Origin of the sequence: Roseateles puraquae (assembly GCF_002205845.1) — a bacterium.
Classification (GTDB): Bacteria; Pseudomonadota; Gammaproteobacteria; order Burkholderiales; family Burkholderiaceae_C; genus Pelomonas; species Pelomonas puraquae.
The window spans coordinates 224,002-279,169 of sequence record NZ_NISI01000010.1; the positions used below are offsets into that span (position 1 = coordinate 224,002).

A 55,168-nucleotide genomic window follows, 5' to 3' on the forward strand; every position below is an offset into this window, starting at 1 on the left:
GTGGCGTCCACCTCGGCGGCCCAGATGCGGCGCTGCTTGGCGCCCCAGCCGAACTGCACCAGGCTGCCCTGCGTCAGGCGGCGGTAGGGGATGCCCCGCGCCACGGCCGCGTTGACGATGGAGCCGGTGGAGGGGCCCAGCCGGATGTCTTCGTCGAGTTCGCGCAGTTGGGCGAGCACCGGCTCGGCATCGAACTCGCTGCCGTCCAGCGCCGCGCTCACCAGCTTGACCGCCTGCTCGAAGGCCAGGCGTCCGACGTCTTCCTCGCTGTACTCGACGACCACCTGGTAGGTGCCGGCTTCGGGCGTGACATGGGTCTGGCTGAAGGTCACCGGGCAGCCGGCCTGGGCCTGCAGCGCCAGCGTGGCCTGCTCGAGCACCTGGGCCAGGGAAGCGTCGGCGCGCAGGGCGCCGATGGTGGGGAAGCGCTGGCGCAGGCGCGCCTCGAAGCCGGGCAGGCGTTCGAGCGAGCGTTCGGCGTCGTTGCAATGCACGACGGCCTCGATGGCCGTGTGGCGGCTCCACATGTTCGGGCCGCGCAGGGCGCGGGTGCGGGAAACGTCCATGGTGTGGTGGGGTCTGTTGACGTCAGGCGAGGTGGAGTTCGGGCACGAAGGTGTCCAGGCCGGCGGCGATGAGCTCAGGCGAGATGCCCAGGGCCCAGGCGGTGGCGACGGCGGCCAGCAGGGTGGGCGCGTCGGTCGCTTGCGTGCCGAAGCGGCGCAGCAGCGCATCGATGTTGGCGCCGGGGGTCTCGGCCGGCCCCTGGGCCAGCACGGCGGCGCCGCCGCGCAGGAAGACGGCCCGGCCGCCGCGGTCGCGGTGGTGCTGGATGGCGTCGAGGCTGCCGTCCTCGGCGTAGAACAGCACTTCGCCGTCGCTCAGCTCGGCCATGTCCACGAGCCGCGGGTGGGCCGCATTCAGCACGCTGGCACCTTCGCTGAGCACCACGTCGACCTGGGTGCGCAGCACCTTGTAGAGCTGGTCCACATCCTGCACATCGAAGTCGGCCAGGGCGTCGATGCCGTCGAGGTCGGTGACCACGCCGACGGAGGCGCGGTCATAGGCCAGGCCGTCGCGCAGGATGCTGGCGGCATCGTTCTCCACGACCACTGCGTTCACGCCGCGGTTCATCAGCAGGCGGTGGGCCGCGTCCCAGCGGGCGCTGTTCTTCTTCTCGACACGGCGGGTGCCCAGGAACAGGCCGTCGCGGCAGGCCAGGCCCACGTGGCGGCCGTTCAGGTGCAGCAGCCAGGCGACCAGGCGCGAGATCTGCGGGCCGCCGCGTGAGCCGGCCACGCCGACGATGGGAATGCGGCCGGTCTCGTCCTCGGCGAAGAGGTGGTCGATGATGGCCTGGCCCACGGGCTGGGGCGCGCCACCGGCGGGCTTCAGGTGCATCAGCAGGCCCGGGCCGGCATTCACCTCGACGATGGCACCCCCCGTCTCGGACAGCGGCTTGCCGATGTCTTCGGTGACGAGATCGACACCCGCGATGTCCAGCCCCACGGTACGGGCGGCCAGCGAGACCGCATGGGCCACTTCCGGATGGACTTCAGGCGTGCAGTCGATGGCCACATTGCCGTTGCGCTGGATCAGCACGCTCTTGCCCGCGGGCGGCACCGCCTCGGGCGTGAAGCCCTGTCGCTGCAGATCCAGCAGCACGACGGGGTCTTCGCCGAGGACGATCTTGTTGAGCGGGAAGTCCTCGGTGAGGCCACGGCGCGGGTCGGTGTTGATCTGCAGGTCGATCAGTTCGGCCACGGTGTGCTGGCCGTCGCCATGGACCCAGGCCGCCTCGCCGCGGGCGGCAGCCACCACCTGGCCGCCCACCACCAGCACGCGGTGCTCGTTGCCGCGGATGTAGCTCTCCACGAGCACCGAGGAGCCTTCGGCGTCAGCCAGCTTGAAGGCGGCTTCGCAGTCGGCCTCGTTGGAGATGTCGAGCGTGACGCCGCGGCCGTGGTTGCCGTCGCTGGGCTTGATGACGACCGGCAGGCCGATGTCCTGCGCGGCTTCCCAGGCCTGGGCGGCCGACTTGACCTCCTGGCCCTCGGGCACGGGCACGCCCACGGCCTTGAGCAGGGTCTTGGTCAGGTCCTTGTCGCCGGCGATGCCTTCGGCAATCGCGCTGGTCATGTCGGTCTCGGCCGTCCAGATGCGGCGCTGGCGCGCGCCGTGGCCGAGCTGCACCAGGTTGCCGTCGTTCAGGCGGATGTGCGGGATGCGCCGGTCAGTGGCCGCGGCCACGATGGCGGCGGTGGAGGGGCCGAGGTAGCAGTCGTCGAGCTTGTCGCGCACCCGGGCCACGGCGGCGGGCACGTCGAATGCCACGTCGTTGATCATGGCCATGATCAACGCATGACCCTCCGCCAACGCCGCCCGCGCCACCTGTTCGTCTCTCGCGCGGAACACCATGCGGTACACGCCGCGCTGGCTGGTGGAGCGTGTCTGGCCGAAGCCGGTGGGCATGCCGGCCAGGTTGAGCAGCTCGATGACGATGTGCTCCAGCACGTGGCCCATCCAGGTGCCGTCGCGCAGGCGCTCGATGAAGCCTCCGCGCTCGCCAACGCCGCAGTGGTGTTCGATCAGGGCGGGCAGGGCGGTGGTCAGGCGGTCGTTGAAGCCCGGCAGCAGGTTGGACGGGAAGTCCTCCAGCTCGCCGAGGTCCAGCCAGACTTCCAGGACCGGGCGGTAGGTCCACATATTGGGCCCGCGCAGGTAATTGATGCGCAGCAGGCGGATGTCGTTCTTCTTGCTCATGGAGCTGGTGGAGTGAGGGGGTTGTGCAGGGCCGAAGCTCATGGAATTGTGCGCTGAACTCATGGCGGAGAATTGCGGCCGCCCGTCAGCGCGAACAACAAGATGCAAGACCTTCCTCCCGACACAGCGCCCCATCCTCTTCTGACCTCCCTGCAAGGGCGGCTCCTGGCTGGCGAGAACGTCGTGGCCACGCTGGAGGTTGACCTGGACGCCCAGGGGCGTTTTGCCTCTGGTTTGATCGCGTTGACGAATTCACGCTTGCTGGCCTTCGAACCCGCCGGTGCCACCTGGCGGGAGTTCCCCCTGGCCGTGGGGCAGCACCTGAAGCTCAGCGACCACGGCGGCCTGGCTTTCCTGGAACTTCTGGACACGACTCAGCGGCTGGCCCGCTGGCGCTTCACGCTGGCCTGCAACCCGGCTGCGGTGCGGTTCGTCGACACCTTCGAGCGCGAGCAGCAGCTCCGGGCTGGCGAGCCGGTGCGGGTGGACGAGGAGGAGGGCGAGGATTTCGACTTCGGCGAGTCCAGCGCGCCGCCCAGCACCTGGGTGCTGCTGCGGCTGTGGCGCTTCGCCCGGCCCTACCAGGGGCAGCTGCTGCTGGGTTTTGCGCTGATGCTGGGTTCCATCGGCGCCACGCTGGTGTCGCCCTACCTGACCATGCCGCTGATGGACCGGGTGCTCATCCCCTTCCAGCACGGCCAGGCCATCGACGGCACGCTGGTGGCCATGCTGCTGGGCGGGCTGCTCGGCGCGGCCCTGCTGTCATGGGTGCTGGGCTGGGCCAAGACCTATCTGCTGGCCCTGGTGTCCGAGCGCATCGCGGCGGACCTGCGCACCGCCACGTTCGACCATCTGCTGAGCCTGTCGCTGGAGTACTTCGGCAACAAGCGCACCGGCGACCTGATGGCCCGCATCGGCTCGGAGACCGACCGCATCAGTGTGTTTCTCTCCCTGCATGCGCTGGACTTCATCACCGACGTGCTGATGCTGCTGATGATCTCGACGATCCTCTTCAACATCCACCCCGGCCTGGCGCTGGCGACCCTCGTACCGCTGCCCTTCATCGCCTGGATGATCCACCTCGTTCGCGACCGGCTGCGCACCGGCTTCGAGAAGATCGACCGTGTGTGGGGCGAGGTCACCAACATCCTGGCCGACACCATCCCCGGCATCCGCGTGGTGAAGGCTTTCGCGCAGGAGGCCCGCGAGGCCCGCCGCTTCAAGGCTGCCAATGCCGCCAACCTGCAGGTCAACGACCGCCTGAACAAGACCTGGAGCCTGTTCACGCCCACGGTCGCGCTGCTGACCGAGATGGGGCTGCTGGTGGTCTGGGGCGTGGGCATCTGGCTGATTGCGCACCAGAGCATCACGGTGGGCACGCTGACCGCCTTCCTGGCCTACATCGGGCGCTTTTATGGCCGGCTCGATTCGATGAGCCGCATCGTGTCGGTCACGCAGAAGGCCGCGGCGGGCGCCAAGCGCATCTTCGACATCCTCGACCACGTCTCCAACGTGCCCGACCCGGTCAATCCGCAGCCCTTCCCCGAGGCCAAGGGCGCCATCTCCATGCAGGGCCTGAACTTCCGCTACGGCTCGCGCTCGGTGGTGCGCAACCTGAACCTCGACATCCGCCCCGGCGAGATGGTGGGCCTGGTGGGCCACAGCGGTTCAGGCAAGAGCACGCTGGTGAACCTGATCTGCCGCTTCTACGACGTGACCGAAGGCAGCATCAAGGTGGACGGCGTGGACCTGCGCCGCATCCGGGTGGCCGACTACCGGCGCCACATCGGCCTGGTGCTGCAGGAGCCTTTCCTCTTCTTCGGCACCATTGCCGAGAACATCGCCTACGGCAAGCCTGACGCGACGCGCGAGGAGATCGTTGCAGCCGCTCGCGCCGCGCATGCGCACGAGTTCATCCTGCGCCTGCCGCACGGCTACGACAGCCTGGTCGGCGAGCGGGGCCAGGGCCTGTCGGGCGGCGAGCGCCAGCGCATCTCGATTGCTCGTGCACTGTTGATCGACCCGGCCATCCTGATCCTGGACGAAGCGACCAGCGCGGTCGACACCGAAACCGAAAAGGAGATCCAGCGGGCGCTGGACAACCTCGTGAAGGGCCGCACCACCATCGCCATCGCCCACCGCCTGTCGACGCTGCGCAAGGCCGACCGCCTCGTGGTGATGGACCGCGGCGAGATCGTCGAGCTGGGGCCGCATGACGAGCTGATCGCCAAGCAGGGCCACTACTGGCGCCTGTGGGAGGCGCAGGCGCGGCGCGTGGATGCCGAAGAAGCCGATGACGCCGGCCTGATGGTCGTCGCCCCCAACCCGAACGCGCACACGGTGAACGCATGAGCACGCCTTCCTTCACCCTGCCCTTCCGCGAACTGCGCCTGGACGCGCTGGGCCGCCTGCTGCTGACTGACCTGAACGGCGTCGAGCATGCCGGCGTCACACCGGTGCGGGCCCATCCCATCTCGGCGCCGGACGAGGGCATTTCCCTCGTCGGTGTGCATGGCCACGAACTGGCCTGGGTGCCGCGGCTGTCAGGCCTGCCCGAGGCGCCGCGGCAGCTGCTTCAGCAGGAGCTGGCTGCCCGCGAGTTCCATCCGGTGTTGCAGCGCCTGATCTCGGTCAACACCTTCGCCACGCCCAGCACCTGGCGCATCGAGACCGACCGCGGCGAGATCGACTTCGTGTTGAAAAGCGAGGAAGACATCCGCCGGCTGGAAGAAGGCCGGCTGCTGATCACGTCCACCCACGGCGTGCAGCTGCAGGTGCCGGACCGCTGGGCGCTGGACAAGCAGTCCAAGCGCCTGCTGGAGCGATTCCTCTGACCCAGTACGCGCGCAGCGCGTAGGGGGCGGGCTTACTCGCCCATCTGGGACTGCAGGTAGTTCTGCTCGCCGACCTTCTTGACGAGGTCGAGCTGGGTTTCGAGGTAGTCGATGTGCTCCTCGGTGTCTTCGAGGATGGCCACGAACAGCTCGCGCGAGACGTAGTCACGCACGTTCTCGCAATGGGCGATGGCCTCCTTCAGGTGGGCATAGCCGGTCTGCTCGATCTTGAGGTCGCATTCCATCGTCTCGATGGCGGTCTCGCCGATCAACAGCTTGCCGAGGTCCTGCAGGTTGGGCAGGCCGTCCAGGGTCAGCACGCGCTCGATGAGCTTGTCGGCGTGCTTCATCTCCTCGATCGATTCCTCGTACTCATGCTTGGCCATCCTCATCAGGCCCCAGTTCTTGAGCATGCGGGCATGCAGGAAGTACTGGTTGATGGCGGTCAGCTCAAGCTTGAGCTGGGTGTTCAGGTGGACGAGGACTTGTGCGTCGCCTTTCATGGGCGCTCCCGGCAGATGTGAAATTGGCGCGCAGTATCGCGAGCGAAAGCCCCTGTGCAAAACCGCTCTTTTTGCAAATGAGACCGATTCGCATTAGACTTCGTGTCCATGATCGTTTGCGTCTGCCACCGCGTCTCTGACCGCGACATCGCCATCGCCGCCGCCAGCGGCTGCCCGAGCTTCGAGGCCCTGCAGGACGACCTGCGCGTGGCAACCGCGTGCGGCGCCTGCCGCGACTGTGCCTGTGCGGTGTTCGAGGAAAGCCGTGTGGCGGGTGGTTCGCCCTGCGCACGCGGCATGGCCGCCGCTACCCAGGCGCTGCTGGCCGCCTGAAATCAGCCCGTAACAGGGCCTAGAATGTGCAACGGCGCCGGATTTCGGCGCCTTTTTGTTGGCCGGTTTCCTGAACGTCGTCGTGCATTGCGCTGCTGCTTTCCGGGAAGCGCGCCGCACCGCACGACTACAGCAAGGAAATTCCATGAGCACCCTCCAGACCGGCATCGTCAAGTGGTTTGACGACGGCAAGGGCTTCGGCTTCATCACCCCCGCCGACGGCGGCAAGGACCTGTTCGCCCACCACACCGAAATCAAGAACGGCGGCGGTTTCCGCACGCTGGCTGAAGGTGCCCAGGTCGAATTCGAAGTGAAGCAGGGCCCCAAGGGCCTGCAGGCCGCCAACATCCGCGCGCTGTAATTCACGCGGCTGTCCGATGCAAAGCCCGCGCCTGGCGCGGGCTTTGTGCTTTCCGGGCGGCCCTGACGACGACAATTCGAGGTTATGTCCGCCCTGCCCGTCACTCCGCCCAAGGCCCTGACCGCTTACCGACCCTTCTGGGCCAAGCGTTTCGGCCCCGCTCCCTTCCTGCCCATGAGCCGGGCGGAGATGGAGCAACTCGGCTGGGATTCCTGCGACATCATCATCGTCACTGGCGACGCCTACGTCGACCACCCGAGCTTCGGCATGGCCGTCATCGGCCGCACGCTGGAGGCCCAGGGCTTTCGCGTCGGCATCATTGCCCAGCCCGACTGGAACAGCGCCGACGCCTTCAAGGCGCTGGGCAGGCCCAACCTCTTCTTCGGCGTGGCGGCGGGCAACATGGACTCCATGATCAACCGCTACACGGCTGATCGAAAAATCCGCAGCGACGACGCCTACACCCCTGGCGGCGAGGGCGGCAAGCGGCCCGACCGCGCCACCCTGGTCTACACCCAGCGCTGCCAGGAAGCCTTCAAGGACGTGCCCATCGTCATTGGCGGCATCGAGGCGTCGCTGCGCCGCATTGCGCACTACGACTACTGGCAGGACAAGGTCCGCCGCTCGGTGCTGGTGGACAGCAAGGCCGACCTGCTGGTGTACGGCAATGCCGAGCGCGCCATCGTCGAGATCGCCCACCGGCTGGCCCGGCGTGAGCCGGTCCAGAGCCTGACCGACATCCGCGGCACCGCCTTCATGCGTCGCGACGATGACCCGTCTGCTGAAGGCTGGTTCGAGCTCGATTCCACCGAAGTCGACCGCCCGGGCCGCATCGACGAGCTCATCAGCCCCTACCAGATCATTGACGACAAGGCTTGCGCCTCCAACGACGAGCCCGACGCGCCCAAGCCCATCACCCTGCACAAGACCGGCCGCATCAGCATGCCGCCGCGCGAGCGCACGGTGGTGCGCCTGCCGGCCTATGAGCAGGTCAAGAGCGACCCGGTGCTCTATGCCCATGCCAACCGCGTGCTGCATCTGGAGACCAACCCCGGCAATGCGCGTGCCCTGGTGCAGCGCCACGGGGACCGTGACCTCTGGATCAACCCGCCGCCCATCCCGCTGACCACGCCGGAGATGGACCACGTCTTCGACCTGCCGTACGCGCGCGCGCCGCACCCCAGCTACGCCGACGAGAACGGCAGCCACGACGGTGCGACCAAGATCCCGGCCTGGGAGATGATCCGCTTCAGCGTGAACATCATGCGCGGCTGCTTCGGCGGCTGCACCTTCTGCTCCATCACCGAGCACGAGGGCCGCATCATCCAGAGCCGCTCGGAAGACTCCGTCATCCGCGAGATCGAGGAGATGCGCGACAAGGTGAAGGGCTTCACCGGCATCGTGTCCGACCTGGGCGGCCCCACGGCCAACATGTACCGCATCGGCTGCAAGAGCCCCGAGATCGAGGCCGCCTGCCGCAAGCCGAGCTGCGTCTACCCGGGCATCTGCCCCAACCTGAACACCGATCACGGCCCGCTGATCAAGATGTATCGCCGCGCGCGGGCGCTGCCGGGCGTCAAGAAGATCCTGATCGGCTCGGGTCTGCGCTACGACCTGGCGGTGCAGTCGCCGGAGTACGTGAAGGAACTGGTCACCCACCATGTGGGCGGTTACTTGAAGATCGCGCCGGAGCACACCGAGCAGGGCCCGCTGTCCAAGATGATGAAGCCGGGCATCGGCACTTACGACCGCTTCAAACAGATGTTCGAGGCCGCGAGCGCCGCCGCCGGCAAGAAGCAGTACCTGATTCCCTACTTCATCGCCGCCCACCCGGGCACCAGCGACGAGGACATGATGAACCTGGCCGTCTGGCTCAAGCGCAATGGCTTCCGCGCCGACCAGGTCCAGACCTTCTACCCGAGCCCGATGGCGACCGCCACGGCCATGTACCACTCGGGCCGCAACCCGCTCAAGGGCATCAGCCGCGACGAGAGCCGCGGCGAGAAGGTCGACATCGTGCGGGGCGAACGCCGCCGTCGCCTGCACAAGGCCTTCCTGCGCTACCACGACGCCAACAACTGGCCGCTGCTGCGCGAGGCCCTGAAGGCGATGGGCCGGGCCGACCTCATCGGCAACGGCAAGCACCACCTCATCCCGAGCTACCAGCCGCTGACCGACGGCGGCTACGAAAGCGCGCGCCGCAAGAACTCCACGCCGTCCAAGCCGGCGGCGAAGGCGCCGGCCAAGACGGCCGGCCGGGCCGCCACACCGCGGCCGGGCCAGGTGCTGACCCAGCACACCGGCCTGCCGCCGCGGGTCACGGGCAGCGGCCGTGGCGGGGCCGGGCGTCCGGGCAAACCCGCGAAGCGTTGACGCAAATCGCGGGACTTTTGCGCCTGCTTTTCGTGCCCACCGGGCTGCGGATGCACTACGCTTGCGTTTCTCCATGAGAAGAGGCTGCCGAACCCAGGCCGCCCAAGCCCGAAAGCCCTGGCCCCATGCAAGAGACCCCAGACGCTGACGACGATCTGCTCGAACTCCTCGACGAGCCGGAACACGGCGAGGGAGAACACCGCCACAGCGACCGGCCCTGGCGCATCCTGATCGTCGACGACGACGGCGACGTCCACAAGGCCACCGAGCTGGCCATGCAGGGCCTGACCGTCGAAGGCCAGCCGCTGGTCTTCCTGCATGCCTCTTCCGCCGCCCAGGCGCGTCAGTTGCTGGCCAGCGAAGACGACCTCGCCGTGGTCCTGCTCGACGTCGTCATGGAAAGCGAAGACGCCGGCCTGCAGTTGGTGCGCCACATCCGCGACGAACTCCGCCTGAACGCCGTGCGCATCGTGCTGCGCACCGGCCAGCCCGGCTATGCGCCCGAGATCGAGACGGTGCAGGCCTATGACATCAACGACTACAAGACCAAGTCCGAGCTGACCCGCACGCGGCTCTACACCGTGCTGACGGCTGCGGTGCGTTCCTACCGCCAGATCTGCGCGCTGGAGGCCAACCGCCGCGGGCTGGAGATGATCGTCGAGAGCAGCACCTCGCTGTCGCGCATGCGGGGCTTGTCGCGATTCGCCGAGGGCGTGGTGACGCAGCTCTGCGCGCTGCTCGGCATCCTGCCCGAGGGCCTGGTATGCGCTCAGATGGGCGGTGAGCACGGGCAGGAGGTACGTATCGTCGCGGCCGCGGGCCAGTACAGCGGCCTGATCGACCGGCCGCTCGCCCAGGTCAAGATCGCCGCGGTGCGCGAACGCCTGGAGCGCTGCCTGCGCGAGCAGCAGAACCTCTACGACGACGGCACCTGCCTTTACTTCGGCATGGGCCAGGGGCGCGCGATGGCGGCGCTGGTGGACGTCGGCCGCGAACTCGACGAACTCGACCAGCAGCTGCTGCGGGCCTTCTGCTCCAACATCGCGGTCGGCTTCGAGAACGTGGTGCTCTACAGCCAGTTGCTCGACCAGGCCTACAACGACCCGCTGCTGCGCCTGCCCAACCGCAACCGCTTCGTCGAGCTGCTCGACAAGAACCTGAAAGACCCCGCCGGTGTCACGCTCGCGCTGATCGACATCGACGACTTCTCCGACATCAACGACGCCTTCGGCCATCACTTCGGCGACCAGGTCCTGCAGGCCGTGGTGCACCGCATGGCCGAGATGCTCGGCCTGAACACCGCGATGGCGCGTGTGGGTGCCGACACCTTCGGCGTGCTCGGCGAGCATGCCAAGGTCTGCCCCGAAAGCGTGCAGGCCGTCTTCGCCGAGCCCTTCATGGTGGCGGGCGAGCGGCTGCAGCTCTCGGCCACCACCGGCCTGGTGCGCCTGGGCGAGTCCAAGGCCATCGGCTCCGAGCTGCTGCTGGATGCCCAGATCGCGCTCAAGCGCGCCAAGCAGCAGCAGCGCGGCTCCTCGCAGTACTTCTCGGCCGCCATGGGCAGCGATGCGCGCGAGCGCTTCAAGCTGCTCAAGGGCCTGCGCACCGGCTTCGAGGAGAGCCAGCTTTTTGTCGTCTACCAGCCGCAGGTGCAGCTCGAGACCGGCCGCATCATCGGTGCCGAGGCGCTGTTGCGCTGGCGCACGGTGGACGGCCGCTTCGTGCCGCCCGACCAGTTCATCCCGCTGGCCGAGCAGAGCGGCCTGATCATCCCGATCGGCGAGTTCGTCATGCGCACCGCCTGCAACCAGCTCAACAAGCTGCGCAGCCTGGGGTACGACGATTTCCGCATGGCCGTGAACGTATCGATGGCGCAGTTCCGCCACCCCGGCTTCATCGACATGCTCGCCCGCTCGCTGCAGGACTGCGGCGTGCACGGCCAGAACATCGAGCTCGAGATCACCGAGTCCATGGCCATGGAAGACGCCGATCTCGTGCTGCGCGTGCTGGCCGACATCAAGCAACTCGGCTTCAGTGTGGCCATTGACGACTTCGGCACCGGCTTCTCGTCGCTGAGCCAACTGCGCCAGCTGCAGGTCGACCGGCTCAAGATCGACCGCGCCTTCGTGCAGGAGGCGCAGTCGTCCACCGCCGGCTCGACCATCGCGCAGATGGTGGTCAACCTCGGCCGCGGCCTGGGCCTGACGGTCATCGCCGAAGGCATCGAGACCGAAGAGCAGCGCCAGTACCTCATCGGCCTGGGCTGCCACGAAGGCCAGGGTTGGCTGTTCGCCAAGCCCATGCCGGCGGAAGAACTCGAAGCCTGGATGAAGCGCTGAGGCGACCGGGTCTCAGGCAGCTGGCGCTTCCAGCCGGTAACCCATGCCGCGCACGGTGTGGATGAGCGGCCGGGGGTGGCCCTCGTCGATCTTGGCGCGCAGCCGCCGGATGAACACATCCACGACATTGGTGAGCGGGTCCTCGCTCGAACCCCAGACCGTCGCCAGGATGCGCTCGCGGCTGAAGAGCCGGCCCGGCGCGCTCATCAGCAGCTCCAGCAGGGCCAGCTCGCGGGCCGTCAAGGCGAGGGCGCGCCCGCCCCGGCTGGCGCGCATCTGCTGCCGGTCAAACACCAAGTCGTCCACAACGAGCTGCGCCGCGCGCGCGGGCCGCAAGCCACGGCCGCGCCGGGCCAGGGCCTCGATGCGGGCCAGCAGCTCCTCGAATTCGAAGGGCTTGACGAGATAGTCGTCCGCCCCCGTGCGCAGCCCGGTGACGCGGTCTTCCAGCGAGCCCAGCGCCGTCAGCATCAGGATGGGCATGCCGATGCCGGCGGCCCGCAGCGTCTGGCAGACCTCCAGGCCGTTCATGCCAGGCAGCATCAGGTCCAGCAGCAGCAGGGCGTCTTCCGCCTCCGCGCCACTGCTGGCAGCGTCCTGCGCCGCTGCCAGCGCCTCGGGCCCGGTGCCGGCCAGCTGCACGTGGTAGCCCTCGGCGCGCAGGCCACGCTCCAGGAAGGCGGCGATGCGGGCATCGTCCTCGGCCACGATGAGCTTCATGCGGCAGCCCTCACGCCCGCCGCGCACAGCGGGAGGGTCAGCGTGGCCACGGTGCCGCCCGTGGGGCGCGGCGCCAGGCGCACATCCCCGTCATGCCCGCGAGCCAGGGCCTGTGCGATGGACAGGCCCAGCCCGCTGCCATCGGCCCGGTGCCGACGGGCACGCTCGCTGCGCCAGCGGTGCTCGAACACCCGGCGCAGGTCCTCGGGCGCGAGGCCGATGCCGTCGTCCTCGATGCGCACCTCGGCGCAGCCCGGGGCGTCGCCCACCACCTGCACGCTCACGCGCACCGTGCCGCGCGGATGGGAGTAGCGCACGGCGTTGTCCAGCAAGGCCATCAGCAGCTGGCGCAATCGCTGGGCGTCGCCCTTCACCGGCAGGGCATGCAGCGGCAGATCGACGTTGGGCAGGTCCACGCCCTGCGCCGCGGCCAGGGCTTGCGCCTGCTCCACCGCCTGGCGGATGGGCTGGCCCAGGTCCAGCGGTACGCGGCGGATGTCGACCGCCTCGATGTCGCTGCGGGCCACGGTCAGCAGGTCGTCGATGACGCGGCCGAGCTGGCCAGCCGTCTCGGCAATGCGGCGCAGGGCGCCCTGGTATTCGTCCACCGGTTTGTCACGGCCGCGCAGCGTGACCTCGGCCTCGCCGCGGATCACAGTCGTGGGTGTGCGCAGCTCGTGGCTGATGTCGGCGAACAGTCGCCGGCGCCGCTCTTCCGCGGTCTGCAGGGCCTGCAGCGCTTCGCTGAGCGCGCGGGTGCGTTCGGCCACCTGCTGCTCCAGATCCAGGCGCAGCTGCGCATCCCGTTCGCGGTGGGCTGACAGTTCCGCAGCCATGGCATTGACGCTGCCGGCCAGCAGCGCGAACTCGTCCCGCCCCTGCAGCGGGATGCGGTGATCCAGCTCGCCCCGCTGAAGGGCGACGGCCGCCTGCCGCAGGGCACTCAGCGGGCGGCGCAGGGCCCGCGCGAAATAGACGGCGAGTGCCAGCGCCAGCGCACCGAGGGTGACGGCAGTCGAGATCCAGAGCGTGCGCATGCGGGTCATCGCGCGGTCGGTGTCGTCCCGCTTCTCGCGCACCGTCTCTGCCTCGCGGGCCGTGCTCTCGGCCAGCAGCCGGCGCAGGTCGCGGCCCTGGGCCATGTCGAAATGCTCGCTCGCCGCCGCCCACAGGGTCGCGGGGCTGCCGCTGCCCGGCACCGGGTGTTCGCTCAGTTGGGGTACCAGGGAGTCGAGCTTCTGGCGCAGCACCACCAGCGCGTCTCGACGCTGGAGCTGGCGCTCCCGGGCGCGCGGCCGGTCGTCCAGGGCCTCGGCCCGCTCGGCCAGCTGGTCCAGCCGGTCCAGCGTGGCACGCATGGTCGCGGCGAGCTGCTGCAGCTCGGGGAGCTCCGCACCGGCGTCGAACTCTCGCTGGGCGGCCCAGGCCCGCAGCCGCTGCTTGTCGGCGGACAGCTGGGCAAAGCCGAGCTGGATGTCGGCCGCCACGCGCCCGCGCAGCACCTGGTGCTCGGCCACGCGCACCGACCACAGCGCCAGCGCGCACTGCGCGATCGCTGCGGCGGCCAGGAAGATGAGGGCCCAGGTCAGGCGGCGTCCGAACATGGCGCAATTCTCGGGGCCGTCGAGCCGGTCTGCATGAACGCCAGATGAACAGCGCATGCGCCGTGGTTCATGCCCGTGTCAGCCGGGCCTCATCAGTCGACCACGGCGAGTTCACGGCCCGCGGGCTCAATGAGGCCACGGCGCAACCGGCGCCGCGCATTCCCAAGGAGTCTTGTCATGAAGAAGTCGCTGTCCCTGCTTGCCCTGCCGGCCATGCTGGCCGCCGCGCTGCCCGCCCAGGCGGAGGTGCCGCTGGCCAACCGGGCCATCACCCAGGCCGAGGTGCTGGCCGCCCAGAACGGCTGGTGCAAGGCGCTGCTGGACATTGGCGCCGCGCACGCCAGCGGTGGCCAGGCTGCTGCCAAGGCGCTGGCCGAGAAGGTCATCGACACGGCCTATGGCTATCAGATGGGCCCCGTGCTGTTCAAGCCGACCCTGACCGTGGCGCCCCAGACCTTCCGCACGACCAAGGCGGGTGCGTTGGCCTACTTCGTCGGTGGCGATCCGGCCTTTCCCAAGGACGACGGCTTCGCGCTGAAGGGCTGGACGCGCTGTGAGGTCAGCAACAGCGCGATCTTCATCGCCGGTGACTCGGCCAGCACCCAGGGCAATGTGAGCTTCACCGGCAAGGACGGCAAGGTCACGACGGTGGACAAGACCTGGAGCTATGTGAAGGACGATGCCGGCCGCCTGCGCATCGTGGTGCACCACTCCTCGCTGCCCTACGCGCCGCGCTGAGTTCGTGGGGGTGCCGGCGCTCGCCGGGAGCGAAGCGCCGGCTTAGACTGAGGCGACCTCGTCTGCAGGAGCGCCCATGAGCCTCGCCAAGATCCTTGTCGCCCAAGGCGGCGGCCCGACCGCCGTCATCAACCAGAGCCTGGTCGGCGTCGTGCTCGAAGCGCGGCGCCAGGCGGGTGTCGGCAAGGTCTATGGTGCGCGGCACGGGGTGCGCGGCATCGTCAATGAAGACTTCGTGGACCTGACCCAGGAGACCAGCCACAACCTCGAGCTGGTGGCCAGCACGCCGGCCTCGGCGCTCGGCTCCACGCGCGACAAGCCCGATGCAGCCTACTGCCACGAGATCTTCACCGTGCTGCAGGCCCACGGCATCACGCACTTCTTCTACATCGGGGGCAACGACTCCTCCGACACGGTGCGCATCGTCTCGGAGGAGGCGCAGGCGGCGGGCTACCCGCTGCGCTGCATCCACATTCCCAAGACCATCGACAACGACCTGGTCGGCAACGACCACACGCCCGGCTATGCCTCGGCCGCGCGCTTCGTCGCCCAGGCCTTTGCGGGCGCCAATCTCGACAACGCGGCCCTGCCGGGTGTCTACGTCGGCGTGGTCATGGGCCGTCATGCCGGCTTCCTGACGGCGGCCGCGGCGCTGGGCAAGAAGTTCGAGGATGACGGCCCGCACCTGATCTACCTGCCCGAGCGCAGCTTCGACAACGAGCGCTTCCTGCGCGACGTGAAGGCCACGCACGAGCGTTTCGGCCGCTGTGTCATTGCGGTCAGCGAGGGCATCCACGATGCCGCCGGCACGCCAATGCTGTCGCGCCTGGCTGGCGAGCTCGAACGCGATGCCCACGGCAACGTGCAGCTCAGCGGCACCGGCGCGCTGGCCGACCTGCTGTGCGAGGAGATCAAGGCCAAGCTCGGCATCAAGCGGGTGCGGGGCGACACCTTCGGCTATCTGCAGCGCAGCTTCCTGGGCTGCGTGAGTGATGTCGACCAGCGCGAGGCGCGGGAGGTGGGCGAGAAGGCGGTGCAGTACGCCTTCCACGGCGACCGTGACGGCTCGGTGGCCATCCAGCGCGTGGGCTATTACGCGGTCGACTACAAGCTGCTGCCCCTGGCTGCCGTGGCCGGCAAGACGCGCACCATGGAAGACGTCTTCATCAACGAGACCGGCACCGACGTGACCGACGCCTTCCGCCTGTACCTGCGCCCGCTGCTGGGTTCGGGCATGCCGGATGCGTTCCGGCTGCGGCCCAACCCGGTGCCCAAGGTGCTCAACCGGGGCTGACCTCCGGCTCAGTCGTCCCGGTCCTCGGCAGCCGCCGGCGGCAGCACCGGCAGCCAGCGCAGCGCCGCAGCCTCCAGCCGGGTGTGCAGCCAGGCCACCGCGAGCAGGCCTGCGGCCCAGATCGCGAACAGCGTCAGCGCGCGGGTGTGGCCCTCATGCATGATTTGCCAGGCCAGCGCGGCGGCCATCGGCAGCATGGCCACGCCAAAGGTCCAGCGTTCGGCAATCACGAGACTGTTGATCACCGGGCGCACCAGCCAGCGCGACCAGTCGGGCGCCTCCAGCCGGCCGGCGTAAACCGAAGCCCCGGCCAGCGCCCAGGCCGCGCCGATGCACAGGCTGCTGGCATAGGGCACCCAGCTTCCCAGGGCCGCGTCGAAGAGCGTGGACACCAGCCAGGCCAGTCCGGCCAGCACCAGCCCGTGCAACGGCTCCAGCGGCCAGGCTGCGATCAGGCCGGCCAGGCCGAAGCCGAAGCTCGCCAGGCCCCAGGCCCAGTCCGGCAGCAGCACCAGCACCGGGGCGGCGCGCAGGTCGGCCTCCGGCTTCATCGTCATGTAGGCCAGCCAGGCGGCAAACAGCAGCCACACCAGACCCAGCACCGGCTGCATCGCATGCTGCCGCCATGCCGTCAGCGGCAGTGCCCAGCGGCGCTCGCCCACCCTGAGCGTCGGCCCGGTGTTGATGAAGGCGCCCAGGAAGATCCCGCCGGCCAGCAACAGGGCCATGCAGCCGATCCAGGTGACCATATGCGCCGTGGCCACGACCCCGTCGCCCGAGTTCAACCAGGCCACGGCCAGCACGAGCAGGCTGAAGGCGCCCACGCGCAGCCATTGGCCGCGCTTGACCTGCTCGGCCAGCCATTGCTGATCGGGGAGCTCCAGCCCCAGGCGGCGCAACTCGCCCGCGGGCAGGCCATGGAGCAGGCGGGCCAGCGCGGGCTGCATCATCAGCAGGATCAGTGGCAGCAGGGCCCAGCGCCGGGCTTCGCGCAGGGCGGCGACGCGCAGCAGCGGCTCGGCCGCCGCGCGCAGGGCCGGGTCCACGGGCTTCGGGATGCGCTCGGCCAGGGCCGTCTGCACCGCATGGGTCAGCGGCGCGCCGATCAGCCGCTCGGTGCGGAAGTCGCCGGTCCATTCGAAATGCGCATCCAGCGCCACCGCCAGGCGTTCGGGCAGCCGACTCTGGCGAACCAGCCATTCGGCGAACGCCGCCGAGAACTCGGCGCGACGGGCCAGGGGCTGTTCGTCGAGTTCGCGCCTCACGTCCTGCCAGGCGGCCATCAGGGCGTCGGTGCCGTGCCGGCGCCAGACCTGCTCCAGCCGCTCGATGAGCGCCTCGGGGCGGACGGCGGGCGGCGGGGGCAGCGCCGGTTCGGCCGGGGCCGCGGGAGGTTCGGCCTGCGGCGCCGTGGCCCTGGGCTCGACGGGCGCGGCCTCGGGAGCGTTGACGGGCGGCGGATCGATGGCGGGCGCCGTGACGGCCTCGATCACCGCGAGCGGCGGCTCGATGATGGCGGGTGGCGGCGTCAAGGTTGGCACAACAGCCGGCACGTCGGCCAGCACGTTGGCCGGCGGCGCATCCAGCCCCGGTGGCAGCGCAACGGCCGCGTCAGGCGCAGCCGCAGCCGCAGCCGGCAGTGGCACCTCGCGGCCTTGTTCGGCTTCGGCGCGCGCCCAGGCGGCCCACTGCTGGGCGCGCTCGTAGGCCGCGCGCAGGGCTTGGTAGGCCTCGGCGTCGTCGTCGGGTCGCGTGACCTTGAGCTTGACCGCGTAGGCCTTCTTGATGGCCGTCAGCTGAGTCGTCGGTTCAATGCCCAGCCGGGCCCAGTCCTCGTCCCACATGCCGGTGCTCAGAAGCGGAAGCTGTTGTCGATGCTGTCCAGCGCTTCCTTGAACTGCTGGCGCGCCTGGCGGATGTGGCGCTCATCCTGCGTCTGCAGCACCGCCTCGAACTGGGCCAGCCAGTCCTGCAGCATGGTGCGGTCATTGCCGAGCCGGTCCTCGAACAGCCGCTTGGCGCGCTCGATCAGGTAGCGGTTGTCCTGCTCGTCGCGCGGGTGGCGCTTCAGGGCCTGCAGGCGCTCGCGCGTGGCGGCGATCTCGGCAGGGCTCAGCCGCGCGCCCTGGCTCTCGATGATCAGCTCATGCCTCTCGCCGCCGGGGAACTGGGCCGCCTCCACCTCCAGCAGGCCGTTCGCGTCGTAGGTGAAGCGCACTTCCACGCCGGCCTCCCCAGCGGGCGCGGGTGCCACCGGCACCTCCAGCTTGCCCAGGCACAGGTTCTCCGAGCCCACGGGCGACTCGCCCTGGCGCACGTCCACCATGATCTGGCGCTGCCGGTCGGCCACGGTGTAGTAGCGCTCCACGCGCGACACCGGCACGGGCGTGTTGCGCTCGATGATGGGCGAGAAGCGGTCGCCCACCATGCGGTCGCCCACAGGCGTGGCGGCGATGATGCCGAGCGAATAGGGCATCACGTCGGTCAGCACCACGTCGTCCAGCGCAGCATCGCGGGCCTTCAGGCCGGCCTGCACCGCCGCACCCATCGCGATGGCGAGGTCGGGGTCGAGGTTGCGCAGTGGCAGGCGCTGGAAGAGCCGCGTGACGAGCTGCCGCACCATGGGCATGCGGGTGGCACCGCCCACCAGCACCACGTCAGCCAGGCCGGCCGGGTCGAGCTGGGCATCGGCCAGCGCGCGCTCGATGGGGCGGCGCAGGCGCTGCAGCAGCTCGGCCGATGCGGCCTCGAAATCGGCGCGGGTGAGTGTGGCGCTCAGGGCGCGCTCCTGCCAGACGGTGCGCAGCTCGGTGCTGTCGCGCTCGCCGAGGTCTCGCTTGGCCTGCTCGGCCAGGCGCCACCAGGTTTCGCTGGCGAGCCAGGCTTCGCGCTCGCTCGTGTTCAGGCCCTCGGCCTGCTTCGCGAACAGCTGCGCGATGGCGCGGCTGAAATCCTCGCCACCCAGCCGCGTGTCGCCGGCACTCGCCCGCACTTCCACCACACCTTCGAAGTACTCCAGCACCGACACGTCGAACGTGCCGCCGCCTAGGTCGAAGATCAGAAAGCTGCTGTGCTCCGGCCGCTGCTGAAGGCCGTAGGCGAGGCCCGCGGCCGTGGGCTCGTTCAGCAGCCGCTCCACCTTTAGTCCGGCGATCTCGCCCGCGGTGCGCGTGGCGCGGCGCTGGGCCTCATTGAAGTAAGCCGGTACCGTGATGACGGCTTCTGTCACCGGCTCACCCAGGAAGGCTTCGGCATCGGCTTTCAGGGTCTGCAGCACCAGGGCCGAGAGCTCCTCGGCGCGCAGCTCCTTGACGTGGGCGCCGGTCTTCAGCGTGATGCGCTTGTCGCTGCCCATCCAGCGCTTGAAGGCCAGGGCGGTGGACTGCGCATGCAGGCCCGCCCGCTCGCGCGCGGCCAGGCCCACCAGCGTGTGGCCCTGCTCGTCCAGGCTCACGGCCGATGGCGTCAGGTAGTCCCCGTGGGCATTGGGGATGAGCACCGGCGCGCCGTCTCGAAACACGGCCGCCGCGCTGTGCGTGGTGCCCAGGTCGATGCCCAGGATCATTGGCGAGATCTCCCGTTGAAAACGGGTAGGAGCTTAGCGGGTCCGCGCATGGGGTCTGGAGAAGGCCCACCGCCAGGGGACCCAGTCGGGCGGGCGCTGTCGTGGTCTTGTATTGCATGTGCTATACATCTGCGCATGAGCCGATCCGCCACCTTGCCACCGATTCGCGTCGAGCCGCAGACCAAGGCCCGCGTGGAGGCCGTCCTGCGCGAGGGCGAGTCCCTGTCGCAGTTCATCGAGAACGCGGTGTGCCGTGAGGCCGAGTACCGCGCGGAGCAGAACCGGGCGCTGGAACGCGCAGCGTCGGCCCTTGCAGAGGCAGAGCAGGGCCGCGGCCTGCTGACGGCCGATGAACTGCTGGCCGGCATGGATCAGCGCGCCCAGGCCGCGCAGCAGCGCATCCGCGCGGCGGTGGCGGCGCGAGGCCGGCAGGCCAAGGTGTGAGCGCGGCCTATCGCCTCGTCCCGACGCTCGCCTTTCAGGAAGACCTGCAGCGCCTGGAAACCCATATCGTCGAGCGCGAGCTGGCCAGTCATTCGCCCGACGAGGACTGCCTTTTCCGCTTCCAGGATGCCCTCCGGCAGGCCATGTCCTTGCTCACCTTCGCACCGCACAGTTGCCGACGTGCCGAGGCGCGGCGTGAGTTTCGCGAGCTGATCGTGCCGTTTGGCAAGGGCGGCTGCGTGGTGCTGTTCGTGATCCGCGACAGCGATATCGTGCTGCTCGCGGCGCGTGACCAGCACAAAAACGACTACCGCTGACGGGCTTCTGGCGTCACGGCTTGGGCTTCACCAGCCGCGTGTGCACCTCGTTCACGCCCATCAGCGCGGCGGAGCCGAAGTGGCGGTGGAGTTCGGCCACCATCTCGCCTTCGATGATGACTGGGTCGGTGCTCACGGCCTTGCGGGCCAGCTCCACGTCGGTGGTGGCGAAGATGAACAGGCCGCGCAGGTTCTCGACACCGTCCAGCGGGCCCGCGTACACGAGCAGGCCCTCGCGGGCCAGGCGCTGCATGTTGGCGAAGTGGCCCTTGAACATCTCGTCGCGCGCCGGACCGTCGGGCATGCGTTTGGGGCCGGTCCTGAGCAGCACCAGGGTGTAGGGACGCAGGCCGTTGTCGTTGGCGCCCCAGGCCTGGGCCTTGGCGGCGTCGTAGGCGGGCGCCTCCTGCGCGTGGGCCGTCAGGCAGGCGGTCAAGGCCAGGGCGGTGGCAAGAGCTTTCATGGCAGTCGGTGCAGCAGGCAATGACCCGGATTGAACCGCAAGCGGGCGCCGGGTGGGCCAGGATGAAACCCGCCCTCGCGGCTGCGACACTCCACGGCATGAAGCTGCTCGGTCGACTCACCTCCATCAACGTCCGCAAGGTCATGTGGACCGCCACCCTGCTCGGGCTGGAGCTCGAACGTGAGGACTGGGGCGCCGGTTTTCGCTCGCCGCAGGAGCCGGGTTATCTGGCGCTCAACCCCAACGGCCTGATCCCGGTGCTGCTGGATGGCGACTTCGTGCTGTGGGAGAGCAACAGCATCTGCCGCTACCTCGCCGCCAAGGTGGGTGACACCCCGCTGCTGCCGACCGAGCCGCAGGCTCGTGCCCGCGTGGAGCAGTGGATGGACTGGCAGGCCGGCGAGCTCAACAACAGCTGGCGCGTGGCCTTCATGGCCCTGGTGCGCGGGCAGCCGGCCACGCCGGAGGCGATTGCAGCCGGTGTGAAGGGCTGGAATCACCACATGGGTCTGCTGGACGCGCAACTGGCGCGCACCGGTGCGCATGTCTGCGGTGAGGCCATGACCCTGGCGGACGTGGTGCTCGGGCTCTCGGCCCAGCGCTGGAAGAACGCACCGATCGAGCGGCCCCTGCTGCCCGCGGTCGACGCCTGGCTGCAACGACTGGCGGCGCAGCCGGGGTTTGCAGACTACGTGGACAACGGCATGCCTTGAGTGCGGGCGTCCGGGTGCCTGGGCTCATCCGCCCGGGGCGGCCCGCGCGCGGGCGGCGATTTCTGCCGCTGCCTTTTGCACGGCGGCCTGCAGTGCCGGGCGGTTCGGTGGCACGGCCGGCAGCAGCCCTTGTGCGGTCATCGAGCGTGCCCACTGCGCGTCCGCAGCGCGATCCGGCAACTGCTGCAGGGCGGCGGCATAGACCATGCGTTCCTGGTCGGTGAGGCCCCAGGCAGGATGCGACTGCAGGGCCGCCCTCAGGCTGGCTGCATCGCCCGTCAGGGCATCACGCCGCATCGCATCGGCAACTTCCTGGCGTTCGCTGGCGGTCAGGTCGCCTGGGAAGACCGCATTCGAGTACGCCGCCGCGGCTTCCGGTACCTGGCCTCGCATGGCGCGAGCGGCCAGGCTCGGGAGCAACCAGCGATGAGCTTCGGTGACCGTCTGGCAGCGCCGGCTCTCGGCGTCGGCTTCGCGCAGCATCTCGGCCATCAGCTGCGGCTCGAGGCCTCGGTCACGCAGGGAAGTCAGGCTGTCGCGCATCCGGCTGTTGGCAGCGCAGGCCCGCAGCCACTTCACGGCTTCCCAGTCGGCGGCCGGGCTGTTGCCGGCAGCCGCTCGCTCGATGTGCGGCCCGTAGCCTTCTGATCCGATGGCGGCGGAGGGCGCGCTTGTCGAGGGGGGTGAGGGCGCGGCCGGGGCGGGCATCGGCACGCCGGGCGGCCCGGCCGGTGCTGGCACGGCTGCGGGCGGGAGCGCCAGCGCGACCGGGGCCGCCGGCGGTTGCGCTGCCTGCGGCGCAGACGGCGCGGGTTGGAGCAAGTAAGCCGCACCGGCCATCAACAGCAGCAGGCCGGATGCCGGGAGAACGAGTCCTTTCATGCGGACAGTGTGCCCGCATACCGACGCAGCCGCCTCCGTGCTAACAAGACAAGGGGCCTGACCCGTCACGGCGCCAAGCCCCTTGTTGGAGGACGCGTCCCGCCTGCCGACGGGCGCGCGGATCGTCAACCCAGTCGCACCGGCACGAAGATCTGCTGGCCGTCCCGCGACACCAGCAGGGCGACTTGCTTGGGCTTGTCCTTCATCGCATCGCGCACCTGCTCGATGTCCTTCACGGGCTTGCCGTTCAGGGCCAGCAGCACGTCGCCGGGTTGCACGCCGGCCAGCTGGGCCGGGCCGGTCACACGCTCGATCAGCAGGCCATGGTCCAACCCTGAGCCGCGCAGCTCCTGACGCTCCAGCGGGCGCAGCGCGAGGCCGAGCGAGCCGCGTTCGGCCGGTGCGCTTGCTTCCTGGGTGTCCTTCTCGGCGCGGCCCAGGCTCACGGTTTCGGTGAGGCGGCTCTTGTCGCGCCAGATCTCCAGCTTGAGCTTGTCGCCCGGGCGGGCCAGGCCCACGCGGCTGGAGACGTCGCCTGCCACGCGCACCGGTTCGCCGTCCATCGCGGTGATCACGTCACCGGCCTTCAGACCCGCCTTGGCCGCAGCGCTGTCGGGCACGACGCTGGACACCAGCGCGCCATCGGGCGCATTCAGGCCGAAGGACGCGGCCAGCGGCGCCGAGAGGTCCTGCAGCGTCACGCCCAGCCGTGCATGTTCCACCTTGCCGTGGGCCACGATCTGGTCCTTCACCTTGAGCGCCACATCCACCGGGATGGCGAAGGCCAGGCCCTGGAAGCCGCCGCTCTGCGAGTAGATCTGCGCGTTCACGCCCACCACGCGGCCGGCGGCATCGAACAGCGGGCCGCCGGAGTTGCCCGGGTTCACGGCCGCATCGGTCTGGATGAAGGGCACCACGCTGCTGTCGCCCGGCAGCGAGCGGCCCTTCGCGCTGACGATGCCTTGCGTGGCCGTCTGCTCGAAGCCATAGGGCGCACCGATGGCCAGCACGTAGTCACCCACCTGCACCTGCTTGGGGTCGCCCAGCTGCACGGTGGGCAGGCCGGTGGCATCGAGCTTGAGCACGGCGATGTCGGTGGCGGGATCGCTGCCGAGCACCTTGGCCGAGAACTCTCGGCGGTCGCTGAGCTTGACGGTCACCTGCTTGGCGTCACGCACCACGTGGGCGTTGGTCAGCACCAGGCCGTCGCTGCTGATGATGAAGCCCGAACCCTGGCCGCGGAAGGGCTGGGCGCTGGGTGGCTGCATGCGCAGGCCCGGCACACCGCGGAAGAAGCGGAAGAAAGGGTCGTTGTTGAAGGCGCTGGCGTCGCCGTCACCGTCGTCATCGGCGCTGGCCTTGTGCAGGCCGGCCACGGTGATGCCCACCACGGCGGGCCCCTGGTTCTGCACGATGGCGCGGTAGTTGGGCAGGGCGGGGGCGGGCAGACTGGTGGCGGCCGGGGCGGCGGTCACGGCGGCAGCGGCCGCGGTCGCCGTCATGCCGGCGGGTGCCTCGCCTGAGGTGCTGGCCGTGCTGGGCGACTTGGCCTGCAGCCAGCCCGGCAGTCCCCAGCCGGAGGCGGTGGTGGACAGGGTCACGCCGGCGCCGAGCAGCGCGGCGGCGGTGGCGGTGAGTGCAGTCTTGGCGGTGCGGGTCATCTCGATCTCCTCAGGGCGGCTGCGGTGCAGCCGGTTGCCAGTGACTCTAGGCAGCCTGGATGAGGGCTCGGTGAGGCCAAGGTGAGGCGAAGGTTAGGGCGGCACTCCGTGACAACCCGTTCGGGACATTCCCGCGGGTGGCACGGCGATGCAAGCGGGCGTCGCGTCCAGGCAAGTGACCGTCTACCCAGGCGGTGGGCGGCTCACTACCGTGGCCGCGGGGTGATGTCGCCCCGCCTCAACTGTGCCTGGAGTGCCATGAACACACGTCTTTCCGCGGGTGCCGCCGCCTTGCTGCTCACGCTGGCAAGCCTGCCCGCCACGGCCGGCAAGCTCTTCCTGTCCGGCGGCGCCTATGACGACGCCAATGTCGACCTCTTCGTGAACGGCCTGCGCAAGGCCACCGGACGCGACGCCAACTTCACACCCAACCTCGCCAGCACCAGCAACTGCGGCACGAACTGGGCCACCACCGCCTGCCCGCGCATCGCCGTCATCACCGCCGCGAAGGACAGTTACGCGACGGGCCTGGACGCCTTCCAGAACGACATCCCGGCCACCTCCACCTCGTCACTCAAGCGCGGCTACTACAACCTCTTCCAGACGCACGGCTTCAGCCCCAAGTTCATCACCGCTCACGTGGACAACTACGGCGTGCATGCCAGCGCGAGCACGCCCGAGGGCCAGGCCAACATCGCGGTCATCAACCAGGCCGATGCGGTGTGGTTCGTCGGTGGCGACCAGGCCAAGATCATCCGCACCCTGCTGACCGACAGCGGCGCCGACTCCGGGCTTGCTGCCGCCCTGCGAGCGCGCTGGAACAACGGCAGCGGCAACATCGTCATCGCGGGCGACTCGGCCGGCAACCATGCGCTGAACGTCAAGATGCATGCCGCCGGCGTGAGCTACGGCTACCTCTACTACGGCGCCGACCTCCCCAGCACGCCCGTGACCGGCTGGCAGACCCTGGGCGACACGCGCGACGGCACCACGGCCCTGCGCTACCTGGAAAACGGCGCCACGATGAAAGGCCTGGGCTTCCTGCCGGCCGGCATCCTGAGCGACACCCATTTCGACAGCCGCTCCGGGCGCCTCGGACGCCTGGCCGCGGCGCTGCGCAGCCTGAGCGTGCAGCAGGGTTTTGGGGTGGACGAGAACACCGGCGTCGTGGTCGACACGGCGGCGCAGACGGCCACGGTCTACGGCACCAACAAGCTGCTCATCGTCGACACGGCCGCGGCCAGCGTGCAGATCGGCACCTACTACAAGGTCAATGGGCTGCGGGTCAGCCTGCTCACGCCGGGCGACCGCTACAACTATTCGAGCAAGGTCGTGACCAGCAGCAAGACGGCCATCGGCAGCAGCTACTACTACAGCAGCTACTACGACTCCGCCGACATCTTTGCGGCGCTGGAGACCTCCAAGTCGCTGACCCGCGTGGTCGACCAGACGCCCACCACCAACGTCGGCACCGCACCGGTCCCGGTCTACAGCAGCGGGCCCAGCTACCCGAGCGGGGCACCGGTGATCAAGCTGCGCTTCACGCGCGACGCCACCACCAAGGGCTACTACGCCGGCGGCAAGTACACCGTGGACAAGGTCAAGGTGGACATCTATTGAAGCCCGGCACCCGGCCGCGCCGTCAGCGGCCAGGCCCGGGCCACACCAGCACCGGCCCGCCGTCGTCGATGCGCGCGTGCTCCGGGGGCTGGAAGCCTGCCGCGCGCAGGGCGGCCAGCGCCGGGCGGGCGCTGTCTGCCACGGTTAGCACACGCGACTCGGCCTCATGGCCGAGGAAGGACAGGTAAACCGTCTGGCGCGGCAGCAAGGCCGCCAGGTGGCTGCGCCAATCGGCGCCGAGGCGGGCCTCGGCCTCGGCGGGTGAACCGGGGTAGAAGCGTGCGCCCAGCGCCTGCCAGAAAGGCGACCGGCCCGCGGCATCGCGCCAGCCAGGCAGCTCGGCCACCAGGGCGTCGCCGAAGTCCTGCGGGCGTTCACGCAGCTGGCCTTGGGCAGCGGCAATCAGCTGGCCCAGGGCCAAGGCCTGCGCGTCGGCATCCAGCCCGGCCGCGCAGTGCAACTCGGTGAGTTCGGCGCGGCCAGTGTGGTCGTTGCCCAGCAGCAGCGTGGTCTGCAGCCGGAAGAGCCCCAGCTCCGCCGCCGCATGCACCACCCGGCCCAGCCGGAAGTGATAACGCGGCAACCGCAGGCCCAGGCGTGGCACGAGGCGCAGCGAGGCGCGGCCGTCGGCCAGGGCCAGGCGCAGGCCGGCCTCGTCGGCGGTGATGTGGACGCGGTTCATGCGCTCACCTCCGCCTGCAGCGGCGTGGCCAGCAGCCGGTCACCGGGCTGCGCACCGACACGGGCGGCCGTGGCGGCATCCACGGCGCGGCCCACTTCGGCCAGCACGGCGCGAAAGCGGGCCCGCTCGGTGCAGGCCAGCAGTGCCGGCTCGCGCGGGCCGGGGTCATCCTGCACCAGCATCTCGCGGGCCAGGCGCACGCTGCGCAGCGAGGCCAGCGGCGCCTCGACCGTCGGGCCGCCGTCGAAGATGTCGACGTAGGTGTCCATGTCGAAGCCTTCGTCCTGCAGGATGGAAAACGGCAGCTCGCCCACCGGATGCAGCTGGCCCAGAGCCCACTGCGCGGCTTCGGGCAGCAGCGCCACGTAGATGGGCGATGGCGGCATCAGGTCGGCGATGAAGGCCTTGCTGCGCCCGCCCACGATCACTTCCGCCTGCGGGTAGTCCATGCCGAAGAAGCGCCGCCCCACCGCATCCCAGAACGGGCTTTGGCCCTGGGCATCGGTGATGCCGGGGCTCTCGGCCGCAATGCGTTCCGAAAAGCGATCGGCATGGGCCTGGATGAACAGCAGCCGCGCGCGCGAGAGCAGCTGCGCGGCCGGGCCGTCCTCGTAGGCGGGGTCGAGGTAGAAGGAGGTCAGCAGCGTGGCACCGGTCAGGTCGTGGCACAGGTGCAGGGTGTGCATGCGCTGAGACACGCCGAGCGCCGCGCTGGCGTGCACGACGAACTCGTTGCGGTAGCTGTAGAAGCGGTCGAAGAAACCGGCGCTGGCGGCAATGCCCGAGCAGCCGACCAGCCGGCCAGCCTGCAGGTCTTCCAGCACGAAGAGGTAGGTCTCTTCGCCGCTGGCGTCGTCGGGGCTGGCGAAGGCCTGGCGCGAGGCGTGGATGCGCGCGGCCAGCTTGGCCTCGTCGTTGGGCAGCGAGCTGATGCCGTCGGCGCTGGCCGCGGCCATGCGCACGAGGTCGGCCAGGTCGGCCTCGGCCACGGGGCGCAGCAGCAGGTGGTTCATGCGGAATCTCCCGGAAGGGCAGGGGTGCGCCAGGCCTGGGCCCGGCGGCTGCGCTCATCGCGCGGGGTATGGCCGAAGTGGCTCTTGTAGGCGTTGGAGAAATGCGGCCCCGACGAGAAGCCGCAGGACAGCCCGATCTGCAGGATGGACTGCGAGCTCTGCTGCAGCAGCCGCTGCGCCCGTGCCAGGCGCAGCGCCAGGTAGTGGCGCGAGGGCAGGGTGTCGAGATGCTGCTTGAAGAGCCGTTCGAGCTGGCGGCGCGACACCCCCACGAGCTGGGCCACGTCTTCGGTCGGCAGCGGCTCGGCGAGGTTGGCTTCCATCAGCGCGAGGGCCTCGGCGAGCTTGGGGCTGCCGGCGCCGCGGCGCTCGCTGTAGCCGGCGCGCTGGCGCTCGTCCTGCGGCCGCAGGCCCTGCACGCCCAGCCACTGCGCCAGCTCCTGGCCGAAGCGCTCGCCGTGCAGGCTGGCCAGCCACGCGCCGCAGAGGTCGACGCTGGCCAGCGCGCCCGCGCAGCTCAGTCGCCGGCCCTCGTCGCTGATGGCCCACAGGCCGCTGGCCCAGGCCACGGCCGGGTGGTCGTTGGCCAGGCCGTCCAGCAGCGGCCAGTCGGCACAGGCGCGTTGGCCGTCGAGCAGCCCGCAGGCGGCCAGTTGGGCTGCGCCGGCATCGATGCCGGCCAAGACGCGGCCCTCGGCGGCCCAGCGTTTCAACCACGTGGCCAGCGCGGGCTCGCAGGGGCCAGTGTCGGCCGTCACCAGGAAGACGGCATGCCAATCAGCCTGCGGCGGCAGGGCAGCGGTCTGCACCGCCGTGCCGTTGCCCGACATGACGAGACCGCCGGTGACCGACAGGCATTCCGCTCGCCAGATCACCTCGTCCTGCAGCTCGTTGGCGGCCGCCAGCCCGTCCAGCACCCCGGCCAGGGCGAGCATCGAGAAGCCCGGCTGAGGCAGCAGGGCGACGCGGCGCAGGACGGGCGGCGGAGTCATGCCCGCAATCGTCTCATTGCCAGTGCATCAGTGCCGGCACGGCCAGCAGGGCCAGGGCCATGACGAGGTAGACCGCCTGCAGCGGCAGCATCCAGCGGAACCAGGTTCCGAAGGGCACGCCCGACAGCGCCAGCACGCCCACCGTGATGCCCGAGGTGGGGATGACCGGCGTGGTCAGCTCACCGAACTGGAAGGCCAGCACCGCGGTCTGGCGGGTGATGCCGACGAGATCGGCCAGCGGCGCCATCAGCGGCATGGTCAGCGCGGCCTGGCCGGTGCCGGAGTGGATGAAGAAGTTGATGACCGACTGGATCGCGAACATCTTCTGCGCAGCCAGCACGGGCGTGCTGGAGGCCACCAGCGGCGCCAGGGCGTTGAGCAGGCTGTCGATGATCTGGCCGTCGCGCATCAGGATGACGGTGGCCTTGGCCAGCGCAATCACCAGCGCCGTCCCGACCAGGTCGCGTGCGCCCTGCAGGAAAGCGGCCATGAAGTCATCGGCGGACAGCCGCGCCAGCACGCCCACCGCGATCGCCATCACGAGGAACAGGGCGGCGATCTCCTCGATGTACCAGCCGAACTTCACGACGCCGACGATCATCACGCCCAGCGTAGCCGCGAACAGCCACAGCACCGCGCGATGCCGGCCGGTCATGCCGGCGAACTGCTCGAAGCTGGCCAGGTCCAGCGTCTTGCGGCGCTCCTGATCGAGGGCGAACGTCGGGCTGAGTTCAGGCTGGCGCCGGATGCGGGCGGCCCACCACAGCAGGAAGGCGATGGTCAGCCCGGTGGCGATGGCCCAGCACAGCGCGCGGTAGCCCAGGCCCGAGAACAGCGGCACGCCGGCAATGCCCTGGGCCACGCCAACGTTGAACGGGTTCAGGAAAGCGGTCGCGAAGCCGACCTGCGAGCCCACGAAGGGAATGGCCACGCCGGTCAACGTGTCCAGTCGCAGGGCCAGCGCCAGCGGGATGAAGATCAGCACGAAGGGAATCGCCTCTTCCGCCATGCCGAAGGTCGCGCCGCCCAGCGAGAACAGCGTGACGAACACCGGGATGACCAGCGCCCTGACCAGCGCCGAGCGACCGTGGGCGCGAGCCACGGACTTGATCAGCGCGTCGATGGCCTCGGTGCGCTGCAGCACCGAGAAGGCACCGCCCACGATCAGCACGAAGCCGATGATGAGCCCGGCCTCGACGAAGCCCTTGATGGGCGCCGTCAGCAGTGCGACGAGGCCTTGCGGCCGCGCCTCCACCAGGTGGAAGCTGCCGGCCTTGATGACCTGCTTGCCGTTGACCAGCTCGGTCTCGAACCGGCCGCCCGGCACGATCCAGGTCGAGGCCGCGATCAGCACCAGCAGCGCCGCCAGCAGGACGTAGGTGTTGGGGAGCTTGAACTTCATGGCGAGAGCAGCTTGCCGGAGCGGTAGGGGGTGGCGCCGGCAATCTTGGCCAGACGCATGCCGCGCGTGGCAAAGCGCCGCGCGCTGCGGGCGAAGCAGCGGCCGGTGGTGCGAGCATGCAGCGGCGTGCGCGCGTCGGTCAGCGGGCAGATGATCTCGGCGACCAGCTCGCCGGCCTCCACCCAGTCACCTGGCGCCTTGGCGAACACCACGATGCCGCTGCGGGGCGCCGTCAGCGGTTCGACACCTTCCAGCGGTGTGGCGTCACAAGCGGCGGGAGCCGGCGGCGGGGTGCCCTCCACGTGGCCGAGCTGCTGCAGCGTGGCCACCAGGGCAGCGGCGTCGCGCTCGGCCAGCTCGGCGCTCACCTCGGTCTCGCCGCGCAGCTCGACCGTGGCGGCAAGGCAGCCGTTCGGGTCGATCGGGAAGCGGCCCGCAAAGTGCGCGGCCAGCTCCCACCACAGCCGCGACAGCGTCTCGTCGAACGGATCGTCGCCCGAGACCTCGCTGTACAGCAGGGCCTGCGCGCCCAGGTAGCCCGCCAGCGGCTGCAGCGCCTGCACCTGCGGCGTGCCGGTGTAGACGTGCATGACCGCCTGGTTGTCGCAATGCAGGTCGAGCACCAGGTCGGCATCGGCGGCCAGGGTCTGCAGCAGATGCTTGAGCGCCTCCGCCTCGCTGCCGGGCTGCCAGGCGGCCAGCAGCTGGCGGCAGGCGGCGCGGATGGTGCGGGCATTGGCATCGGCGTCCGCGCCCAGCCGGCCTTCGAGCGCCGGGATCAGCGCCGGCGTGAGGTGACGGAACTGGCGGTTGAAATTGATGCCGCTGCCGAGATCGAATCGGCCGAAGGCCGAGCCCTGCACGTCCTGCGCCAAGCCGATCGGGTTGGCCATGGGCACGAGCACGATCTCGCCGCGGATGGCGCCGGCCGCCTCCAGCGCCGAAAAGCGTTCGATGAGGGCCTGCGCCACCAGCATGGGCGGCACTTCGTCGGCATGCAATGCGGCCTGCAGATAGGCCTTGCGGCCGGAGGTGCCGGCGCCGAAGTGCAGGCTGCGCACATGGCGCTGCGTGCCGGCGCTGGCGGCCGGCAGTTCATGGATCACGGTGCGCATGTCAGTTCGCCTGCAAGGGCGTGAAGAGGGGGGTGGCCATGCGCACGGGGGTCACGTCCAGGCGCACTTTCAGCACGGTGTAGTCCTCGCCGCCCAGGGCGCCGCTGAACCAGCCGACCATGCCGGGGCCCTTGGTCAGGCGGAACTCGAAGCCCAGGTCGGGCGAGAGATCGCCGGGCCGCGGCTTGGCGCGGTAGGCGAGGCCCCGCACCTCCGGGAAGGGGCTGTCCAGCAACTGGGCCATGGCGGTCACGATGGCGCTGTCGGCCAGGATGTCCAGGAAGTACTGGTCGTGGCGCAGATAGGGCTTGTAGTCGCTCGCCGTGGGGTCGATCTTGGCCTCACGCAGCTTGTGCGGCGCGGGTGTGGTGACGCCAGTCTTGAGGTCGTGGCGGTCACCCCGGTCCAGGTAGCTGATGACGGCGCCGCGCAGGTTGAAGGCCGGCACCCTGGCGTCGCTCGTGGCCTCGGACAGGTCCACCAGCAGCGCGCCGCGCGCGCCCACGATCTCCACCTGGCTCCCCTTCACCACGGCGGCGGTGTTCTCCTCCACGCCCAGGCCCGTCTTGAAACCCAGCGAGCGCATGGCCGGCAGCATGCGGCCGATGCGGCCGCGCTTGAGGAAATGCTGGTCGATGAACAGCTCCGGCCCGACGAAGCCCAGGCCGCGGTCGTACTCCTGCCGCTCGCGCCACTGGCCTTTCAGGATCTGCAGGTTGTCCTGTGCGTCGCGGAACATCATGCGGCTCATGATGGCCGCGCCTGCGCTGGTGCCGGCCACGACGCCGCCACCATCAAACACCTGCCAGATGGCCTTGAGCATGGCGTTGGGCTGGCCGCCGGGCTGCAGGGTGTCGACGATGAACTCCTGCGCGCCGCCCGAGAAGAACACCGCCTTGGAAGCCGCCACCTTGGCAATCAGCGCGGGGTTGTTGAGCTGGGCTTGAAGGTCGACGTCCTTCAGGCGCGGGGCCACTGGAATGGCTTCGGCATTGGCGCCGTGACGGTTGAGCGTGGCCACGATCAGGCCGGCGCTGCGCTCCGGGTTGGCCGCGGCGGTGGCGAACACGGCGATGCGTGCGCCCGGGCCGCCGGCTTCTTCGACGATGCGTTCCCAGACGGCGTCGTTGTCGCTCTTGAGGGCGCCACCGATGACGATGGCCGTGCCGGCATGCACGGCGCTGAGCCAGCACAGCGGCAGCAGGAGAAGGGGTTTCAGGAATCTCATGCAGCCATCTTGTCAGCGCCGCGCGGCAGCGGCCAGCGGGTTAGGCCTCAAGCCGGTGCGTCATGCACCGCAATCGCAATTGCATGTCGCTTCGCTGCAAGCCGTCCACAGGGCGCTTGCGGTGAAGCGACGCGCACTTGCCCAGAAGCGACCGGCCCGCCGAAACCCCATAGGCAAGTCAGACGCGGCCTCCCTAACCTGAATGGCATCCGATCCCACCCCACTCCACAGAGGCCTTCATGACCCGCTCCTTCACCCGGCACCCGCTGGCCCACGCCGCGCTGCTGTGCGCCATCACCCTGACCGCCCAGGCTCAGACCCAGGACCAGAAGCTCGAACGCGTCGAGATCACCGGCTCCAGCATCAAGCGCATCGACGGGGAGGCTGCGTTGCCGGTGGACGTCATCAAGCGCCAGGACATCGACAAGCTCGGCGTGACGACCGCCGCCGAACTGCTGCAGAAACTGACCTCCAACGTCGGCGGCCTGACCGACGGCGCGTCCATCACCGACCAGAGCGGTGGCCAGCGCGGCTTCAACGGCGCCAACCTGCGCGGGCTGGGCGTGTCCAGCACCCTGGTGCTGCTCAATGGCCGGCGCCTGGCCAACTTCGCCAGCCCCGGTGACGATGCCGGCGTCGACCTGAACAGCATTCCGTCCGGCGCGATCCAGCGCGTGGAGGTGCTCAAGGACGGCGCGTCGGCCATCTACGGCACCGACGCGATGGGCGGCGTGATCAACTTCATCACCCGCAAGGACTACCAGGGCGCCGACATCAGCGCTTACGCCCTCAAGACCAGCGAAGGCGGCGCCGGCAAGACGACCGTGACGCTCGGCGGCGGCTTCGGCGACCTGCGCAAGGACCGCTTCAATGTGTTCGCGACGCTCGATCTGCAGAAGCTCGATGCGCTCGATGCCTCGCAGCGCGACTTCATCAAGGCCTACAGCCTGCCCACCAGCCTGCCGCCGCAGGCGTCGAGCAACTCCTTCCCGGCCAACATCGACCTCACCAGCGTGCAGTTGACGGCGTTGAACAACTTCGTGCGCGCCAACCCGAACACCGCGCTCAAGGGCAGCAATGCCGACGGCACCTGGAATCCGGGCGGCCCCAATTCGGGCTCGCGGCGCGTCAATTTCGGCAAGGCCAGTTGCACCGGCGCGCCCAACCCCAACTTCGTCGACGGCACGAGCCTCGGGGGCCGCGAGGGCTGCTCCTACGATTACGTGGCCGGTTCGCAGATCTACCCCAAGGCCGACAAGCAGAGCCTGCTCGGCCGCTTCACGGCGCAGCTGGATGATGACAACCAGGTCTTCGTCGAGCTGATGCTGGCCAAGGCACAGACCGACTACGCCGCCTCGCCCGCCACGGCGCGCTTTCGCACCAGCTCGGGCATCACGCTGCCGCAGTCGCTGCAGAACGTGACCGGCATCACCGGCGCGGTGGACTTCCGCTTCCGGCTGGAAGACGCCGGCCAGCGCACCAGCCGCGTGGAGAGCAACGCCAGCCGGCTCGTCATCGGCGCAACCGGCACCCTGGCCGGCTGGGACTACGACACCGCCCTCAGCCAGAGCACGAACAAGGCGACCGACACGGACCTGTCGGGCTGGGTGTCGCTGAGCAAGCTGGAAGCTGGCCTCAAGGCGGGCTCGTACAACCCGTTCGTGAAGCCTGCGGACCGCTCGGCCGGCCAGGCCTTCATGAACTCCATCCGGCTGGACGGCGCCGCCCGTATCAGCAAGGGCACGTCCACCAGCATCGACGGCAAGCTGACCCGTGCCATCGGCGCGCTCGCCGGCGGCGACGTGATGCTCGCCCTGGGCGCCGAGTTCCGCAAGGAGAAGACCGAGTTCCGTGCCACCGACGTGCTCAAGAGCAATGACGTGAACAACGACCGCTCCAGCTCGGGCGAGTTGCTGGCCGACGCCGACCATTCGCGCAACGTGGCCGGCGTGTTCGCCGAAGTCAGCGCGCCCATCACCCGCGAGCTCGAAGCCCAGTTCGCGCTGCGCCACGACCGCTACAACGGCGTGTACGACGCCGCCACCAACACCACCTCGCCCGACCTCAGCACCACCAACCCCAAGGTGGGCCTGAGCTGGCGCCCGAGCAAGCAGCTGCTGGCGCGCGCCTCCTATGGCACGGGCTTCCGCGCACCGACGGTGTCGGAGATGTTCCTGCCCGTGCGCTCGGGCATCACCTCCAGCTTCGTGCGTGACCCGGTGAGCGGCGAGGTTGGCCAGCTCAACATCGACCGCTACTCCAACCCCGAGCTCAAGCCCGAGAAGAGCAAGCAGGCGAGCCTGGGCGTGGTGTTCGAGCCGGTGCGCGGCCTGCTGGGCAGCCTGGACTACTGGACGATCCGCAAGTCCGACATCATTTCGCAGATCGGTGAGGAAACCATCTTCACGACGCCGGCGCTCTACAACGACCCCAAGGTCGTGGCGCGCGATGCCGACGGCTTCGTCGACTTCATCACCGTCAAGAAGGAGAACCGCGGCAAGCTGAACACCTCGGGCTTCGATGTGTCGCTGAACTGGCGCGGCGAGGCCACGGCCTGGGGCACCTTCGGCGCGGGTCTGAACGGCACGCTGGTCACCGAGTACAAGTTCTCGACCGACCCGCGCTCGCCGCTGGTGGACGGCCTGGGCAAGTTCAAGGACGACAAGGCCGTGCAACGCTGGCGCCACAAGCTCAACCTGGACTGGGACTACGGCCCGGCCAGCGTGACGGTGACCAACACCTACCTGTCCAGCTACCGTGACCAGAACGTGGACGGCCTGGCCGCGCCGGCTTACAACAACCGCGACGTCAAGGCCTATTCGCTGTGGGACCTGACGGCCAGCTACCGCATCACGCAGCAACTGCGCCTGCGCGGCGGCATCCTGAACGTGGCCGACACCGCACCGCCCTTCACCAACCAGTCGCGCTACTTCCAGGTGACCTGGGACCCGACCTACGGCGACCCGCGCGGCCGCAGCTACTTCGTGTCGCTGAGCTATCAGCTGCGCTGAAGCCGCCGATGCGTGTGCGTGCTGGAAACAGCACGCAACTTCCCGCCCCGTCGCGTGACCACGCGGCGGGGCGTGTTGCTTTCGTTCACATCGAGCGCCGGGCTGCCAGGCGCGGGCCTGCAGACTGGCGGCATGCCTTTGCAGATCGATGATTCCCCAGTGGTGCTGACCTCGGCGCAGACCCTGACCGGCTGGCGCCGTGAGTTCTGTGTGGAGCTGCTGGGCGATGGCCAGGCGCGTGTGTTCCTGCGTGCGGTGGAGGCGGCCTCCCTGAAGGCCACGGAGCTCAAGCGCGGCGTGCTGTTCCACCGCGTGGGTGCGGGCTTCCAGGACCTGGCCGGTGTGGTGGCCGCCGCCCGCGAGCCGTTGGAGCAGCTCGCCCGCAGCGCCGTGCGCCAACAGCCCACCAAGGACAACCTCTTCGCCGCCGTCACCTACGACCGCGCGGCCTGGGACCGGGTGGTCGATGCGCTCGATGCCTGGCAGCGTCGGCCCCACCCGGTGCCGGTGCGGCACGCTTGACCCGCGCCCGGCTCGCCTTCAGCCCGGCCAGGCCATCTCGGCCCTGAGGCCGCCCAGCGGTGACTCGGTGAGCCGGACCACCGCGCCCTGCTGGCGCGCTGCGGCACGCACGATGGCCAAGCCCAGGCCGCTGCCCTCCACGCCGGTGTCGTCGCCGCGCTGGAAGCGGTCGAACACGCGCTCGCGCTGCTCGGCCGGGATGCCCGGGCCGTCGTCGTCCACGCGCAGCAACGGGGCGCCCCGCGGACCGCGCAGCGCGCTGAGCTGCACCTGGCGGGCGCCGTATTTCACCGCGTTGTCCAGCAGGTTGCGCAGTGCACCGCGCAGGGCCTGGGCGTCGCCTTCCAGCGGCAGCGGATCGGGCGCGGTCAGGCTCAGCTGCACGCCGGCCCGCTCGGCCAGGGGCTGCACATCGGCCACGGCCTGGCGGGCGAGCTCGGCCAGGTCCAGCGGGTCGTCTGCGGCGGCTGCGCCGGGCTCGGCCCGGGCCAGCGCCAGCAACTGCTCCACCAGCCGCACCGCGCGGTCGATGCCGGCCCGCAGCCGGTCGATGGCCTCGTCCTGTTGGGGGCCGGGCGCGGAGTCGCGCAGCAGGCCGAGCTGCAGCTTGAGCGCCGTCAGCGGCGTGCGCAGCTCATGCGCGGCATCGGCCACAAAGCTGCGCTGCGCATCGAAGGCCGTGGACAGCCGGCCGAGCAGGTCGTTGAAGGACTCGACCAACGGTGCGATCTCGCCCGGTAGGCCGTCGGTCGGCAGGGCATGCAGCGCATTCGCGCCGCCGGATTGCGCCGCCTGCACCACACGCGCCAGTGGCGCGAGCGACAGCCCGATCAGCCACCACAGCGCCGCCGCCACCAGGGGCAGGGCCACAGCCACCGGCACGATGCTGCGCAGGGCCGCCAGCGCCGCGAGCTTCTGCCGCACGGCCAGTGGCTGGGCCACCTGCACCACGCGCATGGGCGTGGCGGCGCTGTACACGCGCCAGGCCTGGCCACCCAGGCGCAGGTCCGAGTAGCCGAGCACCGCGCGCGCGGGCAGCGGCTCGGTCATGCCCTGGGGGCGGCTGGAGTACAGCTCCAGCCCCTGCACCGACCAGATCTGCACCACGTAGTCAAAGCTCGGGTCGGTCAGCGCCGCGGCCTCGTCGCCCGCCACGCGGCCCTGGTCGCGCAACGACAGCGCGGTCTGGCGAAGCTGGTAGTCGAACAGGGCGTCGGCCTCCGCGCGCACGCTGACGTAGGTGGCGCCGCCCACGGCCAGGGCCGTCACGGTGCCGAGCACGGCCAGCAGCGCGAAGAGGCGGCCGCGCAGGGTGGACAGCAGCTTCATGACTTTTCCGGTCCGGCGTAGTAGCCCAGGCCGCGCACCGTGTGCAGCAGGTCAGCGCCGAGCTTCTTGCGCAGTTGGTGAATGTAGACGCTGATCGCGTTGCTCTCCAGCTCCTCGCCCCAGCCGTAGAGCCGGTCTTCGAGCTGGGCGCGCGAGACGATGGCGCCAGGGCGCTCCAGCAGGGCTTCGAGTAGCGCAAATTCGCGGGCGGACAGCAGGACAGGCCTACCCCCGCGCGTGACCTCGCGGGTGGCCGGGTCCAGCCGCAGGTCGGCCACGGCCAGCGCGGTGTCGGTGCGGCCGCCGAGACGACGCGCCACGGCGCGCAGCCGGGCCAGCAGTTCGTCGAGTTCAAAGGGCTTGACCAGGTAGTCGTCCGCGCCCGCGTCCAGCCCGGCCACCTTGTCGGCCAGCGCATCGCGCGCCGTCAGCACGATGACGGGCGTGGTGTCGCCGCGCGCCCGCAAGCCCTTCAGCACCTCGATGCCATTGCGCTTGGGCAGGCCCAGGTCCAGCAGCACGGCGTCGAAGCGCTCGGCACTGGCCAGCACGGCTTCCGCCGCCTGGCCATCGCGCAGCCAGTCCGCCGCGAAGCCCTGGCGGCGCAGGGCTTCGCGCAGGCTTTCGCCGATCATGGGGTCGTCTTCAACAATCAACAGGCGCATGGAGGCGACGGAGGTGTACCGAAGAGCATTTTTGCAAGCGCAGTCTGCAGGCTGCGTCAGACTCGCAGGCCGTCGGCCCCTCAGGCAAGACCCGTGGTAGCGGGAGAGTCGCTGGTCTGGCGCTCGTGACCTGTGGCGAAAAGCGCATCGATGTAGTTTTGGGGCTCAAGGTCACTCTCACGCAATAGTGAGAAGATTTCGACGCCCGACACCGCGAGCGACTCCACCAGCCGGTACGACTGGCAGACCCCGAGATAGGTTGAGTTGTCGCCTGCATACGCTTGTGCTTCGCGCTCCGCCATGTCAATGGCATCGTCCGCAGAATTTGCCCGCCACAGCGTGATTCGCTCTTCGTAGAGATGCAACTTTCTCTGCCCAGTTCGTGGTGCCCACTCGAAGAGGCAGCGAGTTGAATATGAGTCCATGGCTGATCTTCTAGCGTGGCGTGTGACCTTAAGCTATCTGAAGTTGAAAGGTCGGTCTGAGCGTGGCGTACCCAGGCTGACCTCGACCTGTGTCCGGCTGCCAGCCCTTCGGGTCCGCAGACCCAATCCAGACTGCCGAGCTTTGCTACTTCCAGCCGGTGGCCAATACTCACGCGGCGTGGCAGTTACGGTTGATTGTGCGCGTTGCCAGCGACCTGATCTTGGCAGAGTGCCTCCATTGAAGTTAGGGCGGAACATGTTCATCTTCGAAATCGTCACGCCGGGTACGTTTCTTGAGTGCCAGGATAGTGCCGCGCGGCACCGTCTGCTCACGCTGGTTTCTGCCCTGAAGCAGACCTTCTTTGAAGCCAATGTGGCCTTGAACCTCTTTACAGAAGAACAAGGTCGGGCGAGGCAGCTCCAGGCCAACGAGCGGCGCCAGGAGTTCGCGAATCCACGGAGGCAAATCGAGGAGGATCTCGGCGCGGGCCCCCGTTCAGTTTTGTCATGGGAGCAAATGGAGGCGATTCGCTACGAGGCCGAAGTCATCGCCAAGCGCGAAGCTTGGCAGCATGGCCACGTGCCATTTGAGCTTGAACATCCAAGGATCTTCATCTTCGCCAGATCATTCCTTTACGCGCTCGACCAGTTTGAAAAACTGGTGGCCGCAATCTGCGAGGACCCGTCGACGCCAAGCGGGTTGAGCGCGTTCAAGGAGCGCATGTCCCAGGAGTTCCCAGATCTTCGCGAGGTCCGCAATTCGGCCCATCACATGGAAGATCGCGTCCGTGGACTGGGGAGAAACGGCAAACCGCTGAAGCTCACGGGCATCGACAACGAGATCGTTTCAGCTCCAAACGCGCGAGTGCTTATTCTCAATTCGCTCATCGGCAACCGATATGGAAGCACGATGGCGGACGGGTCATACGGCGAAGTTGACGTGACTCCTGAATCATTGGCAAAGGTTGTGGCGATTCTCGAAGGAGTCTTGCAAACATTCACCTGGTCTGGCCCGACGCGGCACGAGCCCAGCGGTCCCTAGGCGATCTGCCAGACACGCCGAGATCAGCCTGTCGCCACGACCATGTGCCTTTCGATCCGGCCGCTGCCGTCAGCGTAGTTATTCAGTGCTTGGGTTTAGCGGGGGCGGCAAGGCGTGTCGGACATCGGTCTACGTTGAGCGCCAAGTGGTTTGCTTGAGTTGCCAGCATCCCCTGACTAGATCGCACGCTGCAGCGCCCCAGCAGCCGCGCACACGCTCACCGACTCGCAATTGAGCCACTGACGACGCCACCCGCTGGTGCGGGCTGAGGAATTGCAGCACTTTGGTGGTGCTGTTGCCTGCAGTGGGTGCGCATTTCTTGTGCGCTCGTCTTGCATACAAGCCTGGCGCACCTTGGCACGGATGCTGCTGTGTCTGCGGCATGGGCATCTCCGCCACCGACATCAGCCAGCGCATCGTCGAAGCCGTGCTCGCGCAGAAGCTCGCCCCCGGCGCGCGCCTGGGCGAGCAGCAGCTGGCCATGCTCTTCGACTGCAGCCGCACCATCGTGCGCGAGGCGCTGACGCGGCTGGCGGCGCGCGGCATCGTCACGGTCAGTGCGCGGCGGGGCTGGTACCTCATCGCGCCGTCTCAGGACGAAGCCCGCGAGGCCTTCGAGGCGCGGCGCGTCATCGAGCTGGGCCTGCTGCGCGGCGAAGGCCCCGGCAAACCCCTGGGCAAGCCGCAGCTCGCCCGGCTGAAGAAGCATCTGCAGCAGGAAAAGGCAGCGCTGCGCGGCAGTGATGTCGGCACGCGCAGCTTCCTGCTGGGCGACTTCCATGTGTGCCTGGCGGAATGCCTGGGCAACGGGCTGCTGGCCGACACGCTGCGCGACTACACCGCCCGCACCACGCTGATCGCGATGCTCTACCAGTCATCGCACGACGCGGCCGCGTCGTGTGCCGAGCACGTGGCCATCGTCGACGCGCTGGCGCAGGGCGACCGTGCCCGCGCCGAGGCGCTGATGGCCGAGCACCTCGCCAACGTGCAGGCCGCGCTGCGCCTGCCCGCGCTGAGTGACCCGCTGGACCAGCTGCGCGAGGCGTTGGCGCCCTTGCCGACGTCCGCCGCTTCCGTTTCCGACCCCAACGAACCCGCCTACCTAGGAGCCTTGCTATGACCGCTTCGTTCTCCCGCCGCCTGCTCGTCGCGGGCCTCAGCCTGCTCGCGCTGGGCGCTGCCCAGGCCCAGACCGCGCTGGACACCATCATCAAGAGCAAGACGATCAAGATCGCCATCCCGACCGACTACCCGCCTTACGGTTTTGTCGGCCCGGACATGAAGCCCCAGGGCCTGGACGTGGCCATGGCCGAGCTGATTGCGGCCAAGCTGGGTGTGAAGGCCGAGTTGGTGCCGGTCACGAGTGCCAACCGCATTCCCTATCTGCAGACCAAGAAGGCGGACCTTGTCATCTCGACCCTCGGCAAGAACCCCGAACGTGAGAAGGTCATCAACTTCAGCGCCGCCTACGCGCCGTTCTACCAGGCGGTGTTCGCGGCCAAGAGCCTGAGCATCAAGAGCTGGGCTGATCTCGCCGGCAAGAGCGTGGCCGTGACCCGCGGCGCGATGGAAGACCAGGAGCTGGCCAAGGTCGCGCCCCCGACGCTGGAGTACAAGCGCTTCGAGGACAACAACGCCACCATTGCCGCGTTTGCCGCGGGCCAGACCCAGCTGCTGGCCACCAGCGCCGCGGTCGCGGGCAACCTGATGCAGCGCAACCCGGGCCTGAACACCGAATACAAGCTGCTGCTCAAGGACAGCCCCTGCTTTGTGGGCGTTGCCAAGGGCGAGGATGCATTGCTGGCCAAGGTCAACCAGATCATCGCGGCCGCCAAGGCGGCCGGCGAGCTGGAGGCACTCTCGAAGAAGTGGCTCGGCCGCGGCACCGGCGACCTGCCTTCCTGAGCCCACCCCCTACCGGCTTCGCCGGCCCCCTCAAGGGGGCGCTGCCAGTGGCCTGGCAAAGCCAGTTCCACGGCAGCCGCTGGAGGGGCTGCGGCCTGCGGCGCAGCACGAAAGGTCCACTGAACTGAGGCAGACCCCATGATCGAGTTCGACTTCCTCGCGGTGCTGGCCGAGTGGCCGCTGCTGCTCAAGGGCCTGGCCTGGACGCTCGGGCTCACGCTGGTGGCCACGCCGCTGGGCCTGTTGATCGCGACCGGCGCCGCCTGGGCGCGGGCCTGCGGGCCGGTGTGGCTGCGGCGCGTGCTGGGCGTGTATGTGGAGCTGCTGCGCAACACGCCCTTCATCGTGCAGTTGTTCTTCATCTTCTTCGGCCTGCCGGCAGCGGGCGTGAAGCTGTCGCCCGAATTCGCCTCGGTGCTGGCGATGACGCTCAACCTCGGGGCCTACGGCTGCGAGATCCTGCGTGCCGGCATCCAGGCCACCCCGCGCGGCCAGTGGGAGGCGGCGCAGAGCCTGGCGCTGAGCCCCGTGCAGGTCTTCACGCGCGTGGTGCTGCCGCCGGCGGTCCAGCGCGTGTGGCCGGCGATGACCAGCCAGATCATCATCGTGATGCTGGGCTCGGCCGTCTGCGGGCAGATCTCCACCGAGGAGCTGAGTTATGCCGCCAACCTGATCCAGAGCCGCAACTTCCGCGCCTTCGAGGCCTTCATCGTCGCCACCGTCGTCTACCTGGCGCTGGCCATCGTGGCGCGGCGCCTGCTGATGTGGGCCGGCCCGCGCTTCATCTTCGGCCGGAGGCCGTCATGATCGAGTTCACCCTGTGGGACATCCTGCGCAACCTGTTGCTGGCGCTGCGCTGGACGGTGGCCCTGTCGCTGATCGCCTTTGTGGGCGGTGGCGTGGTGGGTGCCCTGCTGCTGACGCTGCGCCTGCGGTTCGGCGCGCGGGTGCGCCGAGGGCTCGCCGGTTATGTGCAGCTCTTCCAGGGCACGCCGCTGCTGATGCAGCTCTTCCTCGCCTACTTCGGGCTGGCGCTGCTGGGCCTGGAGGTGTCGGCCTGGACGGCTGCAGCCTTGGCACTCACGCTCTACACCAGCGCCTATCTGGTGGAGATCTGGCGCGGCTGTGTCGAGGCCGTGCCGCGTGGGCAGTGGGAGGCCGCGCAGAGCCTGGCGCTGTCCTTCGGCGAGCAGCTGCGCCATGTGATCCTGCCGCAAGCCGGGCGGTTGGCCATCGCGCCCACGGTGGGGTTTCTGGTGCAGGTGATCAAGGGCACGGCGCTGGCCTCGGTCATCGGCTTTGTCGAGCTCACCAAGGCCGGCAGCATGATCGCCAACGCCAGCTTCAAGCCCTTCCTCGTCTTCGGTTGCGTGGCGCTGCTGTACTTCGCGCTGTGCTTCCCCATCAGCCTTTTCGCACAACGCCTGGAAGCCCGCCATGTCCGCTGACCTTGTTGCCGACCCCATCGTCCGCATCACCGCGCTGCGCAAGTCCTACGGCACGAACGAGGTGCTCAAGGGCATCGACCTGGACGTGCACCGGGGCGAGGTGATCGCCATCATCGGCAAGAGTGGCTCGGGCAAGAGCACGCTGCTGCGCTGCGTGAACGGCCTGGAGCAGTTCCAGGAGGGGGCGCTCACCGTCAATGGCAAGCCGCTGCTGCATGACAGCGCCCTGGCCATGCGCACGCTGCGCCAGCAGGTGGGCATGATCTTCCAGGGCTTCAACCTCTTCCCGCACTTGAGCGTCGGCCGCAACGTGATGCTGGCGCCGACCCTGGTCAAGCAGCGCAGTGCGGCCGATGCCGAGACCCAGGCCCGGCAGTTGCTCGCCCGCGTGGGCCTGGCTGAGAAGTTCGACGCCATGCCCGACCAGCTCTCGGGCGGCCAGCAGCAACGCGTGGCCATCGCCCGCGCCCTGGCCATGGAGCCGGCCGTGCTGCTGTGCGACGAGATCACCTCGGCGCTGGACCCGGAGCTCGTGGGCGAGGTGCTTCGGGTGGTGGAGACGCTGGCCGAGGAGGGCATGACCTTGCTGATGGTCACCCACGAGATGAACTTCGCCCGCAAGGTGGCCGATCGCGTCATCTTCATGCACCAGGGGCGGGTGCACGAGATCGGGCCGCCGGCGGAGCTGTTCGGCGCACCGCGAACACCGGAGCTGAAACAGTTTCTTTCGTCTCTGCACGACTGAGTGCCGCGCAGCAAGGGCAGCCCCGCGGCCGCGGCGTTAGGCTTTGGGTGTCGCCACCCCTTTGCTCGTCGCCATGCCCAAGAACGCCCCCGCCGCCGGTCAGCCCGCGGCTGCCCTGATCGATGAACGCATTGCCAGCCTGGGCGATTGGCGGGGCCAGCGGCTCGCAGCGCTGCGCCAGCTCATCCTCGCGGCCGATCCCGGCATCGTGGAGGAATGGAAATGGAGCAACCCGGTGTGGTCCTGCGACGGCATCTTGTGCACGGGCGAGACCTACAAGCAGGTGGTGAAGATGACCTTCCCCAAGGGCGCGTCCCTGCCCGATCCGGCGGGCCTGTTCAATTCGAGCCTGGATGGCGCGGTACGCCGGGCCATTGATGTCCGAGAAGGCGACACGATGGACACGGGCGCGCTGCAGGCCCTGATCCGGGCGGCCATCGCCGCCAACCGCAAGCGGCCTTAATCCTGCGCCATGGCTGCCTTGTAAACCGACTGCCGCGGCTGCGCCATCAGCCGGCGCAGCATGGGTTCAAAGAAGCTCAACGGCAGCGCTTCGGCCGCGGGATCGAAAGCGGGGTTGTCGTACAGGGCCACGAATTCCGCCGTGCGTTCGAAGTGCGGGTGGCTGCGGAACTGCTCGCGCATCTCGCGGTCCAACCCGATGTGGTGGAAGAAGTTGTAGCCCTGGAAGATGCCGTGTTGCTGCACCATCCAGTGGTTGGCTTCGCTGACAAAGGGCTTCAGGATGGCCGCGGCGATGTCGGGGTGGTTGTAGGAGCCCAGCGTGTCGCCGATGTCGTGCAGCAGCGCGCAGCAGACGTACTCCTCATCGCGCCCGTCGCGGTGGGCGAGGGTGGCGGTCTGCAGGCAGTGCGTGAGCCGGTCGACCGGAAAGCCGCCGAAGTCGCCGTCCAGCAGCCGCAGGTGCGCCAGCACCCGGTCGGGCAGGCTTCGGGCCATCTTCATCGCCTCGGGGACGATGAGCGCCCAGTCGTCGCGGGTGCTCTGATCCATGCGGGTGAAGGCGGCGCGGGCATTCATGGCAGTCTCCTGATCTTGTTCGCCCGATTCTGCGCGGCTGGCCGAGCCCGGGCTGTCACCTCCGGCGCAGCGAGCGGCTCAGGCCGCCGGCAGCACCAGCGTCAGCACCGCGCCGCCGCCGTCGCGGTTGGCGGCCCAGATGCGGCCCCCATGGGCCTTGGCGATGCGCCGGCAGATGGCCAGGCCCAGGCCCGTGCCGCCAGCGGCGCTCTTGGTGGCGCTGCTCTGCACGAAGGCCTCGAAGATGCCCTCCAACTCGTCCGGCGGGATGCCAGGGCCGCGGTCGGCCACTTCGACACGGATGCTGTGATGGCCGTCCAGTCGTGCGGTGAGCTCGATGCGCCCGCCCTCGGGCGAGAAGCGGATGGCATTGGCCAGCAGGTTGCGCAGCAGCTGCTGCAGGCGCAGCGGGTCGGCCATCAGCATCAGGTCGTCGTCGCCGAGCTGGGCATCGAGTTGCAGCTGGCGCGCGGTGAGCTGGGGTACGAGTTCTCTCACCACCTCCAGCGCCAGCGGACGCAGGTCCAGACGCGTGGGCTGGATGGGCTCGACGCCGCGCTCGATCTTGCTCAAGTCCAGCAGGTCGTTCACGAGGCTGAGCATGCGCTGGCCGGCGCGGTGCACGTCGTTGAAGAATTCGGCCACGCGGGGTTGCTCACGCGCCCGCATGGCGCCCAGCTCCGAGAAGCCGAGGATGGACTGCAGCGGCGTGCGCAGCTCGTGGCTGACGTTGGCGATGAACTCCGACTTCGCCCGTGAGGCCTCCAGGGCGGCGTCACGGGCGGCCCGCGTGGCGCGTTCCGCCTCCCGGAAGTCGCTGATGTCCATGAAGCACACGACGATCCCCATCGGCCGCCCCTCGGCGTTGGGGAAGGTGGACTTGCTGACGAGCAGATCGCGCTGACGCCCGTCACGGCCGTGCCACACGGTCTCGTAGGTCATCTCGCCGCCCTGGGCGAGCAGCCGTGCATCACGCGCATCGTGCAGCGCGGCCTCGTCGGCGCTCAGGTAGCTGGCGGCCTTGGTGCCCAGCACGTCGTCGCGCTTGCGGCCGGTGAACTGTTCCCAGGCGCGGTTCACATCCAGGTAGCGGTTGTGGGTGTCCAGCACCGACATCGGCAGCGGGCTGCTCGCCAGCAGCGAGCGCGCGAGGCCGAGTTGCGCGCGCAGCTCGGCCTGCGCGTGCATCAGTCCGCTCACGTCGGCTGCGCTGCCGACCCACACCAGCTCGCCCTGGGGCCGCTGCAAGGGCACCACATGGATCTCGAAGCTGCGCGCACTGCGGTCGGCGCCGGTCCATTCCGCGCGGGCCTGTCCTCGGCTTGGCGCATGGCCTTCGGTGGGGTTGAACAGCGCCGCCACGTCGGGCGAGCCGCCGAACAGGTCCTGCAGCGGCCGGCCGATCACCGCGTTGACCGGCTCGCCACTGATGCGGGCATAGCTCTCGTTGATGAAGGTGACCCGGCCCGTGGCATCGGTGCGGAACAGCAGGTCCTGCACGCTGCCGAAGATCGCGCTGAGCTCGCGTTCACGTTCCAGCACTTGGCGCTGGGCGTCGTCCAGCTGCGCCAGCGAGCGCTCGCGGCCGCGCAACGCGGCGGCCCCGACGGCCGACAGCGCCAGCAGGGCTGCGGCCACGCCAACGGCCGGCAGGCCCTGGTCGATGACGGTCGTCATCCAGCGGCGGCGCAGCTCCGCCATGGGCAGCTCCACCACCACGACGAGCGGCCTGCCGCGCAGCGCGCGGTAGCTGCCCAGTTGCTCGACGGTGCGCAGGCCTGCGCCCGTCCAGCTGCCGTGCTCGGCACCGGCGCGCACGCGGCCCAGGGGCGCATCGGCCTTCAGCAATCGGGTGAGCTGCCCGCCCGGTGCATGCTCGGCACTCGCCGTCACGGCGAGCAGCCGGCCGTCCAGGTCGACCAGGGCCGCGGCGGCACGGTCGTCGTTGAGGGTGAGTTGCTGGAAGTTGGCCAGCGCGTCCGGGTTCATCAGGGCCACCATCACGGCCGCACCGCCCTGGCCGGGGAGCTTGAGCCCGCGCAGCAGCGGGAAGAACCCCACGCCGGGAGGTACCGCCGGCGTGGCGTCGACGGCCGTGCTCAGCCCGGCCAGACTGCGTGCCGGTACGAAGCTGTTGACGACCGCCCGGCCCGCGTCGGGCCAGGGCCCGAGGGCGGCGGGCCGGATGCGTGCATCGCGATCCGCATCGTTGGCGGTCGCCAGCACCTGGCCGCGTTCATCCACCAGGGCCACGCCACGCAAGAAGCCCAGGCTCGCTTGCGTCTGCGCCAACAGGGCCTGCAGCACCTCGGGGGGCGCGCCGCGTTCGGCCATGTCGGCCAGGCCTGCCAGCGCGAACTGCGCGGCATCGAGGCTGCGGCTGGCGTGGTCTTCCAGCACCCGCGCCAGCAGGGCCTGCTGCTCGGCGGTCTCGGTGACCAGGTCGTTGCGCTCATGCCAGAGGCTGTAGAACGTGCCGCACAGGAGCGCGATGGCCAGCAGCACCCCGGCGGCCGCGGTGATGCGGCTGGGGCGCCAGCGGTTGCGGTGCGGCATCAGCTGCCGTCGCGAAGCGCGATCAGGTCGGTGGCGTGGGCGAGGAAGGTCGCGACGATGACCGGGTCGAAGGCCGCGCCGGACTGTTCGGCCAGCATCGCCAGCGCACGGTCGTCGGCGCGGGCCGGGCGAAAGCTGTGGGGCATGGTCAGCGCATCGAAGTAGTCGACCACCGCCACGATGCGGGCCGACATCGGGATCTCCTGCGACCGCAGGCCGTGCGGATAGCCATTGCCGTCCCAGCGCTCACGCAGGTGCAGCGTGATCTCGGCTGCCAGGGCGAACAGCGGCAGGCTGGAGCTGCCCAGCAGCGCCGCACCCCGGCGTGGCTGGGCGTGCAGGGCGCTTGGCGCAGTGAGCGGGACGTCATCGCCCATGCCGGAGTCGGCGCCGACGTCATGCAGCGGTGCGGCGAGTCGCAGCTGGCGTGCACGATCGGCATCCCAGCCCAGGCGCAGGGCCAGCCCCTCCGCGAGGCGGCCCAGGCGCAGGCGGTGCGCGCTCAGATCGGGCTGTGGCGGCGGGGCACACGCGGCAACGGCAGCAGCAGGAGGCGAAGCGAGAGCGACGGGTGGCGGCATGGGGTTTTCGAAAGCGAATGCTGAATTGTCCAATGCGTGTGTTTTTATCAAATAGAAGCCGTGACGCAAAGCGCGCTGAATTCGGCAAAATATCGCGCTGTGAATGCCACCCCTACCGTTCCTGACACCTGCTCCACCACCGAGGCCGCACAACGGCTCGGCATGGCGGTGCGCTCCGTGCAACTGATGGTCGACCGGGGCGAGCTCCAGGCCTGGAAGACGCCGGGCGGCCATCGCCGCATCCTGCGCAGCTCGCTGGATGCCTGGCTCGCTGGCCGAGGGGGCGCCGCGATGGCGCCGGCCGCACCGGCCACGGCGGCGGCGTCCGGCAATCGGCCGCTGACGCTGCTGTTGATCGAAGACTCGGTGCATTTCCAGAACCTGATCAGCCTCGTGGTCAAGCGTGAGCTGCCCGAGGCGGAACTGCACGTCGCCTCCGACGGCATCGCCGGTCTGGCGATGGCCGGCCGGCTGGAGCCGGACGTGCTGTTGATCGACATCCTGCTGCCGGGCATTGACGGGGCTGCGCTCATCACCAGCCTGCGCTCGCATCCGCAGTTCGCGCGCAGCCGCCTGATCGTCATCACCGCGCTGGACGAGGCCCAACGTGCGCCCTACGCCTTTGCGCTGGCCGGCGTGCCGCTGGTGCACAAGACGGCGCTGGTGACCGACTTGCCGCCCTTGCTCGCCCAGGCCACTGCCGCGCTGGCCGAGCTGCCGGCCTGAGGCGGGCGGACCCGTTCACGCTTCTGCCGGGGGCGCATCGATGGCGGCACGCCTTCTGCTCATCGAGGACGATGCCTCCATCGCGCGGTTCGTGGAGCTGGCACTCGACGGTCTGCCCGACCATGACCCCCAAGCGCCCGCGGTCGAGCTGACCGTCGTGGCCAGTCTGCGCGAGGCGCGCGCTGCCTTGGCCGCCGGCGGCTGGCAGCTCGTCATCAGCGACCTGATGTTGCCCGATGGCTCCGCGGAGAGCCTGCTGGCCGAAGGCCTGGCGCTCGGCGCCGGCGCACCGCCCTGGGTGGTGTTCAGCGCCGGTGTCCAGGAAGAGCGCCGCGCCACCCTGGCGGCCCGAGGCGTGGCCTGCCTGCTGCGCAAGCCGGTGCCGCTGATGGAGTTGCTCGACACCATTGCCGGCCTGCTGCGTCAGCGGCCGCCCGTGAGTGCTGCACCCCTGGCGCCGCCGCCCGTGGCCGATCCGGTGCAGCAGCATTTCGGCGGCGACCGTGCGCTGTTCGACAGTTTCCGCAGCGGTTGCCTGGCCCGTTTCGCCGATGACCTGGCCCAGGGGCATGCTGCCCAGGCCAGTGGCGATGCCGCCGCGCTGCGTCGCGTGGCCCATGGTTTGAAGGCGGTGCTGGTGCTGATCGGCGAACCTGAACTGGCCGCCCAGGCGCGCGCGCTGGAAGACGCCACCGCCGCCTGCGCCCCGGGCCAGCCGCTGCCGCCGGGGTGGGAGCCGCTGGCCTTCGGGCTGGAGGGCTTGCGTGCGGCGGCGGGCCTGTCCTGATCTCTCGCAACAGCCGCAACATTTGGCAGATTCACTGCCTGCGCCACCCGTTCAGGGGGCGCTGTCTTGCTCGCGAATATCAGCAGATTTGATAATGCCTTCAGTGCTGAATCTGCTTTTTGCCATGCCCCATCCAGTTTCCCCCCGGCCTCGACCCCTTTTCGCCCCTTGGGCCGTGTGGTGAGGGGCCGGGCATGATGAAGAACGCGCATGTGCTCTACGTCGAGGACGACCCCGTGAACGCGATGCTCATGCAGGGCATCCTGGAACTGAGGCCGGGCTATGTGCTCAAGGTCGCACGCAACGGCACCGACGCGCGCCGCATGGCGACGGAAGGCCCGATCGACCTGCTGCTGTGCGACCTGCACCTGCCGGACATCGGCGGCGGCGAACTGCTGACCCAGCTGCGTGCGGCCGGCCTGCCGCCCAGCGTGCCGGCGCTGCTGGTCACGGCCGAATCCGACTACGTCGCCGCCCAACTGGCCCGCGAGCATGGCTACGACGGGCACTGGACCAAGCCGCTGGATGTGGCGGCCACGCTGCGCAGCCTGGAGCGCTGGCTGAGCTGAAGTCCCGGTTTCGTGGGACGGCGCCCACAGTCCTACAAAACTTTGCGCATCCGCCACACGGCCTTTCGTGAGTCGGGCGATTCTTCGGTCACTGCCACCGAAGGACTGCCCATGACGAACCGCCGATTTGTCCTCAGCAGCGCCCTGCTGGCTGCTGCGTCGATGCTGGCACGGCGCGTGCCGGCGGCCACGCTGGATGCGGTGTCTGCCGAGGCACCCCTGAGCGCTGACGAGCGCGCCCTGCATGCGCTCAACCGTCTGGGCTATGGCCCCCGCCCGGCCGATGCCGCAGCGATCGCAGCCCAGGGCGCCGGCCCGTGGCTCGATCGCTTCCTGGCCGAGCAACTGGAGCCGCGCCGGCTGCCCTTGCCCGAATCCCTCACCGCCCGGCTTGCCGGCATGGACGCGTTGCAGCTCAGCCAGGCCGAGCTGTTCGACCGCTATCGCGAGGGTGTCAAGGCGGCCCGCGAGGCCCGGCGCGAAAAGTCCCAGGGCATGACGCCCGATGCCGACGCGCTGAACGCGGTGCGCGACAAGGTGCGCCCGCTGGTGGCCCAGGCCGCCACCGCGCGGTTGGCGCGAGGGCTGGAAAGCCCGGCGCAGCTGGAAGAGGTGCTCACCGAGTTCTGGTTCAACCACTTCAACGTCTACGCCGGCAAGAACGCGGTGGGCGTGCTGCTGGCGGACTATGAGCAGCGCGCCATCCGGCCGCATGTGCTGGGGCGCTTTCGCGACATGCTCGGCGCTACCGCGCGGCATCCGGCGATGCTGATCTACCTGGACAACGCGCAGAGCGTGGTGGCCGGCTATGAGCCGCCCCAGCGCGCCCGCCGCTTCCTGCAGGCCCGGCCCGAGCTGAAAGCCCGCGTGCCGGCCGGTCTCAACGAGAACTACGCCCGCGAGCTGATGGAGCTGCACACCCTGGGGGTGGACGGCGGCTACACCCAGCGCGACGTGACCGAACTGGCCCGCATGCTGACAGGCTGGGGCCTGGACACCCGCAAGGCCTTGCAGGGCGGCAAAGGCGACCTCTTCGCCTTCGACCCGCGCAAGCACGACAACGGCAGCAAGAGCTGGCTCGGCCAGACCGTGCAGGGCGCCGGCCAGGCCGAGGGCGAGCGGGCGCTGGACGTGCTGGCCCGCCACCCGGCCACCGCGCGCCACCTTGCCTACAAGTTCGCCCAGGCTTTCGTGGCCGACGAGCCGCCGGCATCGCTGGTGCAGAAGCTCGCCGCCAACTTCACCGCCACGGGCGGCGACCTGCGCGAGTTCACCCGTACGCTCATCCGCTCCGACGAGTTCTGGCGCCGCGACGCCTACCAGGCCAAGTTCAAGACGCCCTACCAGTACCTGCTGTCCAGCCTGCGTGCGCTGGACCTGCCGCTGGGCAATCCGCAGAACCTGTTGTCGGCGCTGTCGCAGGCCGGCCAGCCGCTGTTCGGCGCGGTCACGCCCGATGGCTACAAGAACACCGCTGCCGCCTGGCGCAACCCCGAGGCGCTGACGCAGCGGGTGCAGTTGGCCACCACGCTCGGCCAACGCAGCGGCGTGAGCGCCGAACGCCTGGGGGCCACCCTCGGCGCCTCGGTCAGCGAACCCACGCGCCGCACCCTCGCCAGCGAACCCCCGGCCCAGCAGGTGGCCCTGCTGCTGGCCAGCCCCGATTTCATGAAGAGGTAGCCACCATGCTGCGTCGACAACTGCTGCACTTCGGTGCTTTCACCCTCGGCGGGCTGCCGGTGTCCCTCGTCAAGGCCGAGGGCGTCGCGCAGAAGAAGCTGGTCGTGGTCATGCTGCGCGGCGCGGTGGATGGGCTGTCGGTCGTGGCGCCCTATGGCGAACGCGCCTACGCGGCCAGTCGGCCCCAGATCGCACTGCCACCGCCCGGTGCCGACGATGGCCTGCTGAAGCTGGACAGCCTTTTCGGCCTGCACCCGTCGCTCGCCCCGCTGAAGCGCCATTGGGATGGCGGCCAGCTCGCCTTCGTGCATGCCAGCGGATCGCCCGACCCGACCCGTTCGCACTTCGATGCGCAGGACTACTTCGAGTCGGGCACGCCTGGCCGCAAGTCCACACCCGACGGCTGGATGAACCGCCTGTTGACGGCCCTGCCGGGTGAGCCGGCGCCGACGCGCGCCATCAGCCAGGGCAGTACGCCGCCGCGCATCTTCGCCGGCCCGGCCAGCGTGGCCAGCCTGGGTCTCGGGCCCAACGCGCTGCGCCGCCGCGCCATCGACGACCCGTCGCTGCAGGCAGGCCTGGCCAAGCTCTACGCGAGCGATGCCCAACTCAGCAGCACACTGCGCGACACCACGGAAGGCCGCGGCGAGATGGCGCGCAGCATGGCCGCTGCAGAGCCGCGCAGCATGGACCCGACCGCCGACGGCGGCGCCCCGTCGGCCCGCAGCTTCGCCGCCGACGCCCGCCGGCTGGGGCAGCTCATCCGCAAGGACCCGCACACCCAGCTCGCCTTCACCGCCGTGGGCGGCTGGGACACCCACGTCAACCAGGGGGCTGCACGCGGCCAACTCGCCAACCGCCTGGCCAGCCTCGGCGAGGGGCTCGATGCGCTCAGCGTGGGCCTGGGCGATTCGTTGAAGGACACGGTCATCGTCGTGGCCAGCGAGTTCGGCCGCACCCTGCGGCAGAACGGCAATGGCGGCACCGACCACGGCCGCGGCAACGTGATCTGGCTGCTGGGTGGGCCGGTGGCGGGCGGTCAGGTGCTGGGCGAATGGCCGGGTCTGGACACCAGCGCGCTGGCGGACGGCCGTGACCTGGCGGTGCGCACCGACTTCCGCCAGGTGCTCTCGCCGTTGCTGCAGCGGCACCTGGGTCTGTCGGAAACCGCACTGGCGACAGTGTTTCCGGGTGGCCCGCACACTTGGCGTTATGCCGACAAGCTGCTGAGGGCCTGAGGCCCGCGGCAGCGGCGTTCAAACGGATGGGAGAACGACATGATGCGAGGCACGTTTCCGTGGTTCGGGCTCAGCCTGTCGGTGGCCGTGCTGGCCTATTGCTTCCTCGTCATCACCGGCACCGCCTGAGCCGGCATGCCGGTCGTTGACGTGCACTGGGCCGGCCCGCCGCCCGCGGCGCCGGACGACATGGCCGCGGCCCTTGCCGATGCCATCGGCGACGCCCTGCAGCAGCCGCCCGGGCGCGTCTGGGTGCGCCTGCACCAGGTGCACCACGCCGAGAACGGCGGCCCGCTGGCCGGTGCGCAGCCGGTGTTTGTCACGCTGTTGCACGCGCGCCCGCCGGTGGGCGAGGCCCTGCAGGCCGAGATTGCGGCCGTGACGGCGGCCGTCGCGGCAGCGACCGGCCGCCCGCGGGAGCGGGTGCATCTTGAGTACGCCCCGGCCGGTGCCGGGCGCATGGCGTTCGGCGGGCGGTTGGTCGGTTGATCCGGGGCGACTTCAGCCGAAGTAGCCCAGGTTGCGCAGCGGGAAGTTGGCCAGATGCGGGAACAGGCCGCCCAGGTCGGCCGCGCCGACGCCGAACCAGCTCGCCAGCGTTGCGCTCATCTGGTCCACCGACGTGGTCGGCAGCCAGCGGCCTTCGCTGGTGACGTCGTCCGGCCCGCCGAGCACCAGCTGAGGCATGCGGCCATAGAGCCCGCCCTTGACGGCCCCGCCGAGCACGAAGTGGTGGTTGCCCCAGGCATGGTCAGTGCCGCCGCCGGAGGCCGGCTGCAGCGTGCGGGCGAAGTCGCTGGCGGTGAAGGTGGTCACCGCATTGGCGACGCCGAGCTGTTGCATCGCGTCGTAGAAGGCCTTGAGCGCGGCACCGAGGTCGGTGAACAGGGCCTGCTGCTGGTTGAGCTGGTCGTTGTGCGTATCAAAGCCACCCAGGCTGACGAAGAACAACTGCCGGTTCACGCCCAGTCCCGAGCGGCCTTCGATGATCTTGGCCACCGTGAGCAGTTGCTGCGCGACGCTGCTGTTCAGCCCATTGAACAGGCCGGCCACGCTGCCCGTCCCCGACAGGGCGGTGTTCAGCACATTGCTCGCCTTGATGGCCTGGTTGAGCACGTTGGCGGCGGCACGCTCTTCGGCGTTGGCGTAGGGCTGCTGCAGCAGGCTCTGGTACAGCGCATACAGCGGGCTGGCGCTGGGGTTGCTGCCGAAGCCGCGGATGGCGAAGCTGTTGCCGCTGCCCACCGCCAGGCCCTGGGTCGTTGCGCCGTTCATGAAGACGTTGTTGCCGCTCACCGACAGCGCCATGGGTACCACGCCACCGCTGGGCTGCAGGTCAGCCATGCGGCCGCCCCAGCCGGTGGCGGTGGGCAAGGCATTGCCCGCGAAGGATTGGCCCCGTTGCCATTGATCCTGCTGGTCGTCGTGCGAGAACAGATTGGTCGGCACCTGGGCGCCGGCGGCCTGGAATTCGGCCTTGGTCATGGGCCGCACCAAGGTGCCGACGTTGGCCTGCACCGCCAGATGGCCCTGGTTCCAGACGTCGGCCAGCGGGCTCAGCGCCGGGTGCAGGCCCACGTTCGAGCCACCCAGCGCTGCCAGCGAGGACTGCGCCAGCGTGAGCCCGCCGGCACCGGCGGTGCCCCGGGCCTTGGCGTAGGCCGCATACCCGGCGGCATCGGTGGGCACGACCATGTTGTTGCCGTCGTTGCCGCCGTACAGGAAGACGCAGACCAGGGCGCGGTAGTCGCCGCCGGCCAGCGGGGCGGCCAGCGAGGGCAGGGCGCTGGCGCCCGCCAGGGCCGCGGCATGGGAGAGCAGATGGCGTCGATTCAGCATGTCAGTTCTCCACGAGGTATTCGGGCGACATCGCGGCCAGGAACAGGGCTGCCTTGGCGCGGTCCAGCGGCTTGGTGTCGGGCGCGATCTGGGCGGCCTTCAACAGCGCCGACTGCAGCGCCGCGCTGGCCCGGCCGGCGAACATCACCCGGTTGATCTCGGCCACCAGCGTGGCGGGCGTCGCGGCGAGGGCCTGCCAGCGGCTGAGGTCGATGCCGGTGCCGGTGGCGCCGGGCACCGTGGTGTCGGGTGCGACGGGCTTGCCGCTGAGCAGCGTCTGCAGCACGCCGCTGAGCTTGAAGGCGGCGCTGGCGTTGAACACGCCGAACGCCGGTCCGTCCAGCGTCGCGTCGCCCGGCAGGTCATAGTCCGGTGGGAAGAAGTTGAAGACGCTGGCGGGGCTGTAGACGGTCTGGCCGAGCGCGGCCGATTGCGAGCGCAGCCAGACACCGTCGCTGGTGCCGCCCAGGGCGCGCAGCAGGTGGGTCAGCTGCAGGATGGGCTCGCGCAGCTTGCCGAAGCGGTTGGCATCCTGCGCGGTCAGGGCTTCGGGGTCCAGCAGGATGGCCGACAGCACCGCCTTCATGTCGCCGCGCGGCTTGCGCTGCACCGTGCCTGTCGGCGAGAAGCTGGCGGTGGTCGTGCCATTGAAGGCCTGGGCCACACGTTGCACATAGGCCGGGCTCGGGTTGGCCGTCACCAACTGCTGGATCAGCTGGCGTCCGATGAAGGGGCCGACGTTCGGGTGGTTGAAGATGTTGTCGATGGCCGCCTCGAGATCGGCCTGCGCCGTGCCGCCGGCCGGCAGCACCACGCCGTTGAGCAGGCGCTTGCTGCCTTTGTCGTGATGGTCGTCGAAGGCGATCATCGGCTGGTCGTAGTAGCTCGGGTTGCCGAAGCGGTTGCGTGTGGCACCCGGGCGTGGGGCGTACGTCCAACCGGTGAAGACGTGGGCGAAGCCCTCCACGGTTTCCTGGTCATAGCTGGGAATGGGCTGGCCCTTGGCATCGAGCTTCTGGCTGCCGTCGGGGTTCAGTTCCCACAGGCCGATCGAGAAGAGCTGCAGCACCTCGCGCGCGTAGTTCTCGTTGGGCTCGATG

General features: G+C 69.5%; 51 protein-coding genes (2 of these 51 running past the window's edge). 27 read left to right on the top strand and 24 right to left on the bottom strand.

Annotated features, from left to right (window positions below; translation table 11 throughout):
• On the bottom strand, positions 1–566 hold the beginning of the coding sequence (gene cphA / locus CDO81_RS21230) for a cyanophycin synthetase (protein WP_088485234.1). The gene continues 1,996 nt to the left of window position 1, outside the view; only the first 566 of its 2,562 coding nucleotides appear in the window; its start codon is at positions 564–566; its stop codon lies off the left edge, out of view.
• 22 nt (positions 567–588) lie between these two features.
• Positions 589–2,763, bottom strand: coding sequence for a cyanophycin synthetase (locus CDO81_RS21235; RefSeq protein WP_088485235.1), 2,175 nt, complete (start codon positions 2,761–2,763; stop codon positions 589–591).
• A gap of 102 nt (positions 2,764–2,865) precedes the next feature.
• Here CDO81_RS21235 and CDO81_RS21240 point away from each other — a divergent pair, with 102 nt between their 5' ends.
• Together CDO81_RS21240 and CDO81_RS21245 are read left to right on the top strand one after the other, a co-directional pair.
• Positions 2,866–5,115 (top strand): cyanophycin metabolism-associated ABC transporter, encoded by a 2,250-nt coding sequence (locus tag CDO81_RS21240; RefSeq protein WP_088485295.1) that lies wholly within the window; start codon positions 2,866–2,868, stop codon positions 5,113–5,115.
• Entirely contained in the window at positions 5,112–5,597 is a 486-nt protein-coding gene (locus CDO81_RS21245; RefSeq protein ID WP_088485236.1) for a cyanophycin metabolism-associated DUF1854 family protein, read from the top strand. Before CDO81_RS21240 ends, CDO81_RS21245 begins: the two co-directional genes overlap by 4 nt.
• Before the next feature lie 32 nt (positions 5,598–5,629).
• Here CDO81_RS21245 and bfr read toward each other — a convergent pair whose 3' ends face one another.
• Positions 5,630–6,100 carry a bacterioferritin gene (bfr, locus tag CDO81_RS21250; RefSeq protein ID WP_088485237.1) on the bottom strand — a complete coding sequence of 157 codons (471 nt, stop codon included), beginning with the start codon at positions 6,098–6,100 and terminating at the stop codon, positions 5,630–5,632.
• A gap of 108 nt (positions 6,101–6,208) precedes the next feature.
• Here bfr and CDO81_RS21255 point away from each other — a divergent pair, with 108 nt between their 5' ends.
• From CDO81_RS21255 to CDO81_RS21270, 4 genes are all read left to right on the top strand, one after another.
• A complete protein-coding gene (locus CDO81_RS21255) occupies positions 6,209–6,433 on the top strand; it encodes a (2Fe-2S)-binding protein (protein WP_088485238.1) in 225 nt (74 codons plus the stop codon).
• A 145-nt stretch (positions 6,434–6,578) separates the two neighbouring features.
• On the top strand, positions 6,579–6,794 hold the full coding sequence (locus CDO81_RS21260) for a cold-shock protein (protein ID WP_088485239.1): 216 nt from the start codon (positions 6,579–6,581) through the stop codon (positions 6,792–6,794).
• Between the two features lie 84 nt (positions 6,795–6,878).
• The gene (locus tag CDO81_RS21265) at positions 6,879–9,167 is read left to right on the top strand and encodes a YgiQ family radical SAM protein (RefSeq protein ID WP_088485240.1); all 2,289 of its coding nucleotides are present in this window, start codon (positions 6,879–6,881) and stop codon (positions 9,165–9,167) included.
• A gap of 125 nt (positions 9,168–9,292) precedes the next feature.
• Positions 9,293–11,506 (top strand): putative bifunctional diguanylate cyclase/phosphodiesterase, encoded by a 2,214-nt coding sequence (locus tag CDO81_RS21270; RefSeq protein WP_088485241.1) that lies wholly within the window; start codon positions 9,293–9,295, stop codon positions 11,504–11,506.
• Between the two features lie 12 nt (positions 11,507–11,518).
• Here the strand turns inward: CDO81_RS21270 and CDO81_RS21275 are convergent, their stop codons facing one another.
• Together CDO81_RS21275 and CDO81_RS21280 are read right to left on the bottom strand one after the other, a co-directional pair.
• Positions 11,519–12,226, bottom strand: coding sequence for a response regulator transcription factor (locus CDO81_RS21275; protein ID WP_088485296.1), 708 nt, complete (start codon positions 12,224–12,226; stop codon positions 11,519–11,521).
• A complete protein-coding gene (locus CDO81_RS21280) occupies positions 12,223–13,830 on the bottom strand; it encodes a sensor histidine kinase (RefSeq protein ID WP_158218375.1) in 1,608 nt (535 codons plus the stop codon). The genes CDO81_RS21275 and CDO81_RS21280 overlap by 4 nt, the downstream gene beginning before the upstream one ends.
• 177 nt (positions 13,831–14,007) lie before the next feature.
• Here CDO81_RS21280 and CDO81_RS28900 point away from each other — a divergent pair, with 177 nt between their 5' ends.
• Positions 14,008–14,568, top strand: coding sequence for a hypothetical protein (locus tag CDO81_RS28900; RefSeq protein ID WP_088485243.1), 561 nt, complete (start codon positions 14,008–14,010; stop codon positions 14,566–14,568).
• Between the two features lie 76 nt (positions 14,569–14,644).
• The gene (locus CDO81_RS21290; RefSeq protein WP_088485244.1) at positions 14,645–15,862 is read left to right on the top strand and encodes a 6-phosphofructokinase; all 1,218 of its coding nucleotides are present in this window, start codon (positions 14,645–14,647) and stop codon (positions 15,860–15,862) included.
• Positions 15,863–15,870: 8 nt separating this feature from the next.
• Here the strand turns inward: CDO81_RS21290 and CDO81_RS21295 are convergent, their stop codons facing one another.
• On the bottom strand, positions 15,871–17,706 hold the full coding sequence (locus CDO81_RS21295) for a hypothetical protein (RefSeq protein WP_088485245.1): 1,836 nt from the start codon (positions 17,704–17,706) through the stop codon (positions 15,871–15,873).
• Positions 17,707–17,714: 8 nt separating this feature from the next.
• Positions 17,715–19,427: an Hsp70 family protein gene (locus CDO81_RS21300; RefSeq protein WP_088485246.1), complete on the bottom strand. Its 1,713-nt coding sequence runs from the start codon at positions 19,425–19,427 to the stop codon at positions 17,715–17,717.
• A gap of 135 nt (positions 19,428–19,562) precedes the next feature.
• On the opposite strand from CDO81_RS21300, the gene CDO81_RS21305 reads away from it, so the two are divergent.
• Together CDO81_RS21305 and CDO81_RS21310 are read left to right on the top strand one after the other, a co-directional pair.
• Entirely contained in the window at positions 19,563–19,871 is a 309-nt protein-coding gene (locus tag CDO81_RS21305; protein ID WP_088485247.1) for a YlcI/YnfO family protein, read from the top strand.
• Positions 19,868–20,188, top strand: a complete 321-nt coding sequence (locus CDO81_RS21310; protein WP_088485248.1) for a plasmid stabilization protein — start codon at positions 19,868–19,870, stop codon at positions 20,186–20,188. The genes CDO81_RS21305 and CDO81_RS21310 overlap by 4 nt, the downstream gene beginning before the upstream one ends.
• A gap of 13 nt (positions 20,189–20,201) precedes the next feature.
• Here CDO81_RS21310 and CDO81_RS21315 read toward each other — a convergent pair whose 3' ends face one another.
• Positions 20,202–20,651, bottom strand: a complete 450-nt coding sequence (locus tag CDO81_RS21315; RefSeq protein ID WP_088485249.1) for a YciI family protein — start codon at positions 20,649–20,651, stop codon at positions 20,202–20,204.
• 98 nt (positions 20,652–20,749) lie between these two features.
• On the opposite strand from CDO81_RS21315, the gene CDO81_RS21320 reads away from it, so the two are divergent.
• Positions 20,750–21,364 (top strand): glutathione S-transferase family protein, encoded by a 615-nt coding sequence (locus tag CDO81_RS21320; protein WP_088485250.1) that lies wholly within the window; start codon positions 20,750–20,752, stop codon positions 21,362–21,364.
• A gap of 24 nt (positions 21,365–21,388) precedes the next feature.
• Here the strand turns inward: CDO81_RS21320 and CDO81_RS28225 are convergent, their stop codons facing one another.
• On the bottom strand, positions 21,389–22,246 hold the full coding sequence (locus tag CDO81_RS28225) for a hypothetical protein (RefSeq protein ID WP_088485251.1): 858 nt from the start codon (positions 22,244–22,246) through the stop codon (positions 21,389–21,391).
• Between the two features lie 125 nt (positions 22,247–22,371).
• Entirely contained in the window at positions 22,372–23,907 is a 1,536-nt protein-coding gene (locus tag CDO81_RS21330; protein WP_088485252.1) for a Do family serine endopeptidase, read from the bottom strand.
• A 258-nt stretch (positions 23,908–24,165) separates the two neighbouring features.
• Between CDO81_RS21330 and CDO81_RS21335 the strand changes: the two genes are divergently transcribed.
• A complete protein-coding gene (locus CDO81_RS21335) occupies positions 24,166–25,527 on the top strand; it encodes a cyanophycinase (protein WP_088485253.1) in 1,362 nt (453 codons plus the stop codon).
• 22 nt (positions 25,528–25,549) lie between these two features.
• Here the strand turns inward: CDO81_RS21335 and CDO81_RS21340 are convergent, their stop codons facing one another.
• The 6 genes from CDO81_RS21340 to CDO81_RS21365 are packed head-to-tail and all read right to left on the bottom strand — an operon-like array spanning position 25,550 to position 31,959.
• Positions 25,550–26,209 carry an arginine N-succinyltransferase gene (locus CDO81_RS21340; RefSeq protein WP_088485254.1) on the bottom strand — a complete coding sequence of 220 codons (660 nt, stop codon included), beginning with the start codon at positions 26,207–26,209 and terminating at the stop codon, positions 25,550–25,552.
• Positions 26,206–27,222 (bottom strand): arginine N-succinyltransferase, encoded by a 1,017-nt coding sequence (locus CDO81_RS21345; RefSeq protein WP_088485255.1) that lies wholly within the window; start codon positions 27,220–27,222, stop codon positions 26,206–26,208. The genes CDO81_RS21340 and CDO81_RS21345 overlap by 4 nt, the downstream gene beginning before the upstream one ends.
• A complete protein-coding gene (locus CDO81_RS21350; RefSeq protein WP_088485256.1) occupies positions 27,219–28,214 on the bottom strand; it encodes a GlxA family transcriptional regulator in 996 nt (331 codons plus the stop codon). Before CDO81_RS21350 ends, CDO81_RS21345 begins: the two co-directional genes overlap by 4 nt.
• 13 nt (positions 28,215–28,227) lie before the next feature.
• Complete coding sequence (locus CDO81_RS21355) at positions 28,228–29,616, bottom strand: YfcC family protein (protein ID WP_088485257.1); 1,389 nt, start codon at positions 29,614–29,616, stop codon at positions 28,228–28,230.
• Entirely contained in the window at positions 29,613–30,731 is a 1,119-nt protein-coding gene (locus CDO81_RS21360) for a succinylglutamate desuccinylase/aspartoacylase family protein (RefSeq protein WP_088485258.1), read from the bottom strand. The genes CDO81_RS21355 and CDO81_RS21360 overlap by 4 nt, the downstream gene beginning before the upstream one ends.
• A 1-nt stretch (position 30,732) precedes the next feature.
• On the bottom strand, positions 30,733–31,959 hold the full coding sequence (locus CDO81_RS21365) for a cyanophycinase (RefSeq protein ID WP_088485259.1): 1,227 nt from the start codon (positions 31,957–31,959) through the stop codon (positions 30,733–30,735).
• 239 nt (positions 31,960–32,198) lie between these two features.
• On the opposite strand from CDO81_RS21365, the gene CDO81_RS21370 reads away from it, so the two are divergent.
• Both CDO81_RS21370 and CDO81_RS21375 read left to right on the top strand, forming a co-directional pair.
• Complete coding sequence (locus tag CDO81_RS21370; RefSeq protein ID WP_088485260.1) at positions 32,199–34,970, top strand: TonB-dependent receptor; 2,772 nt, start codon at positions 32,199–32,201, stop codon at positions 34,968–34,970.
• A 132-nt stretch (positions 34,971–35,102) separates the two neighbouring features.
• Entirely contained in the window at positions 35,103–35,492 is a 390-nt protein-coding gene (locus CDO81_RS21375) for a hypothetical protein (RefSeq protein WP_088485261.1), read from the top strand.
• Positions 35,493–35,510: 18 nt separating this feature from the next.
• Here the strand turns inward: CDO81_RS21375 and CDO81_RS21380 are convergent, their stop codons facing one another.
• From CDO81_RS21380 to CDO81_RS21390, 3 genes are all read right to left on the bottom strand, one after another.
• A complete protein-coding gene (locus CDO81_RS21380) occupies positions 35,511–36,821 on the bottom strand; it encodes a sensor histidine kinase (protein WP_241517089.1) in 1,311 nt (436 codons plus the stop codon).
• A complete protein-coding gene (locus tag CDO81_RS21385; RefSeq protein WP_088485262.1) occupies positions 36,818–37,486 on the bottom strand; it encodes a response regulator transcription factor in 669 nt (222 codons plus the stop codon). Before CDO81_RS21385 ends, CDO81_RS21380 begins: the two co-directional genes overlap by 4 nt.
• Before the next feature lie 80 nt (positions 37,487–37,566).
• Positions 37,567–37,851, bottom strand: a complete 285-nt coding sequence (locus tag CDO81_RS21390; protein WP_241517090.1) for a DUF4288 domain-containing protein — start codon at positions 37,849–37,851, stop codon at positions 37,567–37,569.
• Between the two features lie 316 nt (positions 37,852–38,167).
• Between CDO81_RS21390 and CDO81_RS21395 the strand changes: the two genes are divergently transcribed.
• From CDO81_RS21395 to CDO81_RS21425, 7 genes are all read left to right on the top strand, one after another.
• Positions 38,168–38,953 carry a hypothetical protein gene (locus tag CDO81_RS21395; protein WP_088485264.1) on the top strand — a complete coding sequence of 262 codons (786 nt, stop codon included), beginning with the start codon at positions 38,168–38,170 and terminating at the stop codon, positions 38,951–38,953.
• Positions 38,954–39,335: 382 nt separating this feature from the next.
• Positions 39,336–40,073 (top strand): GntR family transcriptional regulator, encoded by a 738-nt coding sequence (locus tag CDO81_RS21400; protein ID WP_088485265.1) that lies wholly within the window; start codon positions 39,336–39,338, stop codon positions 40,071–40,073.
• Positions 40,070–40,858, top strand: coding sequence for a transporter substrate-binding domain-containing protein (locus tag CDO81_RS21405; protein WP_088485266.1), 789 nt, complete (start codon positions 40,070–40,072; stop codon positions 40,856–40,858). The genes CDO81_RS21400 and CDO81_RS21405 overlap by 4 nt, the downstream gene beginning before the upstream one ends.
• 138 nt (positions 40,859–40,996) lie before the next feature.
• Entirely contained in the window at positions 40,997–41,665 is a 669-nt protein-coding gene (locus CDO81_RS21410) for an amino acid ABC transporter permease (protein ID WP_088485267.1), read from the top strand.
• On the top strand, positions 41,662–42,306 hold the full coding sequence (locus tag CDO81_RS21415) for an amino acid ABC transporter permease (protein WP_088485268.1): 645 nt from the start codon (positions 41,662–41,664) through the stop codon (positions 42,304–42,306). Before CDO81_RS21410 ends, CDO81_RS21415 begins: the two co-directional genes overlap by 4 nt.
• Entirely contained in the window at positions 42,296–43,051 is a 756-nt protein-coding gene (locus CDO81_RS21420; RefSeq protein ID WP_088485269.1) for an amino acid ABC transporter ATP-binding protein, read from the top strand. Before CDO81_RS21415 ends, CDO81_RS21420 begins: the two co-directional genes overlap by 11 nt.
• A gap of 73 nt (positions 43,052–43,124) precedes the next feature.
• A complete protein-coding gene (locus tag CDO81_RS21425; RefSeq protein ID WP_088485270.1) occupies positions 43,125–43,514 on the top strand; it encodes a DUF1801 domain-containing protein in 390 nt (129 codons plus the stop codon).
• Here CDO81_RS21425 and CDO81_RS21430 read toward each other — a convergent pair.
• The 3 genes from CDO81_RS21430 to CDO81_RS21440 all read right to left on the bottom strand — a co-directional run bounded on the left by CDO81_RS21430 (position 43,511) and on the right by CDO81_RS21440 (position 47,229).
• Entirely contained in the window at positions 43,511–44,092 is a 582-nt protein-coding gene (locus CDO81_RS21430) for an HD domain-containing protein (RefSeq protein WP_088485271.1), read from the bottom strand. The genes CDO81_RS21425 and CDO81_RS21430 overlap by 4 nt on opposite strands.
• 78 nt (positions 44,093–44,170) lie before the next feature.
• On the bottom strand, positions 44,171–46,648 hold the full coding sequence (locus CDO81_RS21435) for a sensor histidine kinase (RefSeq protein ID WP_088485272.1): 2,478 nt from the start codon (positions 46,646–46,648) through the stop codon (positions 44,171–44,173).
• On the bottom strand, positions 46,648–47,229 hold the full coding sequence (locus CDO81_RS21440; RefSeq protein WP_088485273.1) for an HD-GYP domain-containing protein: 582 nt from the start codon (positions 47,227–47,229) through the stop codon (positions 46,648–46,650). The genes CDO81_RS21435 and CDO81_RS21440 overlap by 1 nt, the downstream gene beginning before the upstream one ends.
• A gap of 99 nt (positions 47,230–47,328) precedes the next feature.
• Here CDO81_RS21440 and CDO81_RS21445 point away from each other — a divergent pair, with 99 nt between their 5' ends.
• From CDO81_RS21445 to CDO81_RS21470, 6 genes are all read left to right on the top strand, one after another.
• A complete protein-coding gene (locus CDO81_RS21445) occupies positions 47,329–47,955 on the top strand; it encodes a helix-turn-helix domain-containing protein (protein ID WP_277596139.1) in 627 nt (208 codons plus the stop codon).
• A 40-nt stretch (positions 47,956–47,995) separates the two neighbouring features.
• Complete coding sequence (locus tag CDO81_RS21450; protein WP_088485275.1) at positions 47,996–48,742, top strand: DNA-binding transcriptional response regulator; 747 nt, start codon at positions 47,996–47,998, stop codon at positions 48,740–48,742.
• A gap of 194 nt (positions 48,743–48,936) precedes the next feature.
• Positions 48,937–49,311 (top strand): response regulator, encoded by a 375-nt coding sequence (locus CDO81_RS21455; protein WP_088485276.1) that lies wholly within the window; start codon positions 48,937–48,939, stop codon positions 49,309–49,311.
• A gap of 111 nt (positions 49,312–49,422) precedes the next feature.
• A complete protein-coding gene (locus CDO81_RS21460) occupies positions 49,423–50,991 on the top strand; it encodes a DUF1800 domain-containing protein (RefSeq protein WP_088485298.1) in 1,569 nt (522 codons plus the stop codon).
• Between the two features lie 5 nt (positions 50,992–50,996).
• On the top strand, positions 50,997–52,229 hold the full coding sequence (locus CDO81_RS21465; protein ID WP_088485277.1) for a DUF1501 domain-containing protein: 1,233 nt from the start codon (positions 50,997–50,999) through the stop codon (positions 52,227–52,229).
• Positions 52,230–52,364: 135 nt separating this feature from the next.
• Positions 52,365–52,718, top strand: coding sequence for a hypothetical protein (locus CDO81_RS21470; RefSeq protein ID WP_088485278.1), 354 nt, complete (start codon positions 52,365–52,367; stop codon positions 52,716–52,718).
• Positions 52,719–52,730: 12 nt separating this feature from the next.
• Here CDO81_RS21470 and CDO81_RS21475 read toward each other — a convergent pair whose 3' ends face one another.
• Both CDO81_RS21475 and CDO81_RS21480 read right to left on the bottom strand, forming a co-directional pair.
• Complete coding sequence (locus CDO81_RS21475) at positions 52,731–54,068, bottom strand: DUF1501 domain-containing protein (RefSeq protein WP_088485279.1); 1,338 nt, start codon at positions 54,066–54,068, stop codon at positions 52,731–52,733.
• Between the two features lies 1 nt (position 54,069).
• A protein-coding gene (locus tag CDO81_RS21480) for a DUF1800 domain-containing protein (RefSeq protein WP_088485280.1) crosses the window boundary here: on the bottom strand, positions 54,070–55,168 show its 3' portion. It continues 575 nt past the right edge of the window; only the last 1,099 of its 1,674 coding nucleotides appear in the window; its start codon lies off the right edge, out of view; it ends in the stop codon at positions 54,070–54,072.

What these genes read in the sequence shown, in the direction of transcription:
- CDO81_RS21235 (WP_088485235.1), bottom strand. Translation starts at nt 2,763, where the DNA reads ATGAGCAAGAAGAACGACATCCGCCTGCTGCGCATCAATTACCTGCGC.
- CDO81_RS21240 (WP_088485295.1), top strand. Translation starts at nt 2,866, where the DNA reads ATGCAAGACCTTCCTCCCGACACAGCGCCCCATCCTCTTCTGACCTCC.
- CDO81_RS21245 (WP_088485236.1), top strand. Translation starts at nt 5,112, where the DNA reads ATGAGCACGCCTTCCTTCACCCTGCCCTTCCGCGAACTGCGCCTGGAC.
- bfr (WP_088485237.1), bottom strand. Translation starts at nt 6,100, where the DNA reads ATGAAAGGCGACGCACAAGTCCTCGTCCACCTGAACACCCAGCTCAAG.
- CDO81_RS21255 (WP_088485238.1), top strand. Translation starts at nt 6,209, where the DNA reads ATGATCGTTTGCGTCTGCCACCGCGTCTCTGACCGCGACATCGCCATC.
- CDO81_RS21260 (WP_088485239.1), top strand. Translation starts at nt 6,579, where the DNA reads ATGAGCACCCTCCAGACCGGCATCGTCAAGTGGTTTGACGACGGCAAG.
- CDO81_RS21265 (WP_088485240.1), top strand. Translation starts at nt 6,879, where the DNA reads ATGTCCGCCCTGCCCGTCACTCCGCCCAAGGCCCTGACCGCTTACCGA.
- CDO81_RS21270 (WP_088485241.1), top strand. Translation starts at nt 9,293, where the DNA reads ATGCAAGAGACCCCAGACGCTGACGACGATCTGCTCGAACTCCTCGAC.
- CDO81_RS21275 (WP_088485296.1), bottom strand. Translation starts at nt 12,226, where the DNA reads ATGAAGCTCATCGTGGCCGAGGACGATGCCCGCATCGCCGCCTTCCTG.
- CDO81_RS21280 (WP_158218375.1), bottom strand. Translation starts at nt 13,830, where the DNA reads ATGTTCGGACGCCGCCTGACCTGGGCCCTCATCTTCCTGGCCGCCGCA.
- CDO81_RS28900 (WP_088485243.1), top strand. Translation starts at nt 14,008, where the DNA reads ATGAAGAAGTCGCTGTCCCTGCTTGCCCTGCCGGCCATGCTGGCCGCC.
- CDO81_RS21290 (WP_088485244.1), top strand. Translation starts at nt 14,645, where the DNA reads ATGAGCCTCGCCAAGATCCTTGTCGCCCAAGGCGGCGGCCCGACCGCC.
- CDO81_RS21295 (WP_088485245.1), bottom strand. Translation starts at nt 17,706, where the DNA reads ATGTGGGACGAGGACTGGGCCCGGCTGGGCATTGAACCGACGACTCAG.
- CDO81_RS21300 (WP_088485246.1), bottom strand. Translation starts at nt 19,427, where the DNA reads ATGATCCTGGGCATCGACCTGGGCACCACGCACAGCGCGGCGGCCGTG.
- CDO81_RS21305 (WP_088485247.1), top strand. Translation starts at nt 19,563, where the DNA reads ATGAGCCGATCCGCCACCTTGCCACCGATTCGCGTCGAGCCGCAGACC.
- CDO81_RS21315 (WP_088485249.1), bottom strand. Translation starts at nt 20,651, where the DNA reads ATGAAAGCTCTTGCCACCGCCCTGGCCTTGACCGCCTGCCTGACGGCC.
- CDO81_RS21320 (WP_088485250.1), top strand. Translation starts at nt 20,750, where the DNA reads ATGAAGCTGCTCGGTCGACTCACCTCCATCAACGTCCGCAAGGTCATG.
- CDO81_RS28225 (WP_088485251.1), bottom strand. Translation starts at nt 22,246, where the DNA reads ATGAAAGGACTCGTTCTCCCGGCATCCGGCCTGCTGCTGTTGATGGCC.
- CDO81_RS21330 (WP_088485252.1), bottom strand. Translation starts at nt 23,907, where the DNA reads ATGACCCGCACCGCCAAGACTGCACTCACCGCCACCGCCGCCGCGCTG.
- CDO81_RS21335 (WP_088485253.1), top strand. Translation starts at nt 24,166, where the DNA reads ATGAACACACGTCTTTCCGCGGGTGCCGCCGCCTTGCTGCTCACGCTG.
- CDO81_RS21340 (WP_088485254.1), bottom strand. Translation starts at nt 26,209, where the DNA reads ATGAACCGCGTCCACATCACCGCCGACGAGGCCGGCCTGCGCCTGGCC.
- CDO81_RS21345 (WP_088485255.1), bottom strand. Translation starts at nt 27,222, where the DNA reads ATGAACCACCTGCTGCTGCGCCCCGTGGCCGAGGCCGACCTGGCCGAC.
- CDO81_RS21350 (WP_088485256.1), bottom strand. Translation starts at nt 28,214, where the DNA reads ATGACTCCGCCGCCCGTCCTGCGCCGCGTCGCCCTGCTGCCTCAGCCG.
- CDO81_RS21355 (WP_088485257.1), bottom strand. Translation starts at nt 29,616, where the DNA reads ATGAAGTTCAAGCTCCCCAACACCTACGTCCTGCTGGCGGCGCTGCTG.
- CDO81_RS21360 (WP_088485258.1), bottom strand. Translation starts at nt 30,731, where the DNA reads ATGCGCACCGTGATCCATGAACTGCCGGCCGCCAGCGCCGGCACGCAG.
- CDO81_RS21365 (WP_088485259.1), bottom strand. Translation starts at nt 31,959, where the DNA reads ATGAGATTCCTGAAACCCCTTCTCCTGCTGCCGCTGTGCTGGCTCAGC.
- CDO81_RS21370 (WP_088485260.1), top strand. Translation starts at nt 32,199, where the DNA reads ATGACCCGCTCCTTCACCCGGCACCCGCTGGCCCACGCCGCGCTGCTG.
- CDO81_RS21375 (WP_088485261.1), top strand. Translation starts at nt 35,103, where the DNA reads ATGCCTTTGCAGATCGATGATTCCCCAGTGGTGCTGACCTCGGCGCAG.
- CDO81_RS21380 (WP_241517089.1), bottom strand. Translation starts at nt 36,821, where the DNA reads ATGAAGCTGCTGTCCACCCTGCGCGGCCGCCTCTTCGCGCTGCTGGCC.
- CDO81_RS21385 (WP_088485262.1), bottom strand. Translation starts at nt 37,486, where the DNA reads ATGCGCCTGTTGATTGTTGAAGACGACCCCATGATCGGCGAAAGCCTG.
- CDO81_RS21395 (WP_088485264.1), top strand. Translation starts at nt 38,168, where the DNA reads ATGTTCATCTTCGAAATCGTCACGCCGGGTACGTTTCTTGAGTGCCAG.
- CDO81_RS21400 (WP_088485265.1), top strand. Translation starts at nt 39,336, where the DNA reads ATGGGCATCTCCGCCACCGACATCAGCCAGCGCATCGTCGAAGCCGTG.
- CDO81_RS21405 (WP_088485266.1), top strand. Translation starts at nt 40,070, where the DNA reads ATGACCGCTTCGTTCTCCCGCCGCCTGCTCGTCGCGGGCCTCAGCCTG.
- CDO81_RS21410 (WP_088485267.1), top strand. Translation starts at nt 40,997, where the DNA reads ATGATCGAGTTCGACTTCCTCGCGGTGCTGGCCGAGTGGCCGCTGCTG.
- CDO81_RS21415 (WP_088485268.1), top strand. Translation starts at nt 41,662, where the DNA reads ATGATCGAGTTCACCCTGTGGGACATCCTGCGCAACCTGTTGCTGGCG.
- CDO81_RS21420 (WP_088485269.1), top strand. Translation starts at nt 42,296, where the DNA reads ATGTCCGCTGACCTTGTTGCCGACCCCATCGTCCGCATCACCGCGCTG.
- CDO81_RS21425 (WP_088485270.1), top strand. Translation starts at nt 43,125, where the DNA reads ATGCCCAAGAACGCCCCCGCCGCCGGTCAGCCCGCGGCTGCCCTGATC.
- CDO81_RS21430 (WP_088485271.1), bottom strand. Translation starts at nt 44,092, where the DNA reads ATGAATGCCCGCGCCGCCTTCACCCGCATGGATCAGAGCACCCGCGAC.
- CDO81_RS21435 (WP_088485272.1), bottom strand. Translation starts at nt 46,648, where the DNA reads ATGCCGCACCGCAACCGCTGGCGCCCCAGCCGCATCACCGCGGCCGCC.
- CDO81_RS21440 (WP_088485273.1), bottom strand. Translation starts at nt 47,229, where the DNA reads ATGCCGCCACCCGTCGCTCTCGCTTCGCCTCCTGCTGCTGCCGTTGCC.
- CDO81_RS21450 (WP_088485275.1), top strand. Translation starts at nt 47,996, where the DNA reads ATGGCGGCACGCCTTCTGCTCATCGAGGACGATGCCTCCATCGCGCGG.
- CDO81_RS21455 (WP_088485276.1), top strand. Translation starts at nt 48,937, where the DNA reads ATGATGAAGAACGCGCATGTGCTCTACGTCGAGGACGACCCCGTGAAC.
- CDO81_RS21460 (WP_088485298.1), top strand. Translation starts at nt 49,423, where the DNA reads ATGACGAACCGCCGATTTGTCCTCAGCAGCGCCCTGCTGGCTGCTGCG.
- CDO81_RS21465 (WP_088485277.1), top strand. Translation starts at nt 50,997, where the DNA reads ATGCTGCGTCGACAACTGCTGCACTTCGGTGCTTTCACCCTCGGCGGG.
- CDO81_RS21470 (WP_088485278.1), top strand. Translation starts at nt 52,365, where the DNA reads ATGCCGGTCGTTGACGTGCACTGGGCCGGCCCGCCGCCCGCGGCGCCG.
- CDO81_RS21475 (WP_088485279.1), bottom strand. Translation starts at nt 54,068, where the DNA reads ATGCTGAATCGACGCCATCTGCTCTCCCATGCCGCGGCCCTGGCGGGC.